Origin of the sequence: Veillonella parvula (assembly GCF_032550495.1) — a bacterium.
GTDB classification, from domain to species: domain Bacteria; phylum Bacillota; class Negativicutes; order Veillonellales; family Veillonellaceae; genus Veillonella; species Veillonella parvula_G.
Window position 1 is genome coordinate 230,686 of the sequence record NZ_JAWFZJ010000003.1, and the last position, 57,671, is coordinate 288,356.

Annotated in this window: 45 protein-coding genes, 1 tRNA gene and 1 other annotated feature (1 of these 47 running past the window's edge); of the genes, 35 read left to right on the forward strand and 11 right to left on the reverse strand. The window is 38.7% G+C overall.

Features of this window, described 5'->3' with window-relative positions:
* The 8 genes from E6X37_RS07445 to E6X37_RS07480 all read left to right on the forward strand — a co-directional run.
* Positions 1-53 carry the 3' portion of a hypothetical protein gene (locus E6X37_RS07445; protein WP_287550548.1) on the forward strand. It extends 367 nt beyond the left edge of the window, so only the last 53 of its 420 coding nucleotides appear in the window; its start codon lies beyond the left edge, outside the window; the stop codon is at positions 51-53.
* A 224-nt stretch (positions 54-277) separates the two neighbouring features.
* Positions 278-1,561 (forward strand): Y-family DNA polymerase, encoded by a 1,284-nt coding sequence (locus tag E6X37_RS07450; RefSeq protein ID WP_004694705.1) that lies wholly within the window; start codon positions 278-280, stop codon positions 1,559-1,561.
* A 56-nt stretch (positions 1,562-1,617) separates the two neighbouring features.
* The gene (locus E6X37_RS07455) at positions 1,618-1,944 is read left to right on the forward strand and encodes a YolD-like family protein (RefSeq protein WP_004694706.1); all 327 of its coding nucleotides are present in this window, start codon (positions 1,618-1,620) and stop codon (positions 1,942-1,944) included.
* Between the two features lie 173 nt (positions 1,945-2,117).
* Positions 2,118-3,650, forward strand: coding sequence for an ABC transporter permease/substrate-binding protein (locus E6X37_RS07460; RefSeq protein WP_316689714.1), 1,533 nt, complete (start codon positions 2,118-2,120; stop codon positions 3,648-3,650).
* Positions 3,651-3,905: 255 nt separating this feature from the next.
* Positions 3,906-6,035 (forward strand): heavy metal translocating P-type ATPase, encoded by a 2,130-nt coding sequence (locus tag E6X37_RS07465; protein ID WP_287550550.1) that lies wholly within the window; start codon positions 3,906-3,908, stop codon positions 6,033-6,035.
* Between the two features lie 445 nt (positions 6,036-6,480).
* Positions 6,481-7,434 (forward strand): magnesium transporter CorA family protein, encoded by a 954-nt coding sequence (locus E6X37_RS07470; RefSeq protein WP_004694714.1) that lies wholly within the window; start codon positions 6,481-6,483, stop codon positions 7,432-7,434.
* A 168-nt stretch (positions 7,435-7,602) separates the two neighbouring features.
* Positions 7,603-7,691, forward strand: a tRNA-Ser gene (locus E6X37_RS07475).
* Between the two features lie 408 nt (positions 7,692-8,099).
* Positions 8,100-8,747: a DUF6338 family protein gene (locus E6X37_RS07480; protein WP_287550551.1), complete on the forward strand. Its 648-nt coding sequence runs from the start codon at positions 8,100-8,102 to the stop codon at positions 8,745-8,747.
* Here the strand turns inward: E6X37_RS07480 and E6X37_RS07485 are convergent, their stop codons facing one another.
* Positions 8,748-8,912, reverse strand: a complete 165-nt coding sequence (locus tag E6X37_RS07485) for a hypothetical protein (protein WP_287550552.1) — start codon at positions 8,910-8,912, stop codon at positions 8,748-8,750.
* Between the two features lie 142 nt (positions 8,913-9,054).
* Between E6X37_RS07485 and E6X37_RS07490 the strand changes: the two genes are divergently transcribed.
* The 6 genes from E6X37_RS07490 (at position 9,055) to E6X37_RS07515 (ending at position 15,244) form a co-directional block, all read left to right on the forward strand.
* Positions 9,055-10,281: an MFS transporter gene (locus E6X37_RS07490; protein ID WP_287550553.1), complete on the forward strand. Its 1,227-nt coding sequence runs from the start codon at positions 9,055-9,057 to the stop codon at positions 10,279-10,281.
* A 148-nt stretch (positions 10,282-10,429) separates the two neighbouring features.
* Positions 10,430-10,981, forward strand: coding sequence for an SGNH/GDSL hydrolase family protein (locus E6X37_RS07495; RefSeq protein WP_287550554.1), 552 nt, complete (start codon positions 10,430-10,432; stop codon positions 10,979-10,981).
* 314 nt (positions 10,982-11,295) lie between these two features.
* Positions 11,296-11,543, forward strand: a binding site (T-box leader).
* A gap of 74 nt (positions 11,544-11,617) precedes the next feature.
* Positions 11,618-13,087, forward strand: coding sequence for an anthranilate synthase component I family protein (locus tag E6X37_RS07500; RefSeq protein ID WP_316101772.1), 1,470 nt, complete (start codon positions 11,618-11,620; stop codon positions 13,085-13,087).
* A 14-nt stretch (positions 13,088-13,101) separates the two neighbouring features.
* The gene (locus tag E6X37_RS07505) at positions 13,102-13,680 is read left to right on the forward strand and encodes an anthranilate synthase component II (RefSeq protein ID WP_287550315.1); all 579 of its coding nucleotides are present in this window, start codon (positions 13,102-13,104) and stop codon (positions 13,678-13,680) included.
* On the forward strand, positions 13,677-14,558 hold the full coding sequence (locus E6X37_RS07510; RefSeq protein ID WP_287550317.1) for a DMT family transporter: 882 nt from the start codon (positions 13,677-13,679) through the stop codon (positions 14,556-14,558). Before E6X37_RS07505 ends, E6X37_RS07510 begins: the two co-directional genes overlap by 4 nt.
* 11 nt (positions 14,559-14,569) lie before the next feature.
* On the forward strand, positions 14,570-15,244 hold the full coding sequence (locus E6X37_RS07515; protein WP_287550319.1) for a flavodoxin family protein: 675 nt from the start codon (positions 14,570-14,572) through the stop codon (positions 15,242-15,244).
* Between the two features lie 87 nt (positions 15,245-15,331).
* On the opposite strand, the gene E6X37_RS07520 is transcribed toward E6X37_RS07515, so the two are convergent.
* Entirely contained in the window at positions 15,332-16,324 is a 993-nt protein-coding gene (locus E6X37_RS07520; protein ID WP_287550321.1) for a hypothetical protein, read from the reverse strand.
* A 351-nt stretch (positions 16,325-16,675) separates the two neighbouring features.
* Here E6X37_RS07520 and E6X37_RS07525 point away from each other — a divergent pair, with 351 nt between their 5' ends.
* Both E6X37_RS07525 and addA read left to right on the forward strand, forming a co-directional pair.
* On the forward strand, positions 16,676-20,233 hold the full coding sequence (locus tag E6X37_RS07525; protein WP_316689716.1) for a PD-(D/E)XK nuclease family protein: 3,558 nt from the start codon (positions 16,676-16,678) through the stop codon (positions 20,231-20,233).
* Complete coding sequence (addA, locus tag E6X37_RS07530) at positions 20,223-23,978, forward strand: helicase-exonuclease AddAB subunit AddA (protein WP_316689717.1); 3,756 nt, start codon at positions 20,223-20,225, stop codon at positions 23,976-23,978. The genes E6X37_RS07525 and addA overlap by 11 nt, the downstream gene beginning before the upstream one ends.
* 80 nt (positions 23,979-24,058) lie before the next feature.
* On the opposite strand, the gene E6X37_RS07535 is transcribed toward addA, so the two are convergent.
* The gene (locus E6X37_RS07535; protein ID WP_287510918.1) at positions 24,059-25,000 is read right to left on the reverse strand and encodes a diacylglycerol/lipid kinase family protein; all 942 of its coding nucleotides are present in this window, start codon (positions 24,998-25,000) and stop codon (positions 24,059-24,061) included.
* A gap of 208 nt (positions 25,001-25,208) precedes the next feature.
* Here E6X37_RS07535 and E6X37_RS07540 point away from each other — a divergent pair, with 208 nt between their 5' ends.
* Positions 25,209-25,916, forward strand: coding sequence for a GntR family transcriptional regulator (locus tag E6X37_RS07540; protein WP_004694848.1), 708 nt, complete (start codon positions 25,209-25,211; stop codon positions 25,914-25,916).
* 210 nt (positions 25,917-26,126) lie between these two features.
* Here E6X37_RS07540 and E6X37_RS07545 read toward each other — a convergent pair whose 3' ends face one another.
* The gene (locus E6X37_RS07545) at positions 26,127-26,510 is read right to left on the reverse strand and encodes a helix-turn-helix domain-containing protein (protein WP_316689718.1); all 384 of its coding nucleotides are present in this window, start codon (positions 26,508-26,510) and stop codon (positions 26,127-26,129) included.
* Between the two features lie 189 nt (positions 26,511-26,699).
* Between E6X37_RS07545 and crcB the strand changes: the two genes are divergently transcribed.
* The 3 genes from crcB (at position 26,700) to E6X37_RS07560 (ending at position 31,064) form a co-directional block, all read left to right on the forward strand.
* On the forward strand, positions 26,700-27,080 hold the full coding sequence (crcB, locus tag E6X37_RS07550; protein ID WP_316603809.1) for a fluoride efflux transporter CrcB: 381 nt from the start codon (positions 26,700-26,702) through the stop codon (positions 27,078-27,080).
* 84 nt (positions 27,081-27,164) lie between these two features.
* A complete protein-coding gene (locus E6X37_RS07555; RefSeq protein ID WP_316060976.1) occupies positions 27,165-28,145 on the forward strand; it encodes a molybdopterin-binding protein in 981 nt (326 codons plus the stop codon).
* Positions 28,146-28,565: 420 nt separating this feature from the next.
* Positions 28,566-31,064 (forward strand): S-layer homology domain-containing protein, encoded by a 2,499-nt coding sequence (locus E6X37_RS07560; RefSeq protein WP_316603810.1) that lies wholly within the window; start codon positions 28,566-28,568, stop codon positions 31,062-31,064.
* A gap of 243 nt (positions 31,065-31,307) precedes the next feature.
* On the opposite strand, the gene E6X37_RS07565 is transcribed toward E6X37_RS07560, so the two are convergent.
* From E6X37_RS07565 to E6X37_RS07575, 3 genes are all read right to left on the reverse strand, one after another.
* The gene (locus tag E6X37_RS07565; protein ID WP_004698256.1) at positions 31,308-31,538 is read right to left on the reverse strand and encodes a hypothetical protein; all 231 of its coding nucleotides are present in this window, start codon (positions 31,536-31,538) and stop codon (positions 31,308-31,310) included.
* A gap of 9 nt (positions 31,539-31,547) precedes the next feature.
* Entirely contained in the window at positions 31,548-32,381 is an 834-nt protein-coding gene (locus E6X37_RS07570; protein ID WP_316097876.1) for a metallophosphoesterase, read from the reverse strand.
* Positions 32,382-32,456: 75 nt separating this feature from the next.
* The gene (locus E6X37_RS07575; protein WP_004698244.1) at positions 32,457-33,230 is read right to left on the reverse strand and encodes a DUF4931 domain-containing protein; all 774 of its coding nucleotides are present in this window, start codon (positions 33,228-33,230) and stop codon (positions 32,457-32,459) included.
* 117 nt (positions 33,231-33,347) lie between these two features.
* Between E6X37_RS07575 and E6X37_RS07580 the strand changes: the two genes are divergently transcribed.
* The 7 genes from E6X37_RS07580 to E6X37_RS07610 all read left to right on the forward strand — a co-directional run bounded on the left by E6X37_RS07580 (position 33,348) and on the right by E6X37_RS07610 (position 39,696).
* Complete coding sequence (locus E6X37_RS07580) at positions 33,348-33,869, forward strand: 8-oxo-dGTP diphosphatase (protein WP_227037291.1); 522 nt, start codon at positions 33,348-33,350, stop codon at positions 33,867-33,869.
* A 203-nt stretch (positions 33,870-34,072) separates the two neighbouring features.
* The gene (mutY, locus tag E6X37_RS07585) at positions 34,073-35,170 is read left to right on the forward strand and encodes an A/G-specific adenine glycosylase (RefSeq protein WP_316097878.1); all 1,098 of its coding nucleotides are present in this window, start codon (positions 34,073-34,075) and stop codon (positions 35,168-35,170) included.
* A gap of 16 nt (positions 35,171-35,186) precedes the next feature.
* Positions 35,187-36,368, forward strand: coding sequence for a metallophosphoesterase (locus E6X37_RS07590; protein ID WP_316689719.1), 1,182 nt, complete (start codon positions 35,187-35,189; stop codon positions 36,366-36,368).
* 819 nt (positions 36,369-37,187) lie between these two features.
* The gene (locus E6X37_RS07595; protein ID WP_316689720.1) at positions 37,188-38,186 is read left to right on the forward strand and encodes a DUF805 domain-containing protein; all 999 of its coding nucleotides are present in this window, start codon (positions 37,188-37,190) and stop codon (positions 38,184-38,186) included.
* Positions 38,187-38,407: 221 nt separating this feature from the next.
* Positions 38,408-38,653, forward strand: a complete 246-nt coding sequence (locus E6X37_RS07600; protein ID WP_232054987.1) for a hypothetical protein — start codon at positions 38,408-38,410, stop codon at positions 38,651-38,653.
* Positions 38,654-38,829: 176 nt separating this feature from the next.
* Positions 38,830-39,081 carry a hypothetical protein gene (locus E6X37_RS07605; RefSeq protein WP_105087186.1) on the forward strand — a complete coding sequence of 84 codons (252 nt, stop codon included), beginning with the start codon at positions 38,830-38,832 and terminating at the stop codon, positions 39,079-39,081.
* 288 nt (positions 39,082-39,369) lie between these two features.
* Positions 39,370-39,696 (forward strand): hypothetical protein, encoded by a 327-nt coding sequence (locus E6X37_RS07610; protein ID WP_316055315.1) that lies wholly within the window; start codon positions 39,370-39,372, stop codon positions 39,694-39,696.
* Positions 39,697-40,021: 325 nt separating this feature from the next.
* Here the strand turns inward: E6X37_RS07610 and E6X37_RS07615 are convergent, their stop codons facing one another.
* Positions 40,022-41,377, reverse strand: coding sequence for a class II fumarate hydratase (locus E6X37_RS07615; protein ID WP_316689721.1), 1,356 nt, complete (start codon positions 41,375-41,377; stop codon positions 40,022-40,024).
* A 580-nt stretch (positions 41,378-41,957) separates the two neighbouring features.
* On the opposite strand from E6X37_RS07615, the gene E6X37_RS07620 reads away from it, so the two are divergent.
* Together E6X37_RS07620 and E6X37_RS07625 are read left to right on the forward strand one after the other, a co-directional pair.
* A complete protein-coding gene (locus E6X37_RS07620; protein ID WP_012864880.1) occupies positions 41,958-44,036 on the forward strand; it encodes an OPT family oligopeptide transporter in 2,079 nt (692 codons plus the stop codon).
* An 11-nt stretch (positions 44,037-44,047) separates the two neighbouring features.
* Entirely contained in the window at positions 44,048-44,893 is an 846-nt protein-coding gene (locus E6X37_RS07625) for a polysaccharide deacetylase family protein (protein ID WP_316689722.1), read from the forward strand.
* Positions 44,894-44,985: 92 nt separating this feature from the next.
* Here E6X37_RS07625 and E6X37_RS07630 read toward each other — a convergent pair whose 3' ends face one another.
* Positions 44,986-46,371: an S-layer homology domain-containing protein gene (locus E6X37_RS07630; protein WP_316689723.1), complete on the reverse strand. Its 1,386-nt coding sequence runs from the start codon at positions 46,369-46,371 to the stop codon at positions 44,986-44,988.
* 183 nt (positions 46,372-46,554) lie between these two features.
* Positions 46,555-48,303, reverse strand: a complete 1,749-nt coding sequence (locus E6X37_RS07635) for an S-layer homology domain-containing protein (RefSeq protein ID WP_316689724.1) — start codon at positions 48,301-48,303, stop codon at positions 46,555-46,557.
* Positions 48,304-48,826: 523 nt separating this feature from the next.
* Here E6X37_RS07635 and E6X37_RS07640 point away from each other — a divergent pair.
* The 6 genes from E6X37_RS07640 to E6X37_RS07665 all read left to right on the forward strand — a co-directional run bounded on the left by E6X37_RS07640 (position 48,827) and on the right by E6X37_RS07665 (position 56,681).
* Complete coding sequence (locus E6X37_RS07640; protein WP_004694880.1) at positions 48,827-49,564, forward strand: (Fe-S)-binding protein; 738 nt, start codon at positions 48,827-48,829, stop codon at positions 49,562-49,564.
* A 12-nt stretch (positions 49,565-49,576) separates the two neighbouring features.
* Positions 49,577-51,022, forward strand: coding sequence for a LutB/LldF family L-lactate oxidation iron-sulfur protein (locus tag E6X37_RS07645; protein ID WP_012864877.1), 1,446 nt, complete (start codon positions 49,577-49,579; stop codon positions 51,020-51,022).
* The gene (locus tag E6X37_RS07650; protein ID WP_101928533.1) at positions 51,022-51,750 is read left to right on the forward strand and encodes a LutC/YkgG family protein; all 729 of its coding nucleotides are present in this window, start codon (positions 51,022-51,024) and stop codon (positions 51,748-51,750) included. Before E6X37_RS07645 ends, E6X37_RS07650 begins: the two co-directional genes overlap by 1 nt.
* Before the next feature lie 176 nt (positions 51,751-51,926).
* Positions 51,927-53,318: a cation:dicarboxylate symporter family transporter gene (locus tag E6X37_RS07655; RefSeq protein ID WP_008602231.1), complete on the forward strand. Its 1,392-nt coding sequence runs from the start codon at positions 51,927-51,929 to the stop codon at positions 53,316-53,318.
* Positions 53,319-53,568: 250 nt separating this feature from the next.
* Positions 53,569-55,122: a nitrite/sulfite reductase gene (locus E6X37_RS07660; protein WP_302131984.1), complete on the forward strand. Its 1,554-nt coding sequence runs from the start codon at positions 53,569-53,571 to the stop codon at positions 55,120-55,122.
* Between the two features lie 743 nt (positions 55,123-55,865).
* Positions 55,866-56,681 carry a nitroreductase family protein gene (locus tag E6X37_RS07665; protein WP_004698259.1) on the forward strand — a complete coding sequence of 272 codons (816 nt, stop codon included), beginning with the start codon at positions 55,866-55,868 and terminating at the stop codon, positions 56,679-56,681.
* A 72-nt stretch (positions 56,682-56,753) separates the two neighbouring features.
* On the opposite strand, the gene E6X37_RS07670 is transcribed toward E6X37_RS07665, so the two are convergent.
* Entirely contained in the window at positions 56,754-57,572 is an 819-nt protein-coding gene (locus tag E6X37_RS07670; RefSeq protein WP_004694891.1) for a MetQ/NlpA family ABC transporter substrate-binding protein, read from the reverse strand.
* Positions 57,573-57,671: the final 99 nt, after the last annotated feature.

The following is a 57,671-nucleotide window of genomic DNA, read 5'->3' on the forward strand; positions in this document are numbered from 1 at the left end:
ATGGCGCTGTTTCAATTGTATTAGGGGGATTAGTGTTATTAAGTTTGTTTTGATAGAAATAAATTAGCTATCTTTAATAGTTTGTTAAACATATAGGCATCTAACATTAGATTATATATCTAGTGTTAGGTGCTTTTTATTTTTCTATAAAATTACCTCTATAAAAACAAACATATGTTTGAAAATACTTTGTTTTTTTGTTATACTAGTCATACAAATTCTTGTGTTCTTAATTTTTGTAAAAGCTACTTGTTTAGCGGTTTAGGGAGGTGTTTGTATGGGTTCAGCTGATACGGATCGGCTGTATATGTGTATTGATTTGAAGTGTTTTTACGCGTCTGTAGAATGCGCCGATTTAGGACTGGATCCGTTTATGACGCCTCTGGTGGTGGCCGATGGTTCTCGTGGCAAGGGGGCTATTACGTTGGCTATTTCTCCTGCCTTAAAAAAGTTAGGTGTTAAAAATCGCAGCCGATTATTTCAGATTCCACCGTATATTGAGTATTTGACGGTGAAGCCACATATGAAGCGGTATATGCAGGTGTCTGCTGAGATTTATGGAACCTTGCTCAAGTATGTGGCGCCCGAAGATGTGCATGTGTACTCTATCGACGAGTATTTCATCGATATTACGCCCTATTTACCACTATATAAAAAGACGCCTCGTCAGTTGGCGCAGATGTTGCTTGATGCGGTGCTAGTGGCAACGAAGATTTATGCCACCGTTGGAATCGGAACAAATTTGTTTCTTGCTAAGATTGCCCTTGATATTTTGGCGAAACATGCGTCTGATTTTATAGGCTATCTTGATGAAAGCCTTTTTAAAGAGACAATCTGGTATCATCAGCCTTTGACCGATATATGGCAGATTGGTAAGGGCATAGCTAATCGTTTGCATAAGTATGGTGCTTATGACTTACATGGTATTACTATGATTCCAGAGACGAAGTTGTACAAGGAGTTTGGCATTAATGCAGAGCTCATCATTGACCATGCTTGGGGCCGTGAGCCTTGTACGATTGCGGATATCCATGCGTATCGACCTATTAAGCACTCTATCTCGCACAGTCAGATTTTGTTGCGTAATTATACCTATGAAGAGGCATACGTGCCTATGCGCGAAATGGTAGAGTCCTTGGTATTAGAGCTTTTACAAATCAAAGGGGTTACGAACCATATTCACGTTCATATCGGCTATGCTGATGAAATGATGCGCTCTACAGGAGGTTCTAAAAAGCTTAAGCAGTACACTGACTCTTTGCAGGTGTTAACGGCGGCAGTTATTAAATTATACGAGCAGCATTGCCGTAAAAATGAGCTCATCCGTCGCATAGGAATCAGCTTTGAGGATTTAGTCAATCGATCCGCCATACCTCAAGAGGTGGACCTATTTAGCACTCTTACTACAAATGAAGAGGAAAAAGAGCGACAGGTACAAGAGGCTATGCTATCCATTAAGAAACAGTTTGGTAAGAATTCTATTTTGCGTGCATCGAGCTTACAAGAGGAAGGAACCATGCGCTTTAGAAATACCTTGGTAGGCGGTCATAATGGGGAATAGATATTATAATGGATACATTGGAAATACATTAGTCGCGTAAGGGGAGGTATAAATTAATGAAACATCGCATGTCTCGGTTACAGCGAGCAAAACAATTTATGCCCTTTGCGGCATTGAGGGGATTTGAAGCGTTATTAGCCGCTGTAGCAAAGCCAAAAGAAAATCGGGCAGAGTTATCAGAGGATCAAATAGACGAGTTAAATACAGTTTTACAATCTGTACGTTGTGGGGAGTGGGTACGAATCGTTTACTACAACAAACGAAAATATACGGAACTTATAGGAGCTGTTGATATGATTAGTGAGCAATTACAAATTCTATCTGTACAAGGAACTGTTATTCCTTTCAGATATATTAAAGAGCTGAACTTGTATGATATATAAATATAAATGATGGCTTTTACTGTGTATGGTAAATAGACTAGAGTTAAGAAATAATTAGGTATACAATAGTATCATGGGTAAATATAGCTTTATAAAGATTTCTTGAGTTTTGTTGACTCTAATATACCTATATAATTTTTCGTGTTTTTTGACTTAGAAAGGCGGTGTATGTAATGCATGATGTCATATCATTACTTATAAATCGCTATGATTTTTTCCTCCAGCTATTATGGGAGCATATAGAAATTTCAGTATTAGCTTCTGTTGTTGCGATCATCATCGGTGGATTATTGGGTGTGTTTATATACGAATATAAACGGCTAGCTGCGCCAGTTATGGTAGTGGTTAATTTCCTATATACAATTCCATCTATATCGATGTTAGGCCTTTTGTTGTACGTATCAGGTGTTGGTAATACGACGGCTATCATTGCATTGGTTATATATGCTTTATTACCGATAGTACGAAATACATTTACTGGTCTTAACCAGATTGATCAAGCCATGTGTGAAGCGGGGATTGCATTAGGGCTCACGCGGATTCAACGTTTGTGGAATATAGAGATTCCTTTGGCTATGCCGACGATTATGGCTGGTATACGGACTATGCTCGTTATGACCATTGCCTTGACAGGTATTGCATCCTTTATTGGTGCTGGTGGTTTAGGTGTGGCGATTTATAGGGGCATTACAACGAATCAAAGTGCTTTGACGATTGCCGGTAGTCTACTGATTGCACTATTAGCCATTACTGTTGATGCGCTCTTTTCTCTAGGTGAAAGAGTAACGCGTATTAGCCCTCATATGAAGCGTTATACGATTATATTTGTTTCGATTATGACGCTAATTGCAATGGGTATAGGTGGCTGGGCTATGTATTGCCGTCATGTGAAGACCGATGTTATTCATATTGCAACGAAACCTATGACGGAACAGCTTATTTTGGGGAATGTTTTAAAAGAATTAATCGAGAAGAAGACTGATTTAACCGTAGAGGTTACAGAAGGTGTAGGCGGTGGTACATCAAATATTCAACCAGCTATGCTTTCCGGCCAATTTGATATATATCCTGAATATACTGGTACGGCTTGGTCTGCTGTGCTGAAACGTACGGATGCGTATGATGAAAGCCTATTTAATGAGCTTTCACAGGCCTACAAAGAGGAATATAATTTTGAGTGGGTCGGCATGTATGGCTTTAATAATACCTATGGCATAGGGGTGCGTAATGAAATCGCTCAGAGTTATGGCGTAAAAACATATTCCGATCTTGCTCGTATAGCACCATCCCTAACCTTAGGAGGGGAATATGATTTCTTTGGCCGTGAGGATGGCTATGCTGGATTACAACGTGTGTATGGCATGAACTTTAAAGCTACTAAAGATATGGATATAGGGCTAAAATATACGGCTATTAGTCGTGGTGAGGTGGATGCAATGCCGATATTCACGACTGATGGTCAATTAAGTATTGCACCGATTACGGTGTTACAAGATGATAAACATTTATATCCATCCTATATGGCTGGTAATGTCGTACGTAGCGAAGTGTTGATTGCTCATCCTGAACTGCGGCCTGTATTAGAAAGTTTAAATCATACGATTACAGATCAAGAGATGGCAAAGATGAATTATGCCGTTGAAACGGAACATCAATTGCCAGCTGATGTAGCACATAAATTCCTGGTAGAACGAAATTTGATATAAGGTGAATATAGTTAGAACTAAAGTAAATAAAATTTGATATATATTGAATATGATTTTGTATTGACATTTAATCTCCTTTGATGTAATATAAACATATGCACAGATATTCATATAAATAAAAATATCTGATGAATAATGTTTAGGAACATATATAACAAGATATGAAACAAGATATGTCTAATAAGTATTAGAAAAATATTACCTATTAACTTACAATACAGGATAGAAGCGTTCACTATTATCAAAGGAGATATCATGGAAGAAACATTGTTGTTGAAGAATTTGAACTGTCCGAACTGCGCAGCAAAAATTGAAGATCGTATCTGTAAAATGGATGTGGTAGAGACTGCAAATTTCACACTTGCTACACATCAATTAAAATTAACCGGCTCTTGGGAAGACCGTGAAGCTCTTAAACGTGACATTCAAGACATTTGTGATGCCATCGAAGAGGGCGTTACAGTAGCAGATTATGAACGTAAATCTAAAGCGGCTATGGATGATCATGGTCCTGACCAGGATCGTGGTGGTGATGCTGTAACAATTGCAGTCATCGTAGCAGGCTTGTTATTCATGATTTATGATGTTTTGTCATCCTTTATCCCATCCATCAGCTTGCCAGAGAGTATTGAGACTCCAATTTACTATGTTGCGTATATTCTTCTTGCATTCCCAGTATTGCGTATCGCAGGTCGCAATATCTTAAAAGGCCAAGTGTTCGACGAGAACTTCTTGATGTCTATCGCTACATTGGGCGCTATTGCTATCGATGCATTGCCTGAAGCCGTAGGCGTTATCTTGTTCTACCGTATCGGTGAGTTCTTCGAAGAAAAAGCTACTGATCGTAGTCGTACAGAAATTATGAATGCTGTTGATATGCGTCCACAAGAGGTGCGCGTTGTAGATACAGACTGCGGTGGTGAAATCGTAGTTATGGCTCCTGAAAAGGTTGAAGTAGGCTGGACTATCGAAGTTCGTCCTGGCGATTTAATTCCTCTAGACGGCACAGTGCTTGAAGGTGAAACACGCGTTAATACAGCACCTGTAACAGGTGAGCCTGTTCCTGTTCGCGCCGTACCTGGCACTCAACTTATGTCTGGTTGTATCAACGAATCTGGTCGCATTACAATGCGTGTAGATAAGGTTCTTGAAGAATCCATGGTTACTAAAATCCTTGATGCCGTTGAAAATGCAGCATCTTCTAAACCTAAAATCGACCGCTTCATTACGCGTTTTGCTCGCGTGTACACTCCAATCGTTGTATTCCTTGCTCTTGCTGTTGCTATTATCCCATCCCTTATTACAGGTGAATGGCATAAATGGATCTACACAGCCTTAACATTCCTCGTTATTTCTTGCCCATGTGCATTGGTGCTTAGCGTGCCACTTGCATTCTTCTCCGGTATCGGCAATGCGTCTAAACACGGTATCTTATTAAAAGGTGGTCGAGTTATCGAGGCGTTGGCTAATGTGAAAGCAGTAGCTCTTGATAAAACTGGTACTATCACATCTGGTGAGTTCAAAGTTCACAGCGTAGAAACTGTAGGCTCTCATGTAAGTTCCAGTCAATTGTTATCCATGGCGGCAGCTATCGAAGCCGTTTCTACACATCCAATCGCAACAAGCATCGTGTCTGAAGCAAAAGATCAAGGCCTTACAGTGGAACCTTCTGATTTCGTTCAAGAGTTAGCTGGTGAAGGTATGGTAGGTATGGCAGATGGTCAACAAGTACTTATTGGTAACCGTCGCCTTATGGAACGCTATAATGTGCAAGGCTATCCAACAGAGGCTGCTGAATATGGCACAGAAGTTCTTGTGGCAGAAGGTAATACATACTTAGGTCGTATCATCATCGCCGATGAAGCTCGCCCAGACTCTGCTGAAGCGATTGCTAATCTTAATGGTCAAGATATTAAAACTGTTATGCTTACAGGTGATGCTGAAGCAAGTGCAAATTACATCGCTAAAGAAACTGGCGTAAGTGCTGTACGTGCTCAGTTGTTGCCTCAAGATAAATTGTCCGTAGTACAAGATATTCGCTCTGAATATGGTCCAACTATGTTCGTAGGGGACGGTATCAACGATGCTCCAGTACTTGCTGGTGCTGATGTAGGTGGTGCGATGGGTAGCGGTGCTGATGCGGCTATCGAAGCGGCAGACGTTGTGTTTATGCGTCCGTCCTTGACTGCTATTGCACATATCCTTGACTTGTCCAAAGCGACATTGCGTGTAGCATGGCAAAACGTAGTATTCGCTATTGCTGTAAAAATCCTTATCATGGCGCTTGGCCTCATGGGCTATGCATCCATGTGGTGGGCAGTATTTGGTGATACTGGCGTATCCATCCTTTGTATCTTGAACTCTGTTCGTATCTTGCGCCGTTAATTTGGTGAAAGTAATCTTATAGATTAATGCAGAAATATAACAAATGACATGATTCTGATTTGACAGAGTAGGATAAAACAAATAACCTCTATATTAGCGATAAGCTAGTATAGAGGTTATTTTTATAAGATTTAACCTAATGATATATTGCTGATTATTTGTTTGCATACTTACTCACTGTAAGTTTTAGTGGTTTAATCTTTTGGTGGATTTTTTAGTTTAGCAGCTTTATTAATCTATGTGCTCGCTAGATTTTTTGGTAGATTTGATAAAAGGATGTTTTGAGATGCTTTTAACATATACAATTGTGCATTGTTAATAGACATAAAGTGGTTTATGTATATACTACATAAACAAAACTTTCACAATTGAATTGAATAATAGCTATAAAATAGTATATAATTTATTAGATGATTACTATATGTTCGTTGGAAGGAGGGATAGCATGATCACGGTGTACAAACACATAGAAGAAGAGTTGGTTTCAGACTGCACTGTATCAGATGCCACAAAAGGTTCTTGGGTAAATTTGGTGAACCCAGACCCCGATGAGTTGTCCCTCATCAACATTTTGACGGAAATTCCAACGGACGTTTTAAAGACCGCCCTCGATATGGAAGAACGTTCTCACGTGGAGTTAGAGGACAACTATATTTTTGTGGTTATCAACATTCCTGCGATTCGTGGTAATGATATGTACGATACGGTGCCACTTGGTATCTTTTTGACGCCTGACTTTTTTATTACCGTATGTCTTGAAGAGTCCGAGGTGTTGTATCCGTTCATTTCAAACCAACTGTCTACGTTCTATACGTATAAAAAGACACGATTCTTGTTCCAAATCTTGTACCGTACAGCGACGTTGTTCTTGCGTTACTTACAACAAATTAACCGCCGTACCGACGATATTGAAGTTCAGTTGCGTCATACGACGAAGAATAAAGACTTCTTCCAACTATTGGAATTACAGAAATCCATGACATACTTTACCTCTGCGTTGCGTACGAATGGAACTGTTATGGAACGCCTATTGCGCTTGCGTGGTCACAGCACTTATAGACATTTGCTTAAAATGTATGAAGAGGATGAGGATCTTTTGGAAGACGTTATCATCGAGAATAAACAGGCCATCGAGATGGTTGAAATGTATTCTAATATCTTGATGAATATGATGAACGCCTTTACATCGATTATCTCAAATAACCTTAATATGGTGATGAAAATGTTGGCGGCCCTTACGATTACTTTGGCAGTGCCCACAATCATATTCAGTCTGTGGGGAACGAATGTGGCGTTGCCGTTCCAGGATGATCCGAATGGATTCTACGAAGTAGTAGGTATTTCCGTGGTGTGTTCTATCATTGCTATCATCGGCATGTGGAAAAAAGACCTATTCTAATATATATGACAAATAACTAATAGATTAGGGCAATACTAAATGTTAAATACAAATGAAAAAGCTGGCTGTAAGTCAGCTTTTTTGCTTGCTTATGTATTATATTATTGCTTATTTACGTATTACGTTGTTGCTTATTATTAGACCAATTTGATATAATAGTACCGTTATGGAGAGGTGTCCGAGTGGTTTAAGGAGCTGGTCTTGAAAACCAGTGACTCCGCAAGGGGCCGTGGGTTCGAATCCCACCCTCTCCGCCACCAATAAATATAACAATCACAGATTATAACAAATCGTGACGAACTATAACAAACATAGTAAGAATAAAGGTTTATAATAGTATTATAGAATTGAAATTATAACGAATTGTAACGAACTATAACACAATTTTGCCACCATTTTGCCCCCAAAAGAATAAAATAATTTGCCCCCATTGTGCATGCAGTGTGTAATGGGGGCGTTTTTTGTATGCCGAATAGGCATACAATTAAAAGGAATGAGTTCGGTAGAATACCGAACTCATTCCCAAAAAGTAGCTTAATTATATCTGTCCAAGAAAATGGGTGCAGATCAAATGTGATACAGTTTTTTATATATTACAGAATACTAAATGTTCTCTGATGCGAAATAAAGATAATCATGATATAGTGGAATAAAGAGGTGAGACTATGGAAAATCAGTTAGCTATTTTATTACTTATTGTTCCAGGTTATATTGCTAGAAAAATCTATAAACATACAAATGACGTACGTGATGATTTAAGCACGTTCGAGGAAACATTATATTGCTTGATGTTTAGTGGAATTATTTCAATTGTTGCAGCATCTATTATGCTTGTATCTATTCATGGGCTTTGTTTTAATTACTCAACTCTACAAGCTACTGATGTACAAGTATATGCAAATAATTTAGAATTTATTGCCAAGTATATTGGATTAGTTTTAATAGTAGCTACTATACTAGGTTTAATCACGTATCGCTTGAATGAGTGGTATACATATTGGATAAATAAAGCTAGAGGTTCGCAGAAAACTGCGGTCACGCTAAATCAAAGTATATTTGATACATATTTTAATGATAGGAAATATCGTCATTATATCGAACTTTATAAAGATGACAAGCTTATATGTAGAGGGCGTTTAAATAACTGTGTAGAAAAATATAAGGAATTAGGAATTGAACCCTGTGAGGATCAGTTTATTGAATTAGAAGAACGATTAGGGAAAATTCCGTATAAGCATATTTACTATGATGGAAGACTAGGTATTATGATTAAAGAATACGATGTCAGAATACCAGTAACCCAAGATGAGTAATTATTTTTTCTTTTTAGGTAATTTATTTATATAGTTAGATAGTTCATCTGCTGCACTTATTGGCGGTTTATTTATATTTTGAAGATTACCGCCTCTAGTCTCTATTAATTTATTTATATTAGTGCTTTCTTCGATGAAAATTTTTTTTGACTTATTGTTAGTCATAAATAGACCTTTCTACGCCCTCAAAAATATAATAGCATAATCAATAGTTTAGGACATCTAATAATAGATGTCCTTTTCAATATTTGTCCACTATGATATGCTATCGATATATTTATTAGGTTTTCTGTAGAAAGGAGCTCGTATGAATCGACTTAGTTTCTCGCGAACTCAGATTTTAATTCTCCTTAGTGTGTGGCTCACGTTCTTGTTGAGCTTTGTTATGCGCTTGTCCTGGGCATCTGTTATGCCTATCCTCAATGAGGCGTTGCATTTCACAGCTAAGATGGGGGCTCAACATATTTCGGCCTTTTACTTTGGTTATGCGTTAACGGTATTACCAGGCGGCATCTTAGCCGATAAAATCGGTTACAGACGCACCATCTTGTTTAGTTTGATCGGTATGGCCGCTGTAACGGCTTTGATGAGTACCATTACAGACTATACCATGGCTTGGGGTTTGCGTTTCTTATTAGGCGTTATGTCTGGTCCTGTACAAGCTTCTTGCTTGAGTGCTATCGGAGATCACTTCGGTCCGAATCAACGGGGTGCGGCCGTAGGTATCTTTATGAGCTGTACGTCCTTTGGTATTACTACGGTAAACCTTTACGCTCCATATGTAGCTACACATTACGGTTGGCAAACGGCATTCCTTGCTACAGCCATCTTGCCATTGGCAGTACTCGTGTTATGTTACTTCACAGTGCGTAAGCCAAGTGCAGAAATCCTAGCACAACGAGAAGCCGAGGCTTCTGCAGCGGCTGCTAAACTTGGCGTAGGCCAAACGTCTTTAGTAGAAAACTTGAAGCACATCATTTCCAACCGTAACATTCGTTGCTTGGCAATTGCAGGCTTCTTCGCAACAGGTACGACTTGGGGCGTAACGCAATGGGCGAACTTGTACATGGTTAAACAATTAGGCGTAACTGCTATCTATGCAGGCCAAGTCATGAGCGTGTTCGGTACGGCGGCACTAATTGCGAAACCAACAATTGGTATTTTATCTGATATTTTGCCAATTAAGAAGAACCATTTAGCGGCGCTCGTTATGTTCTTATTTGCGCCCGCTTTAATCTTGTTTGCAAGTACGGCAAATCCAAATATGCTCTTTGTAACAGGTCCAATCCTCGGTATAGGTGCCTTCATGCATAGTGCGTTGACTAATGCTCTTGTAGTTCAATCGGCAGCACCTCATTTACGCGGCACTACAGCGGGCTTTGTAAACTTGTTTAATCAAATTGGGGCTCTCTTGGCACCACTGCTCTTGGGCAATGTCCTCGTTATGACGGGCAGTTACCAAATGTCCTTGATGTCTATCGCCATTGCCCCTATTATCGGTGCATGCGCATTGTTTTTCATTCGTCTTAAATAATATAAAAGGATCCGTAAATGAACTGCCCTTCTAAAAATTGCGCCTAATTGGAGGGCAGTTCAAAACGGGTCCTTTTTGTAATTAATATGTATATTGTGTATGGTGTTCTTTTATTATATGATTGAGTCATATTACAGGAGGGATGTAAATGGAAATCATCTGTTTTGGCGATAGTATTACGCGTGGCTATGATGTACCTTATGGACAGGGTTGGGTCGAAATCTGTGATGCATCCATAGAAGGTGCTAATTTTACAAATTATGGTGAAGATGGCTGCTCCGTACAGGGTATGATTTATAATATTGAAAATTGGGCAATTACGGCTACAACTGATCCAACACGTCATATTTTCTTGATGTGTGGCACTAACGATATTTTACAAGGTCGAGATAGTACCTATGTGTACAAGACTTTGGTGAAAGCTATTGAGCTGGCTAGTACAAAAGGGATGGTAATCATCGGTTTAGAAACTCAAATTGATAGCGATATGGATGGATTAAATCTGGTTGTACGAGAGGTTAATGAACAGCTAAAAGCCTATGCAGAGGCACGTAATATTAAGGTCATAGATTTTTATACCACCTTGTTTGAAGCGGATCAAATTGGACAAATTGTCTTTGCCGGAGAGGTACACCCCAACGAGCGCGGTTATCGATTAATGTCACAAACCGCATTGAAGGTATTTTTACAAATCGGTTAGATAGAATATTTAGAATGTATACATAGGTGCTTTATGGAGTTTATCAAAATATAATGTATTTAGTTGATATAATTTTTTGTGTATATTAATGAATAAATATAATAAAAAAGGGTTGCTATATATCATTTACATATAATACTATTTAGATATACTTCTAAAAGGTTTTATTAATTAAAAAAATAAGATGGATTGAATACAGACTAAATGTACTTTTTTGAATTATGATGAGTAAAAAAACACACATTAATTATAAAAGTGAGTTGACATTATAGTTAGTTAATGTATAATGTAATTAAATCACATGTGAATAATATTTCAAATCTTTGAATGAGAAGTAGTAACTATACTAACTATTCTACAGCAAGTTGATGACCACTATGGAGATGAGATGATCAGCGATTAGCGTATAGTGAATGGGCTCATGAGAGTTCACCGAAAGTATTTCGAGTAGGCTGGAACGGTTGTCACCGTTATATGACTAGAGTATCGAAAGGTATATTGACTTTTCCGCACTTGAAAGTATACATAATGGGTGGTATAGCGAACACATTTCGTCCTGTTTAGGATGAAATGTGTTTTTTATTATTTAGATCTAAATTGGAAAGGTTAATATCTATTAATTGTTGGAGGTATTATATGAATACAGATTTAGAGTTTGGAATAGGAAGAGGCCTTATTAAGTGTACTTGTGAAGCGATTCAATGTTATATGGCTATTCAGGAACTTTATGGAGCTAATAACTGCTATATTTTTGAATCGCTAGCGGGACCGTCTCAGGATGTTAATTCTGCATATGTAGGTTTTGATAAGGTGTTGTCAATATCTATAAAGGATAGTTATTTAAATCTACAGGGTGATAGTGCTTTGATAGATTATATTAAGAGTAATTTAAAAGCTATAAATACAGTTATTATTGATGGACTTGAAATATATGTTCGAGAGGGGCATATATTTGATGTTTTGAGTTTTATTACAGGATTATTTAATAAAGAAGAATGTAATACTAAATTAAGCTTTTTATCATTTATTTCTTATGAAAGTATACGATATATAGAGGATATACCAGACTTAAACCGAGTATGTAATTATGAAATACCTGATATAGTGCTTGACTTATATCGAGGAATCATTGAGTTTAATTTAAATGATAACAGTATAACTTATGAAGAACTGAAGTTTACCGGACAACCTGTTATCGATTGGGTGAATATTGAAAGCACTTTACAAAGATACACAAAATATGATTTACCAATACCAGAAATTTATCCAGTCAATACTATAAAAGACAGTATGAGTAAATCTGAATTCTTAGAGGTTGCAAATGAGTGTTTGCAGCATATTGCTAATGGGGATATTTATCAAATTCAAATTGGTCATGAAATATCTATTAGTACTAATACAAGACCATTTGATGTATATTTGCGTTTGCGTGAAATTAATCCTTCCCCATATATGTATTTTGCACCTATAAATAGTGTTTTTTCAATTGGTGCTAGTCCAGAGCTATTTGTAAGAAAAAATGGTCGTACTATAGAAATGAGACCAATTGCAGGTACTACAAAGCGGACTCATGATGAAGAACTTGATAATATGGCTATTGAAAAACTTAAATGTGATGAGAAGGAAATCGCAGAACATTTAATGTTAATTGATTTATGTAGAAATGATTTAGCTAAAGTTTGTTCTAAAGGAACATTGGAGTTGACACGGCAATTTTTTGTAGAAACTTACTCACATGTTTTTCATTTGGTTTCTGATTTACAAATAGATTTAGAGGATGTATATGATATTTTTGATGTGATTAAAGCCACTTTCCCAGCAGGAACTATGACAGGGACACCTAAAATTGAATCTATGAAGCTTATTGAAAAATACGAGAATAATAAAAGAGGACTTTATGCTGGTGCTATAGGTCAAATTACATTAAATGGAGATGCTGTTTTAGCGCTTTGTATTAGGACGGCGTTATATTATGCAGGAAATTATCATATCCGGGCATCTGCTGGTATTGTTGCAGATTCAAAGCCTTGCAATGAATGGAATGAAACATTAAATAAATTAGCTGCAACATATCTTACTATTACTGGCAAATCACTTTTAGATTGATTTAGGGGGATAACATGAAAACATTAGTTGTAGATGCATATGATAGCTTTGTATATATATTAGTTGAATATTTAAAGCAACTAGATATGAATCCAATTGTATATAGGATTAATGAAATTAATATAGCTTTAATCGAGGAACTGAGTCCTGATATGATTTTATTAGGACCAGGTCCAGGTCATCCAAAAGATGCTGGTTATACTGAGATTATTCATAGATTCAAAGGCCAAATTCCTATATTGGGAGTTTGCTTAGGACATCAAGCGATTGGCTTAGCGTTTGACTGTAAAATCTCTAAAGCATGTAACTTACGACATGGAAAGAAAAGTTTAATAACGAATGATCAACAATGTATATTTCAACATTTTGACTCTCCTTGTTTAGTAACACGATATCATTCTCTTATTATTGATAAAGAAGGTTTTAATAATGATGAACTAATTATAACTTCGAATTCTATGGATGATCATTATATCATGGGAGTTAGGCATAAGAAGTATTCTATAGAGGGGATACAGTTTCATCCCGAAAGTATAGGTACTATCAATGGATTAGAAATGTTACAAAATTTCAAAAAGAGGTATGTAGAATGAATTTGTCAGTAAAAAATATAGGCTTATTGGCAATATTTTTAGCAACTATTTTTTTATCAACGAAATCGATTTTTGCGAAACTTCTTTATTTAAACGAAATTACTCCTATTATAATATTAATGTATAGGTCTATCATTTCATTACCCTTTTTCTTATTTCCATTACTGAATGTAGATTGGGAAAATAGGGGAATTAAAAAGGTAGTGATATATGGTGCAATCGGATCTTTCATCTATTTGTTGTCATCAATAGCAGATTTTATCGGATTGCTATTCATATCTGCATCTTTGGAACGAGCTATTCTGTTTACTTTCCCAATATATGTTTTTTTGCTATCTAAAGAAAACTCTAAAATTACGATAGTTCAAATGGGTTTAATTTTTTCGACAGTAATTGGTCTAATTTTTATGTTTAATCCAATTGTAATAGGGAATATTAAAGAGACTCTACTTGGTGGAGGATTAGTTTTGCTGTCCGCAATTTTTTGGGCTATATTCATAATTTATAGTAAGCATGCCGTTCGAATGATTGGTGCAACTGTTTTTACCAGTGCTTATATGTGTATAAGTACTATAGCTTTAGTTATTATTTTTATGATTTTTTCAAGAGATATTGCAACTAGTTTTTTGTTTGAAGATAGCGTGATGGTTTATTTAGTATTATTGGCTTTAATGTGCTCAATAATCCCTTCTTATCTTTTATCTTATGGAGTAAAAATTATTAGTGCAACACAAACTGCAATAATTAGTGCTTTAGGACCGATTTCAACATTAGTGTTAGATGTCATTGTATTGAATCATAATATTACTATAAATGAAATTATTGGCACTATAATTGTAACTTTAAGCGTTACCTATTTAACTAGATCATATAAATAATGGAGGCGCATATGAAAATAAAGTTTCTTGTTATCAATGGTTCTGAACGAACTAATGGTAATACTGAATTTGCAATAAATATTGCGAAGGAGATTTTAATAAATGTATCAAAAAAGTATAATGTGGTTTTTGACGTGATAAATTTGCGTGAGCTATCTGTAAAATCTTGTAATACTTGTGAGGATGTAGAAAATTGTAATTATCGAACGGAACCATGTAGACAGAATGATGATGTAGTAAAAGTATATGAGAAAATGAAAGAGGCAGACTGTTTGATATATGCAACTCCAGTACATGGATTTGGCATGCCCAGTTTAATGCAATCTTTTATTGATCGTTTAGGCGTGGGATATTTAAGGTTTGAGCGTCCATTAACTAATAAAATTGGAGGAATTATTGCTGTAGGACGAAGATATGCTCATTCTGCGGTTTTTACTCAGTTAATTCAAAATTTTTTACTGAATAGAATGATTGTTGTTGGTAGCGGATTTCCAGTATATTTATATGGAGGACAGAAGGGTGAGATACAAAATGATACAGAAGGCTTAGACTCTTTATATAGAATGGTTATTAGGATGCTTGAATTTGCCGTATTTATCAAATTAAAAAAAACAAATATAGGTATTGATAAAGAAATATTGCTTAATGAGAGAGATTTTATATATTCAATAAAGACTACAATATAGAAAGAAAGGCTGTACTCAAAATGTAATTAATTTTACATTTGAGTACAGCCTTTCCTTGCTACTTTTTAGCTTTAATTTTTGTACGAATTATTTTTTAGATTTAGTAGATACTTTGTTATTGGATACCTTAGCAGATTGTGCGATTGCATATGCAGTGCCTTTTACTAAATCAGAAGCTTCAGCAGTGTTGCCAGATACGGTTACAGCTGCTACAGTGTCTTCAGTTACTGCGAATAATGCAGTTGCGTAAGGGTGTTGCGCACCATTTGGTACAGTTACAGCACCGGATTTAACAACGATGTAACGACCGTTATTGTTGAAGATATCGTAATGAGCCGCTTGTTTTACACCATCATAGCTTTCATTGTAAGCGAACAATGCAGCTACTTCACCACTTGCTACTTGACCAGTTTGTTGCATGGAACGCAATTTAGCAGCTGCTACAGCTGTTGGTTGAGTCATGTTTACAGTGATGCGCAAAGAGTTGTTGTTTACAACTGCTTCAGTGATTACGTTTGTAGAGAATACATTCGCAACACCGTTGCCAGCACGGTTGTAAGAGCTAGCAGTTTTCACTTGGTAGCCGTTAGTGTATGCAGGCAAGTCATATGTGTAAGTTTTACCATTTAACAACAAGTCGAAAGCGTTTAATTGGTTAGCTTTGTAGCGAGAAACGTAGGAGCTGCCGTTGCCATTAGCTGTTACGGAGTTTACAGTTTCTTGGTATACAGGTTGGGCTTCAGTAGGGATAGGATCCATGATTTGAAGACCTACAGCTGTTGTTTGTGGTGCCACAAAGATTGGATCACCTAATTCTTTAGATACAGGCATTTGTTGAGCCATATCACCTGCTGTATAAGGCACTGCTGGCAATGGTTTGTAGCCAGGGCGTGGTGCACTTGTGGCATAACTAGTTTGGTAAGCTGGTGTAGCCGCTTGTGGTGCAGGATAAGAATATTGTTCTGCTGAAGCACGTTCGTAAGCGCGTGCATTAGCATCAATAGTTGCAGCAAAAGCAGAGAAAGACATCGTTGTCGCTGCAAACACTGCAAAAGCAGTTGCTAAATGTTTTTTGTTCATAATAATTTACTCCTAAATACATGATTTTACAAATAACACAGATACTAACTTGTATTATATAGGAATTCATGCTAATTGTAAATAAAATATAAAATATTATCTTAATTATAAATAAATATAATCAGATGAGTCAAATATTGTACAATTAGCCATAGAATGTCATATTACTATATAATAATAATCAGTATAGTAATTTATTATATCGAAAAACTTCGTTTAACGCTATATCTAATTCGTATAGTGCTACAATTAGTTTGTGTAGTGCTATATCTAATGCGTTAAATGATATGAGCAACATACATTTGTGGATTACATCAATTGAGATGGTGAAAGTTTCACTAGGGAGGTCTCATGAGTATTAGCGTCTATTATGGACGGGCTGGATCGAGTAAGACGCGTGCCGTATATGAGCACATACGTCAGGTTATGATAGACTGTCCAGGGGAACCAATAATCTTGCTTGTTCCTGAACCTGCCACCTATCGGGTGGAACGGGAGCTAGCTGAATTTATGCCTGAAAAAGGATTTACTATGGTTCGCGTCGTAGGCTTCGGTCGCTTGGGTTATCAGGTATATCAATCTATAGGCTCAAAAGGGGGCGGTCAATCAAGTTTATCAAGCTTTGGCCGGTCTATGTTGTTGCGCCTTGTAATGAAACGAAAGCAAAAGGAACTGGGGCTATTAGAACAGGCCACAAAGCGACCTGAGTTTTCCTCTGTATTGCAACAACTCTTTTCTGAGTTTCGCGCCTTCCGTGTAGGCCCTGTGGACCTAGAACGAGGGGCAGAATCTGTTAAAAATAAAGTATTACAAAAGAAATTGCGCGAGCTAGCTATTTGTATGTCTGCCTATGAAGAAGAACTCAGTCGCCATGGGGAGCGCGACATCGATCCTATCATGGAAATCGTAGAGGCTTTGCCACAATCTCCTCTCATGGAGAATAGCCACGTCTTTATCGATGGTTTCCATTGGTTTACGCCCACACACTATGAGTTGATTTATACCTTGTTTGACTTGGCGAAGGAAGCCGTTATTACTATCGATTTACCGATGGCTCCAAAGGCGTTAAATCTAGCTCGTCGAGGGGAGCATCTCTTCAGCCGCCCTTTAGAGATTTACGACACCTTAGTCGCTCGTTATGGCTCTAGTATCAACTGGGTTGGCTTTGACGGGAAACGAGGCCCTCAAATCGTTCAAGCTCTAGAGTCTAATTACTTTGCTAGTCCTAGTAAGAAAAACTCTACAGATGAAACGATTCCGCTTATTCGCGGCTATAACCGGGAACGCGAAGCCGATGCGGTGGCTCGTCGTATTTTAGCCTATATAGAATCATCTGAAGAGGCTCGTTACCGAGATGTATGTATTATGCTCCGCGAGTCTGAAACCTATGGTGATACTTTAGAAAAGGTCTTTGCTCGCTACGGTATCCCGCACTTTATTGATCGTCAGCGGCCTATGAAAAACCATCCATTAGGCGAGCTATTGACGGCACTCTTTGATATCGTGCGTCATAACTATAGTCGGGACAGCATGTTCCTCTTGCTCAAGACGGACTTGATGCCTCTTAGCCGTGAAGCTGTAGATGAGTTAGAGAATTATGTTCTCGAGTTTGGTATCGATCATTATAAATGGGAACGTGAAAGCTGGCCGTACTTACGAGGCTTTCATGAGGGGCAAGATGAAGAAAGCCACGTAGATGCACCGCGCAGAGCACGTATTAACAAAGCAAGACAAACCATTATGGATATATTATCTCCATGGTTTGACTTTGCTGCTAATGCGGATGGTCATACAGGGGCTGAGTGGGGTACACAACTTTATGGTTTATTAGAAATCTTACAAGTGCCAGAGCGCCTCTATGAATGGGCGAAGGACGCAGAAATTGTAGGTGATCAAGAATCCAAAGCTAGTCATGAACAGATGTATAATGCGGTTCTTTCCTTTATAGACGAAATTTCTATGGTCATGAAGGATGAAATATTGACTCTGGATGAGATGATGCTCCTCCTCGAAGAAGGCCTTAGCGATGTAAACTACTCTATGATTCCGCCGTCTTTAGACCATGTGGTGATTACCACTATCGAACGTGGTTACAGCCAGTGGTGGCCTAAGGTGTTCGTAATGGGCCTCAACCAAGGCGTATTTCCTCAAAGTATGGGAGATGAAGGCCTCATCAAGGATAAGGAGCGTCAAGAATTGGCCGATGCAGGCATTACCTTAGCAGAAGGGGCCTTGCCGAAGGCTTTCAACGAGAATTTCCTATTATATCTCGCCATGACACGGGCATCCGATTCGTTGACCTTGTCCTATGCGGGCTCTGGTGAGGATGGAACAGGTCTTGAGCCATCCCTCGTTGTAAAGCGATTAGAATCTCTTGGGTACGTAGATCAGGCAGTAGATATTCCTCTCTCTATTGCACCTGATACAGAGGCAGATTACATGTGGCGTCCGCTCCAAAGTCTGTCATTGCTATCTGAGCGTTGGGGGGCTCTCTTTAGTGGTTATGAGGTCAATCCTCTTTGGTGGGGACTCTATAACTGGGCTCGTGAAAGCGAAACATATCGTCCTCGTTTAGCGGAGGTGTCACGTGGTATTCGAGATAACAACGATGTGCCTGTCATAACGCAGGATTTAGTGAATGGTCTATTCTTGTCTAAAGGCTACATGTCTGGCTCTGTGACGCGCCTTGAACGATACCAACAATGTCCGTTTAAGTTCTATGCCCAATATGGTTTGAAGCTAGAACCGCGTCCAGTACGCTCCTTTGGAGCTCCTGAAATCGGTACGTTCTTACATGCTAATTTAGAGCGCTTAGGTAATTATCTGCTAGAAAATAACAAACAATGGCGTGACCTCGACGAAGAGGAACAAGAAAATCTATGCCGTACTGTGGCAGACGAAATCTTGCAAGAAAATCAGCTAGGTGAAGAAACGAGCGATGCCTACCAAAAGGCCATCGAACAGCGTGTACAGAGAACATTACATGTGACGGTAGATCGTCTCGTAGAGTGGTCTAAGCGCAGCGATTTTGATACGAAGTATTTAGAGCAAGACTTTGGTCGTCAAGGTGGCTGGGATCCTATTCGGGTCCCTCTTGGTGAAGACCGTTACTTGCGACTCATCGGTCAAATTGACCGCATCGACGAATATACACGGGATGATCAAACCTATGGCATGGTTATCGACTACAAGTCGGGTGGTGCTCATGTGACGGCCCAAGATGTGTACTATGGACTTAAACTGCAACTCATGACCTATCTGTTGGCTTTGGAGTCCGCTTATGGTAAAACACATGGCGGATCTATGTCCCCTGCGGCGGTGGTTTACTCTTACGTGAAGAACCCTAAAATCCCTGCTGATGCGCCTATATCTTATGAAGATGCGGTTTCGTTGGCTAATGAAAGCGATGCTTGGCAAAACAGTGGGTACTTCTCCGATGATATAGAGTTGTTGACGCATATTGACAATAAGTTCTTGTCCTATGGATCTAAGCGTGGGCCTTATGTGCCGATTGCTACGAAAAAAGATCAAACCATTTCTAGCAGAGATTTGCGAAAAGTTAAGTCTACAGGTGAATTTGACGTAATGTGCTGCTATACAAATCACGTGATGGCTGAGACGGGTCGTCACATTGGGGAAGGGCAGTTCCCGATTAAGCCATATCAATTGAATGGCCTTAGACCTTGCACATTCTGCGATTACAGAACGGTATGTCGCTTTGACTCTAGCCGTAATCGATATAATTATTTGTCTAGATTGTCTGAAGATGATGCATTAGAACGGATGAAAGAGGTCTTAAGCGACGGAAACAACGGAAACAACAGTAACGACAGAAATAACAGCAACGAAAAAAATAATAATAATGACGGAAATAATAGTAGCGAAGGAGGTGAAAACCATGGGTGTTAAATGGACGCCAGAGCAGGAGTCTGCCATCATAGCACCTAAGGACTCCTCCTTAGATAATCAGACCTTACTTGTTGCGGCTGCTGCCGGTTCAGGTAAGACAGCGGTCCTCGTAGAGCGCATTATTACGCGCCTTAAGGATATGGATAATCCCTTATCCGTTCAAGAACTCATGGTTGTAACTTTCACAAAGGCTGCAGCCCAAGAGATGAGCGCTCGTATTGGCCTTGCCTTGGCTAAAGCCATGGAATCTACAGATGATGCTGCACTACAAGCGCGCCTTGAACGACAGCTCAATCTATTGCCGTCTGCTCATATTTCTACCTTGCACTCCTTTTGCCAATGGGTAATCCGGTCCTATTTCTACAAGCTCGATATTAATCCAACGGCTCGTATCGGCAATGAAGCAGAAATGGCGTTGTTACAACAAGAGGTATTAGCCGATTTATTAACTAAGTCCTATGAAGAGGGCCTTTATAATATCTATGAGCTAGCGGATTTCTTCAGCGATGATAAATCCGATGCAGGCTTAACGGCGAAGATTATGTCCCTGTATAACTACGCCATGTCCCTCGCCAATCCAGATGGATGGCTACGAAAAGCCTTAGAGCCTTATAAAGAGGCGATGACCATAAACCCTAGCGATACGTTGTGGGGTGAATATATGTGGTCGAATCACATGGCTGTCATCGATCGCATTAGAGAGCGCTTAGAGCGGATGGAACAAATCTTGCTCGATCCGACAGGGCCTCATAAATGGCAAAATATATACGATAATCAACTGGCTGCATTAGGTATGCTTTCAGCGGCTCAAACTTGGGACGACATGGGCGAAGCTTGTAAACATGTAGATACCTTTATTAAGGACCAGTTCCGGATGGGCTCAAAAGAGGCGCAAGCCTATGACCCTATATTGGTATCAGAGTTTAAATCTTTGGGTGGTCAAAATAAAGATGACCTCAAAGCTATGCAAACCGCTATATTCACCGTTCCGGAAGCTACCTTGCAAGAGCAGTTTAAGGCTCAATATCCAATCATAGAAGGTCTTGTAGAGCTGACGATTGCTTTTCATAAAGCCTATAGAGACATGAAGCAAGAGCAAGGCATCATGGATTTTAGCGACCTTGAGCATTTATGCTTGGCCCTTCTTGTTGAACCTGGTACAGAGGATGACCCTCAGCCGTCCGATGTGGCGAAGGAGCTCCAAGATACGTTCAAAGAAATCATGGTCGATGAATACCAAGATACGAACGGCGTGCAAGAGACGATTATCAACTTGATTTCTCGTGTCGATAATAGGTTCTACGTGGGGGACGTGAAGCAGGCTATTTATAGTTTCCGTATGGCCGATAGTTCTCTGTTCATGGAGAAATATAATACGTACGGCGGCAATGATGCGGTAGAACGTCGTATCGACCTAGCGAAGAATTTCCGATCTCACGAAAATATCTTGGCTGCAACGAATTTTTTGTTTTATCAAATCATGACGGAAGACGCGGCAGAGCTCAATTACACAGAGGCTGAATCGCTCATTCCTGGCCGTATCGTAGAGGATGCGCCAGAGGATTGGGTCGGTGGTGACGTGGAATTACAGCTCTTAGATGTGAGTAAGGATACCCTTGGTGCTAGTGAAAGTGACGAAGATGAAGGGGATGATCCTGAAAACAACGAGCGTGAGCTAGATTTTATCATTCAAAAAATCAAAGAAATCCATGCTACTAAGAAGCAGGTGCAAAATCCAGATGGTACATTCCGTCAAATCGAGTGGCGAGACTTTGCTATCTTGCGCAGATCCTTGGCGGGCTGGGGCACGCGTGCCGTAGAAGCCATGCGTCAAGCGGGGATTCCTGCGGTGGTAAATGAGCGAGACGGTTACTTTGAAGCCCAAGAGATTCAACTCTTATTGGCGTTGTTATCCATCATAGATAATCCTGAACAAGATTTGCCGATGGCTGCCGTGTTGCACTCTGGCCTGGTAGGCCTTGATGCCAACGAACTAGGTGCATTGCGCCTGTCTGGTGAGGGATCCTTATGGTCTCTTATGCCAGCCTATGCACAAGAGGCTCAAGATGAGCGTTTATTGGCCTTTATTGGGCATATGGAAAGGTGGCGCACCTTATCGCGTCGTCACGGCGTGACCGATTTGCTGTGGGATATTTACGAATCTCAAGACTATGTAAACTATGTGGGAGCTATGCCGAATGGCCTCGTTCGTCGTGCCAATGTGCTCGCATTATACGATAGAGCCAAGGGCTATGAAGCCTCTGGCTTCCGTGGGCTCTTTAGGTTCTTGCGCTTTGTGGAAAGCTTGCGCGACAGCAACCAAGATATGCCTCTTGCCAATGTGGTGAGCGAGGCGGATAATGTGGTGCGCCTCATGACCATCCATAAGAGTAAGGGCCTTGAATTCCCTGTAGTATTCCTATCTGGTGTTCAAAAGCGATTCAACATGATGGACTTGCGTTCAGAACTTCTTATAGATAAAAATGCAGGTCTTGGTTTGAAAGGGTATTTCCCGGATATTCGAGTATCCTTTCCGACCATGCCTTGGTTCTATGTGAAAGACGTAAAAGAAGCGGCCCTCAAGGCGGAGGAGCAGCGCATTCTCTATGTTGCTTTGACACGGGCACGAGATAAGCTGTTCATGACAGGCTTTATTAAAGGCTTTAAAAATTCTAAAGGTGTGTTAAGCACCATAGGTGAGCTCATTAAAAATGCGGCTTCCGTAGAAACTCAACAGTTACCGACAGATATTATTACACAAGCTAATACCTATCTAGACTGGATGATTATGGGCTTTGCTCGTCATTTAGCTGGTGGCAATCCATTGCGCGTAGCCATCGAGCATGAAGGGCCAACTTATTTTGATTTACCGGATAAACAGTGTCGTTTAAAGGTTGAAATCCATGATGGCTCTCTTTATGGTGATCTCGATTACAAAGCGGATATCGACGAGACTACGATTAATAAGGTACGAGAGTTACAAGCTGTTAATTCCGTAGAATTACCGCAGGAAATCGTGGACCGATTCAACTATAGCTATCCGTACAATGATGCTACTCGCCGAACCGCAAAAATCTCCGTTAGTGAATTGAAACGAAGATTCCAAGAGCGAGAACTTGAAGCAGGAACTATTGATACTTTGAATGAACCAATTGCAACGGTAGAAGTTTCAGCAGATGACTTAGCAAACTCCGTATTCGGTCGAAAGCCACAAGCATTACAGTCTGAAGAGGATGTATTGACCGGTGCTCAATGGGGTACCTTGATGCATGAAGCTATGCAATGGTTACCTCTTGTTGAGTATACGCAAGCTTCTTTGACGAAAGAGCTTGATGCATTGGTGGGAAAAGGGACTTTCACAGAGGAAGAACGAAATTTATTAAGCGATACAAGTTTGTATAAATTTTTCAGCTCTGATCTTGGTAAGCGCCTTATCAATGCAAAACGTATCGAGCGAGAATTGCCATTTAGCATGCTCTTTGAAGGAAAACGCGTATATGACACCTTAGAGGACGGGGAAAATCTGTTCCTTCAAGGTATTATTGATACGGCCTTTGAAGAGGAAGGAGAATGGGTTCTCGTAGATTATAAAACGGATCGTGTTACATCCGGAGAAGACCTTATCAAGCGCTATAAAATCCAAATGGATCTCTATAAAGAGGCCTTGCAGCGATTGACGGGGATGCCCGTGAAAGCTTGCTATATTTATAGCTTCCGCTTGCACGATGCAATCATCGTGGACTAAAGTGTATAGATTCTTATAAATTAATAAACACAAAAGCTCTCTATTCGTTGATAGAGAGCTTTTGTGTTACCAATTACTTGTTATATATGTGGTAGTTTAGGCAGATTTAAGGCTTTTTTCTTTTTATGCTTTGCAGGTGCAAATACTTTGAGTACGCGCGGCAATACTTCAATGTCTACTGGCATAGCAGGACCTGCATCACCATCCATATTGGTCGATAAATCATCGACGTCAGATAGAAGTTCGATATGAGCTTTTTTCACAGTTAATGTCGTTGTATAACGAGAGTTATAGATGGCACCACTGATAATGAGTGGTAATACGCTGAGAATATCGAGGATAAAATATTCTTTGAAGATGATGATACGCATATAACCATCATCTACAGAGGCTTCTGGCATAAAACGCTCAAAGCTAGATACTACATTGGTAAGTAGGGCTAAAACGAGAGGAGATTTGCAAATGAAATCATCGTCCTCTGTTTTAATGCGGTACGTGTAGTCCTTTGTAGTGAACAACGCTTGGCCTGCTCTCAAGAAATACGCGAGAGGGCCGAGTATGCTCTTTTCCTTTGGTGTAACTTCATCTACAACCTTAGGAATAACGCCAGCTGCAATATTATTGCAGAAATACCGATCATTACAACGGCCGATATCAATGGTTCGAGTTTCATTGATATCGATACGTCTGATAGCTTGCGTTGGATTTTGGTGAATGCCGAGCGCACGAGACATATCATTTACTGTACCAACGGGAATAAACCCAAAGGTACAGGAGAATCCACCTTGGGCAATACCATTAACGGTTTCGTTAACAGTGCCGTCACCACCCATGCAGAATACGGCATCAAACCCGCGTTCACAAGCGTTCTTAGCAAAACGTGTAGCATCGCCTTCGCCTCTGGTGAATTTGACCTCAATCGTTTCGAACAAGGTACTCAATTTCCATTGTAAATCGAGGGCATAACGGCGCGCTGCACCTCCTCCTGAGACAGGGTTGATGATAATCAAACAACGGCTCATAGTATACTTCCTTACTTTCAAAAATGAGATATAGCTATTATCTATAGTTAAATTGACAGTCTTAATGATGAGTTCTATAATTGTAATGTATATACTTAATTTCGCACAACATACTTTCTAAGATATGTTGTATACTATATTATACTCATTTTAACCGTTCTTTGAAAGTCTGAAAGCACGAATGGTTAGTAAGGTTTAGGGGCTAGTAATGGGAAGACAAAGTTCAAAAGATAAATACAAATTGTCCGCAGTGGATTCTATCGAAAGATTACCTCTCAGTGAACAAGTATATTTAACATTAAAAACAGCTATCTTAACAGGCGAATTGATGCCTCAAGAGAAGCTTAACGAAGTAAAGATTGCAGAACAATTACAAGTGAGTGCTACACCTGTACGTGAAGCATTCCGTAAATTAGCTAAAGATAATCTCGTAGTTATCGTTCCTTGGAAAGGCGTTACTGTAAAAGCTGACACTCCAGAAGAAATTGTAGCACTTTACCAAGTTCGCGAAGTAATGGAAGGACTTGGTGCTAGATTATGTGCTCGTCATGCTACACCTGAGCAAGTACAAGAGCTAAGAACCCTTTGTAAAGAGATGCATGAAATTGAAGATGCCACAGAACGTGTTGATGTGAATAGCCGATTCCATACAATGATTGCTCATTACTCTGGCAATGAACGTATTGTAGATTATCTAGCAGGTTTCCGTGAACGCGTTAATCGTGACATGTACATCAGTTCTTTCAATGCTGTACGTACACATGACTGTGATGATGAACATGACCAAATCGTAGACGCTATTGAACGCCACGACGAAGTAGCAGCAGAAACGGCTATGCGTCAGCATATCAACAATGCATTTATCTTCAAAAAAGCAAATGCGGAAGTACAGCATAAAAAACTTAATGAAGTATAATGCCTGCTGATGCTGATGCTGATGCTGATGCTGATGCTGATGCTGATGTAATAGGCATAATGACATATGAAAAGCTCCGCCATTGACGGAGCTTTTTTGATTGTTATTTTGAATAGTAAATTCAATTTTCATTTAGAGTATTTAGAGCATCTTGATATAAATTAGTTATTATTTGTTGTATTTAATTAACTGTTCTTTTAGTCTATCGGATTAGTTTGTTCTTATTTTGTTTCGAGACGTTCTTTTGGTGTGGTTCAGAAGCTCTAGTCGTTTATAGTGTGATGTTAGGTGCGCATTACAGTTTTTATAATCTACAACACGCAGTCTTACGAGTTGACCTACGTTGATTTGAAAGGCTTGGGCGATTTTAAAAAGAATTTCCAAAGACATGCCGGAGATGCCTGTACCACATTCTAATTTACTTAAATAACTACGACTGATACCAATGTGACGAGCTAACTCTTGTTGAGACATATTTAGGGATACGCGAATAATGGCAATTTTATGACCTAAACAAACATATTGATGTTGTAAAAACGGGTCTTCGTATGTGTTGATCCGCAGTTCGGTGAGCGGTGTAGACGAGGGGTTCATAGGGACTCCTTCCTTTTCCCTACTCTCTAAATATAGTATACTGAGATTATTAGCATCTGACTAATATAGAAAACTAGATAATTATCGGCTATTACAGATAATTACACGAATTGTGAAAGTAGTATTACATGTATGCTATAGTAATGTGATCATACCATCTAGTATGTTATCGTGAGTAAAGGAGGCAATATGGAAAAATACATAGCCGTTGCCCTCGGTGGCGCTACTGGGGCCTTATGCCGTATGGCTCTCGGTGAATGGGTTATGACAAAGGTCAGCTCTTTTCCGTATGGTACGGTAGTAGTAAACCTCGTTGGTTGCCTCATTATCGGTTTAGTCTTAGGCCTTTATATGCAAAAGCCAGATCTACCTCAGTGGGCGAGATTCTTCCTCGTTGTAGGTGGGCTCGGCGCATTTACCACCTTTTCAACCTTTGCCTTTGAAATGCTACAGCTTATGATGGCTGAATCCTATGTACAAGCATTATGGTACGGTGTGGTACAAGTAGTGGGTGGTTTAACCCTCTGTTGGATTGGTATGCTAGTAGTGCGTCTACTCTGTACTATTTAAACATATTAGCATTGAATAATAGTATTAAATACATTTTGATGTTATACAATAGCGTATTTTGTTATTAATGACTTGGGAGATATTATGAAATCCATTAGAACACAAGATGCCGTAGGGCAAATATTATTACACGATCTCGTAAGAATCGTCATCGGTGAGGTGAAAGACACGCCCTTCCGCCGTGGACATGTAATTACAGAAGAGGACATTCCTAAACTCTTGGATCTTGGCAAGGAACATGTATTTGTAATGGAGCCAGAAGATGAGGGGTTCTTGCACGAAGAGGATGTAGCTCGTGCTTTGTACCATATGGCAGGCGGCGAAAATATGCACGATGGCCCTATGGCACAAGGTAAAATTGAAGCCATTGCAGATGTAGATGGTCTTTTCAAGGTCGATGTGGAACGCTTACATGCTATCAATAGCATTGGTGAGCTGACTATTGTAACGAGATTTAATAATACACCTGTGAAAGCTGGTGATAAATTAGCAGGTATGCGTTGTATTCCATTATTGTTAGAAGAACAACAAGTAGAAGATGCAAAGAAAATTGCTGATGGTAAGCCTTTGTTACATGTAAAGCCGTTCGTGCGCAAAACAATGGGGATTGTTACGACTGGTTCTGAAGTATTTGAAGGTCGTATTAAAGATGCTTTCACACCAATCATTGAAGAACGTTGTGCTGAATTTGGTGTTACAAAGGTAGCTCACGAAATTGTAACGGATAATACAGACGATATCGTGGCGGCTATCGATGAGGTGAAAGCCGCAGGCGCGGATATAATTTTCTGTACCGGCGGTATGAGCGTTGACCCAGATGATCTCACCCCAGGAGCCATTAAACGCTATGCAGATCGCGTAGTTACCTATGGATTACCAGTGTTACCAGGGTCCATGGTTTGCATTGCTTACTGTGCAGATGGCACACCAATCCTTGGTGTACCAGGGGGCGTATTATTCAGTAAACCGACTGCCTTTGATGAAATTGTGCCACGTCTTGTTGCAGATGATGAAATCACCAAAGAAGATTGTATAGCTATGGGCCATGGAGGATTCTTGGGCTAATAGGCTAGTATAACAAGATTAGCTAAAATAACCAATATAGCTATTTTAAGTAATATAGCTAAAGCAAACAATATAACTAGAATAATTAGTATAGCTAATATAATGAATATAGTTAATATAGCCAATATAAGGAGATAAGATAAATCTTATCTCCTTATATTGTTATTATGCTATTAATTTATAGTATGATGAATTTGGTAGAATTTTTATTTATCGATAAAATTGATATTTTTATCGATTTTATTAAAAATTTCGTTTACTTCATTTAATATTTAAAGTACAATAATAGTTAAGGATAATGATAATACATTATTTAATAACGGACGTATTTTATGCTGAGTTTTGTTGAATATATATTATAAATGATAATATATTATCCGTTGTATTTATAATTTTAGATGTAGGGAGGAATAGTAAACGATGAAAAGCAAACAAGTTGCATTATCATTGGCAATACTACTTGCGTTAGGCACGGGAACTGTATTACATGTAGAAGCACAAGGAAATCCGACAGAGTATTCACGTCACTTTGGTGATGAAAACACGGTTACCAGTGACCATAGTTTGGCAGTAGGCTTCAGAAATACGGTATCCGGTTCGTATTCAACTGCTGTAGGTCAGTCATCTACCGCATCTGGTGGAACCTCACTGGCTATCGGACGAAGTGCGCAGGCAACCGCTAATAATAGTAATGCTATCGGTCGGAGTGCACGGGCGGAAGGCGAGAATGCCACTGCAATAGGCCATGGATCTGTTTCTTCTGGACGTAATTCAAATGCCTTTGGTTCATCCGCGAAAGCATCTGCTGAAGGTTCTACTGCAGTTGGTAATAGTACAAAGGCTAATGGTATTTCAAGTACCTCTACTGGCTTTAATGCTGAGGCATCTGGTAATTTCTCTTCAGCATATGGTAATGATGCTAGAGCAAAGGGAAATCGTTCAGTAGCTGTTGGATATAATGCAAAAGCTGAAGAGAGTGCAACTGCTGTAGGTAATAATGCTAATGCTGGTGCTGCAAATGCTGTTGCACTAGGTTCAGGTAATACGATTACTGCACGTGGTGGAGTTGGAATTGGTAGCAGTAATTCTGTCTCTGGCATTGATTCTGGCGCTTTTGGGGTTAGAAATAACGTAGCGCAAGCAAATACATATGTACTGGGCAGTAATGTGACGTCAACACAAGGAAATAGTGTTCTCTTAGGCAATGCATCTACCGATAGAGCTACCACAACAGAAACACAAGCTAATATAAATGGTATTAACTATTCCGGCTTTGCTGGGGTAGGGTCAGCTCGTAACGGCGTTACGAGTGTTGGTGCATCTGGTAAAGAACGTCAGGTGATTAATGTAGCATCTGGGAAAGTATCTTCTGATAGCACGGATGCTATAAATGGTAGTCAATTATATGCAGTAGCAAATACAGTGGGCGGAATTCTTAATAATCACAATACATTAATTCAAAATAATATTAATGAAATCGATAAAAATAAAGAAAAAATTGCCGACAATGAACGAAAATTAAAAGATCATACAGATGTCTTACAAAAACATGAAGATATTTTAAATGGACATAGTCAAGAATTAGAAAAACATAATAAATTAATTGTAAATCATGATAATCAAATTACTCGTTTAACTAAAGAAAATCTTCGTCAAGATGCTGATTTACTTCGTCATGAAGATCAAATTCAAAATCATGACATTCAATTAAAAAATCAAACTGAACGTATGAATAATCAAGAAAAACGTATTGACAATCAAGATAAGCGTTTAGATTATTTAGATAATCGTGTTGATAATCATGATGCTCGAATTGAAAATCATAGTGAGCGTATCGAAAGTCATGAACGTCGTATTGAATATAATAAGACTTTAGCCACAGAAGCATTAAAAGAAGCTAAAAAACATACTAGCATTTCTGCAGGTAATAATGTAACTGTAACTACAAGCACAAATGCTGCTGGTGGTACTGATTACAAAGTATCTGTAGATAAAGTTAAATTTGGTAATGTTTCTTTGGACAATAAAGGTCTAAATAATGGTGGCAATAAAATCACTAATGTAGCCGATGGTGAAGTATCCGCTACATCTAAAGATGCCGTTAACGGTAGCCAATTGTATCAAGCTACTAGCGGTATTAGTAATGGTGTGAACCTATTAAATAGCAAAATAGGAAAAGTTGGTGCTGGTGCGGCTGCATTAGCGGCTATTCATCCATTGGATTTTGATCCTGATGATAAATGGAATTTTGCGGCTGGTTACGGTAACTATGCCGGTGAAAATGCGATGGCATTAGGTGCTTTCTACAGACCAAATGAAGACACTATGTTCAGCGTAGCTGGATCCATGGGTAACGGTGAAAACATGGTCAATGCCGGCGTTTCATTGAAATTAGGTCAAAAAAATGGTGTATCTACTTCTAGAGTAGCTTTGGCTAAAGAGGTTCAAGACTTAAAGGCCATTGTAAAAGCCCAAAATGTAGAGATTCAACAAATGAAGGTATCCATGGGAATGGCACCTCAGTATGACAAGAAAGATGTGAACTTCCCTGATATACCAGCTAATCATTGGGCTTATGAATATGTAAAAGACTTGGCTGATAAAGGTCTTGTTGAAGGCTATCCTGATGGCGAATTTAAAGGCAATCGTGCGATGACTCGTTATGAGTATGCTGCGATCATTTACCGTGCTTTACAATTGGGTGCCCCAATTGATGGCAAAATGGGGCGTGCGATTAACGAATTTAATCCTGAATTGGCTCGTCTTCGTGACTTGGATCGTACTCGTGTGGATCGAATCTCTGGTAAAGACAATGATCGTCATAAGGTAGAACGACTTCGTGTAAACAATAAAGACAATAAGCAAACTAATGATTACAGAGATGTTTACGGTAGTCATATCGAGCGTAATGCGAAGTAATTACTTGTCTTGAAATAACCTTTTAAACTAAAAGGAAGACAACAAAATAGTTCTTTTATAAACTAAAGAAAAAACAAAAGAGGCCGTGATAAACAGCCTCTTTTCATCTAGCGGATAGTTGAGTTAATAACAATCTGCACTTTCAGAAATCAGAAATTATGATCCTTTTCTGGAGTGCAGATTATAGTCAACTATCCGCTATTTTATTATTTTGTTCAATTAATTACATTATTGATGGCGTTATTAAAATGATTTTTTACCTAGTGTAGGGTGGCTACAACGTTTTAGTGTTAGGGTATCAATCATATGGACTGCTTCGTCCAATGTAATATCTTCGCGCTTCGTTGGTGTTTCTAGGACTGCTAACGGATGCTCCGTGCCTACCTCACCAGAAGGCAAGTAAATATATTCTTGGTTAACATTGTCACCAAAGATATAGCCAGCTTGTAAATGTTCTTTATGAATACGACTCATGGTCTCTCCTTAGATAATTTGCTTTAGCTTAAAATCTAGATAGTCTGCAGATACCAACTCTAGTTTTGTCGTACCAAATTCCTTTGGAATCCGGTTAAAAGAAATTTGATCGTGTAAGTGGCCAAAAATGCAGATATCTACGTTATATTGCTCCATGAGATCCGTAAAGCCCGAAGGTGCGTTGGACTCGTTAAATGGAGGGTAATGTAGCAACAATAACTTTGTTACAGGAATATTCTCTATATCTCTAATTGAATCAGGTGTTGGTGAATAGGACTTTTTAGAACCGGATGATTCTGTTATACAGACCTTTGTTTCCGTCCTGAGTTCCTCAAGTACTTTATGTATTGCCTTATCCATTTCCTGTAGTGCTGCTTCGGTACGCATCAGTTCTCTATCGTAAATGGATTGGTCCGTTTCTGGGGAGAAGTGGGAGTCTCCAGGACAGAGGTAGGCGCGCGTTCCACCGAATGCAATAAGGCGCGGCCCTTCTTCGGTTTGGATAACTTCTGCGGTGCCGTGACCTTGTATAAAGGTAATAGCGTCACCCATGAGATTATGCATCTTGTTTGCTGATGCCCACCAATAATCATGGTTGCCACGAATCATATATTTTTTACCAGGTAAAGATGCAATTTCTTGTAAATCGCAGGCAGCTTCATTGAGACGGAGCGCCCAGCTCATGTCACCTACGAGAAAGACGATGTCTTCATCGCTTACATTGGCATTCCAATGCTCTTTGATGCGGGACCAGTGATCATTCCAGTGAGGACCAAAAATATCCATCGGCTTCGTCGGAGGATGGCCAGATAGATGGAGGTCGCCGATGGCAAATACTTTCATAAAAATCCTTTCAATTATGTATGGTTAAAACCATATAAAATAATATATCAAATTATATACGGTATATGGTTAGAGCTATTTAGTAGCTTGAAAATAAGGCGTAATATCGTGCTTGATTTTAGCAGCTCGTCCCTCATCACAAGTTTGAGGAATTTTGTAGCCTACATAGAGGGGCGTCGTTACATAACGCGCCACTACCTTGATGTAATCATAGCCGTCCTCAAGATTATATACGAAGTAATTATAGGACTGGCTAAAGTTTGCTACACTATGCAATACATAGCGCAAAATTTGCTGTAGTCGAAGGGCTACAGTACGAACCGGTGCATCTGGTTTGAAGCGAATGTTGTACTCAAAGAACCCGATAATCGGATGGGTAGACAAGGTGATGCGTACATCTTGATCCTCGTGCAAGAGCCAACCCTCCATATTTTGGGCCGTAATATCTTTATGGTAATCGTAATTCTCAAGCCCTATGATTTGGCTGTGAGGATGGCGAATAGAGCCACCGGACATATAGCCATAATTTTTGAAGAAGAGTACGGATTTAAACTCTTTACGTTGACGAGTTTCGCGCCATTTATCGAGACCAAATTGGAGAATGTGGGCGGCTTCGTCTGTAGGTAAGGTAGAAAATTCGCCTTCGTCAGTTTCCGTTTCGATAATGACGGTAGGCCAAGTTTTTTCTAATACAGGATACTTGTTCATGAGCCATATAATATGACCTGATGTATCGAGAATATCCGTTAATTTGGAACGATCACAGAAGGGACAACGCACTTGTTCATTGCGAATATTGACGGGCTTTGTTCGTCCTAATTCGATATTAAATCTAAGTGGTTTGTTCATCATGTGCCTCCTTCCTTGTAAGAAATTCTATACTCTTAATCATACCACAACTAGCACATTCGTACATGAAATAATGGTATAATAATAGTGTGTTATTTTTGTGACTAAGGAGGCCCTATGAAACCAACGACGCTCGTATTTCCCATTGATGAACAAAATCGTATATTGTTAGGGCGTAAGAAGCGTGGTTTTGGGGCTAATAAATATAATGGTTTCGGTGGTAAACTTGATGATGGTGAAAGCTTCCGAGAGTGTGCCATTCGTGAACTCTATGAGGAATCTGGCCTTCAAGGACGTGTCGAAGACTTAGAATGTGTAGCGGCTTTTGATTTTCAATTTCCTTTTGATGAGAGCTTAACGCACGTAAGCTATGTGTATTTCTTGCGTACTTTCACAGGTACTGTAGAGGAAACAGACGAAATGGAGCCTCATTGGCTAGAACCGAATCAAATTCCTTATGAACATATGTGGGATGGTGACCGCAGATGGTTGCCGATGTTGTTAGAAGGTAAGAAATTAAAAGGACCTATTGTGTTTGGACGAGATAATAATATGGTGGATAAGATGGATTTGACCACTGTTGATACCGTTCTTGAAAGCGAACACTTGGCGCGCATTGATTTGTATATTAATGGCTGATACGTATAGATTATTTGCGTTATATTGTCGAATATAGGTATTCTTTATACTATGCCGACGAATTTTAGTGTATACCTATTTAATTATTAACATAAATTTACTAACATCAAGATGATGGTTTGGTGGATTTTAAAATGTAAAAAGGGGCTATATGACCATGAGAGTGGTAATATGCTCCATAATTTATACTATTTTGAGGTAATATGACTGATAAAAAGAACCCAAAGTGGGTACCACAGCTATTGGCGTGGTATGATGTGCATAAACGGGAGTTGCCGTGGCGCGATTGTGGGGACCCTTATAAGATTTGGGTTTCCGAGGTGATGAGCCAGCAGACGCGCATTGAGGCGATGAAGCCTTATTACGACAACTGGATGCGTCTATTCCCAACTTTGGAAGACTTGGCAAAGGCTTCCGAAGATGAGGTGGTTCATGCTTGGCAAGGGCTTGGTTATTATAGCCGTGCTCGTAACTTGCGCCTCGGTGTAAAGGACGTAGTTGAAAATTACGGCGGTATCGTGCCTCACGATCGTAAAACCATGGAGTCCCTAAAGGGCGTAGGTTCTTATACGGCTGGGGCTGTACTATCTATGGCGTACAACGAACCAGAAGCGGCTGTAGATGGCAATGTATTGCGCATCTATGCTCGTCTATATCGCATCTTTGACGATATTTTAAGCACTAAGGGTAAAAAGACTATTACAGCCATCGTGGAGGAGACTTTGCCTCACGATCGACCTGGTGATTTTAACCAAGCCTTGATGGACTTTGGCTCTGCTGTGTGCATTCCAAAAACGCCGCGTTGTGGGGAATGTCCTATTGTAAATATGTGCGCTGCCTATCAACATGAAGATACAGATAAACTGCCTGTGCGCATCAAGAAAACAAAGGTAGTAGAGGTGCCTTTATTCGTGGGCATCTTGAATTATAAAGGCTATTATTTGTTGCATAAACGGCCGAATCGTGGACTTTTACGGTCCATGTGGGAATTTCCATCTGTGGAAATGGTATCTGCCTTTGAGGACGGAGAACGAGGCCTTGAGGAATTAGTTCAGCCCCTTGGCTTTGAGTTATCTTTGCAACCAGTACTTGTGAAAGAAATAACACATATTTTCTCTCACCGAAAATGGTTTATGAAAGCATTCCGCGGTGATTTAACGTACACAGGGAATGCGAATAATATATCGATTGCAGATATCCAACAGCAATTGCCAAAGGACTGGATGCTCATCAAGCGTGATGAGTTCTCCGACTATGCTTGGGCGGGTCCTCATGGTAAATTGACGGAAATCGCAAAATAATTTGTAGGAGTAATGAATGAGAATTCTATTTAATATTACTTTTTCTGCCATCCTCCTAATAGGGTTGGTAGGATTTTGGGCTCTATTCCTCAACTTGTGGAAGCCCAAAAAGAAATGGCCTGCCTGGGTGGGCTATATAATCATTATCGGTGCGTGGTTTGCTGCTATCCGATACTATATACTCAATCAAGTGGATTTATATGGTACGATGTACTATCCTTTGATGAATATGTTCCGTACCGAAAGCTACGGATTCCTTTTTGGCGTATTTCTAGCGATTCCTGTATTTATCATACTTAGTCTATTATATTGGACAATCAATAAGATTTGGAGCAAAACACCAGAGGAAAATAGAACAGGCCGTCGCGCCTTCTTTAGAACTGCTGCAACTATAGTGCCGTTGGCTACTATTGGTGGCTCTAGCTATGCTGCCTTTGCGGGTCAACAAGAGGTAGTGGTAACTCATGAAAGCTTTGGCTACACGAACCTACCACCTGGTTTGAAAAACTATAAAATTGTTCAACTTAGTGATATTCATATAGGACCGAGTATCGATTTAGATGACTTTGATGAAATCCTGAAACTAGCGCTTTTACAAAAACCTAATCGCGTTGTTATCACTGGCGACCTCATTGATAAGCTTGCATGGTTACCGCAAGTCTGTGAAAGACTGACAACCTTTGCAAAACAAATCCCAGATGGGGTTGACTTTATTTTGGGAAATCACGAGTATCATCACGATGTAAATAAGGTACTTGACGCACTTAAACGAAATACACCTATGAATATTCTCGTGAATAGTAATATTCAAATCATGGGCGGCAAACAACCTGTATATATTGCGGGCGTTGCGTACGATAACGATCGTAAAAAGGACAACCGGGAAGCCATGATTAACAAAGCTTTATCTGGAATTCCAGACTATGCCTTTGTTATTCTATTGGCTCATCACCCTGAATTCTTCGAAGAATCTATTGAACGAAAGATTCCGTTGACTCTATCTGGACATACCCATGGAGGTCAAATCGTATTCATGGGTATGCCGTTAGTACCAACGGGCACACCATATACAAAAGGTCGCTATGTAGAAGAACAAAGCGTGTGCTACGTTAATAATGGTACAGGACACTGGTTTCCAATCCGTATCAACTGTCCACGAGAAATTACGGTTATTACATTCTTTGATGGAGTAGCTTAGTTTGAAAGACAAACTCACTATAGGTATACATTAATGTATAGTAAATCCTTTATTTATAAAATCCTTATATGTATTATTGTGCTTATGCTATTTGATATCTCTCTAATCTACGATATGACAGCGGATATATATAAGAGATATCTCAAAATAGCAATACTAGTGGCAATTGGATGCCATTTAGACTTATATTTGGAACTCAGTAAACAAGAAATACTGCTAATACAGGCGTTTAAGGATGATACATTTAACGAGACCTATGAACTGTTAAATACAAAACAGGCTATTTTCATTATATTCTTGGTTGTGTTAATGACTATAAATATTATGAAATATTAGAAGACCATAGGGGATAAACTAGAAGAGGTACTGTATTTTAGATACAATACCTCTTTTTATTATATGAATTTATATAATAATTGTGATATATTAGAGTTAAAATTTTTAGTTGTGTTGTGAAAATATAGTTTTTATGTTGGGAGTAATTATATATTTCTAAAAATATATAATTATTTTGTGCGAGGCTTAGTACTTTTTTTACTTATATGTATTCCATATAGTCTTGTCACAAATCCAGAGTTGATTGAAGATGAATTAGACTTTTATTTCTTTGTTATTGCATATGTCATAACACTTTTGTTTTATGTGGTATGGAACTATATTTATAACTATTTAAGACGTAAAAGAGGGTAGCATTTGTGCACATTCATTTACCATTAGTTCTGAAATCTATCTTTTTTCGGTGATTGTTTTATATTGGCTTATATAAAATACTGTTAAAAAACTTTCACCATTATTGGTATCTATATGATAATTAAAAGTATGAAACAGTTTTTAGTTGATGAATTTTGTAAGTTTAAGATTGAAGTAATAGCGTTAATTCAATATGTAAGGAAGCTTAAAACACTTACGATGAATGTACAAACTTATCTTTCAATAAATATTTTAGTTTTCTTGGGCATAGAAGCAAATATTTTCATGCTTTCTCTTCCTTTTGATAGAATATATAATCAAGAATACTATAATATGTTATTTTATGTAGGGCATACTCTTTATATTCTTTTTGTTTTTATTACAAATTACATGCGGTTGAATTATTATAAAAAGGCTTCTTTTAATTGGCTTAATGTCATTATAATGATTTCTTTAGTAATGGTTTTACTTTTGGGTAAAAGTATTACTATTTCTAGTTCTAATTTTAGCTTTAGAGGCACTACTGATTATATATTGGGGAATGAGGTACTATGGAGCGTAGATACACCTGAGATGTTCTTTCCTTTTCTGATGGGGTTGATACTATTTTGGGCATTTGGAATCGATAAATTATGGTCTGCTCATAATACTATTGAAACTAATGGGATTATTTTTGATAATAAAGTTATTGATGTGTGGTGGGGCAATAGAAATGATTTAACCGATGGGCAAATTAAGACCTTAAAGTTATATTATAGTCGACAGGAGTCCTACCCTTTTTGGATTGATATCTATAAAAGTATTTTAATAGATAGTTTATGGTTTTATGGACGCAGTACTGTTCGTCAGTGGCATATGTTTAATGTGTTTTTAGCTTTTATTATGTATAATTTTGTTGTAACTTATACTATTGAGCCATCCATTCTAAGATATACTTTATACATTTATCTTACATATACTGTAATTACTATGATATGTAGACGCTTGATGGATACCAATAGTAGTATTTTTTGGCTTATTTGCTTATTTGTACCTTTAGTTAATATATATGTGCTGTATTTACTATATAATAAAACATCTGCATTATATGATCAGGAAAGTAACTCTATTTTTTATTATCCTTTATAACTAATTAACCTCTGCTATGATAGTATCCTAGCAGGGGTTATTGTATTTATTTATAAAATCCAGAGTTTAAATTAGAAATATCATTATTTCTAATGTTAAAATAAAAATGAAATATATGTTGCTCTTATCTTTGAGAAGAGTAAAGTACATTGTTTATTAAAGTATGATTATTATTGTATGTGCTGTAGATTTTTAGTAAAAATCAAAATTAGTGGGAGAAAATGAATAAACTAGAAGAGATAAGAGGTTATCTAGACATGAATGAAGAGATTGAATTTAGGTATAACGGTTTAGAGTGCTTTGTGACTCCAAATAATGTTGTTTGGGAATTTTGGATTAATGATGAATGTGTTATTAAAGAGCCAGATTTAGACACTTTTTTAATGATACCTTGCTTAGAAGGTCACACAATTAGCGATATTTTTGCCAATGAGTTATATGATGAGAAATCTCTGTACATTTTTTAAACCTTTAGAGAAAGTATTATATGTGTAATTGGTTTATATTCGATTAAGCAAATGACTTGAAAATGCCAAGCGTACTAATTAGTCTGTTGCGTTTAATATCAGTATTTATAAGGTGATCGGTAGATCCTTAAGGATAAGTATGTTTGACTAGAAAAATTAGGAAGGAGTAAACATCAATGAGTGGTTCAGATGTTTCTTTATATGACGAAGTTATTGAAGGCTTGAGATGTAACAGGGAGTTAGAACTATATTATAATGATTCTACATATGGGATTGTTACTTATGGTGCATTATGGCAACTATGGAAAAATAAGGATCTTTTAGATGAATGTAATGATTTTTTACCGTTATTAGAAAATCCAATAATAAATGGTAGGAGTTTAAAAGATATTATAAAGACGAAAGATTGTGGACTACTTTTAATGTAAAAATGATTGAATTATAATCTAATAAAACTATAGAAGGAATATAGATGATAGACTTAGAACCTATTAAACAGATAAAAAGTCCAAGTTTAGAAAATGTTATAATTTTTGCTTTGCGATGTGTAAATTATATGATTATAAATGATAAACTTAATGGTTTCATTGTTATGGACCTGGCGTGGAAAGAAGTTAATACCTATTCTTAATAATATTAAGGAATTCTATTTTTATCAATTATACGAATTTAGTGATGACATAATTTTAATGTGTACCAATAAAGGGATAGTATCTTTGTCATTGATTGATTATTCTGTTCGTATTATAGATGAAATAGCCAAATATGATAAAAAATTTGCATACTTTGTTTATGAAAGTGAAATAAAAGAATCCTTTCCTCGTAATGAAAAATTAGTTTGTTTGGATACAAATAATATTACGATATTAGATGATCTTAAAAAGATTCAGATTCAAAACCCTATTTCTGTTCCGTATTTTGACGTATCTATGACCGAAAGATATGGTTTAGCTGTTGCAGAGAATCAATTGCAGATTTTTAATCTCAATGGAGATACAAAAAGCAAGATATTATCCTATAAAAGACCATGGTATGGTGAATGAGCTGATCTATTTAAAAAAGATGATGGACTTCATCTATATGTTATAAGTCGTAATGATTTGGACGAATTAACAAGTCTTTCAGAATATGTAATTCCATTTGACAAGACGCCTAGTTATGTAATTTTATTATAAGCTTTATACGACTTATTAAAGGTGAGATTTGATTTAGATATTTTGTAACTCTACGTTTAGAATAATTGCCTAACTAAAAGAAGGACTGTAAACGAATGCTTTAAAGTAGTATTTCGTTTACAGTCCCTTTTATATTTCGTTCATTTGAGGTATGAGAGGATGTTACAGATATGTCATAGATATGAGAGAGATTTTATTTCATGCGAACTGCTTCGGCAAATTCGTCTTCGGTCATGAGTTTTTCTTCCAAGATGATTTCTTTAATAGAGCAACCGCGTTTGTACGCTTCTTTTACCACCTTGGCGCTCTTGTCGTAGCCAATATATGGTGTTAAGGATGTAGCAATCATGAGAGATTGTTCTACGAAGAAGTTGAGCTTTTCAGGTACAAATTCTACGCCGTCGATGCAGTGTGTTGTGAAAGAGTTCATAGCGTCTGCGAGGAGGCGACAGCTTTCAACAAAGTCATAGATCATGATAGGCATGTATACGTTCAATTGGAACGCACCGCTACCTGCACAGAGCGTCATAGTTGTATTGTGGCCGAATACTTGGGCGCATACCATGGTCAAAGCTTCACATTGAGTAGGATTTACCTTGCCTGGCATGATGGAGGAGCCCGGTTCGTTTTCAGGAAGATGCCATTCGCCGTAGCCACAGCGAGGGCCAGAGCCTAAGAAGCGCACATCGTTAGCGATTTTGAATAGGGTAGTCGCTAATGTGTTAAGTGCACCGTGAGCCATCATAAATGCATCTTTGAGAGCAAGTCCTTGGAATTTGTTATTCTTAACACGGAATGGAGCACCTGTTACCTCTGGCAATACAGTTTCCATAACGTCTAGATAGCCCTTAGGTGTGTTCACACCTGTACCGACCGCAGTACCACCGAGTGCTACGTCGAGGAGGTGGTCAGCATTTTGAAGGAGCATAGTTTTGGCAGTTTTTAGGCCGTCCACAAAGGCGCTAATTTCTTGGTCTACCATGATAAAAGTAGCATCTTGTAGGTGGGTACGACCAACTTTTTGCAATCCTTTTCCTTTTTTTTGCAATTTTTCAAAGGATCCGATAAGGCCGTCCAATGCAGGAATTACGCGTTTTGTAATTTCAAAGTATGCACAGATATGCATTGCCGTAGGGAATGTATCGTTTGTACTTTGACCGCGGTTTACATCGTCGTTAGGATGAAGCGGATTGGATTCATCTAACTGTTTAGCTCGGTGAGCGATTACCTCGTTCACATTCATGTTAGTTTGTGTGCCGGAACCTGTTTGGAATACGGTTAACGGAAATTCATCATCCCATTTTCCGTCCACGATCTCATCTACTACTTGAGCGATGAGTTTCGCTTTTTCCTCAGTTACTGCGCCACACTTTGCATTGGTTAAAGCACATGCTTTTTTTACAAGCGCAAGCGCCTTGATTTGTTCAATAGGGATGCGGTGGTCACCGATTTTAAAATTATTGAACGAGCGTTGCGTTTGAGGTCCGTAAATTCGTCTAGTGTCGACTTCGACTGGTCCCATTGAATCATATTCAATTCTTGTTTCCATAATGTTTACAACCTCCTTAAAAGACATGCCGACCCTACTGTCGGTACTTTAATTATATAAAATCCTGTATATTTGTACAGAATAAAAGAGAATGATTTCTATTTTCATATAATTGATAGGTGTATATGCATAATGCGCATATAAGAAAGGGGACGCATATTGCGCACTCCTTTTCCCCATACCTTTATGATTTCAATCTATATGTAAGATTGATAATGTGTTATATGTAGAAAGATTATAAGTTAAATATTTTATTTGGTGAATAATGAAAGGTCTATTCTTATAGTAAGACGATTAGGTATATATTAGCGTGGTGGTCCTACAAAAACGACTTAGCGGCCCCACAGAGCGGGGTAGGTGGCTTTGGAGACTTTTGGTGGGCTACCACGCCTAACAAAGTGTTTAGGGTACAGAATAGACCTTTTAAGATATCTGTTGGAGGAAGCTAAATTTATAATCTTTTATATGTATACATTATAAATATCGCATATATATTGAAATCATCGCTTTAACACGATAAAATGGAAGTAGCTTAGTATATTGTTTTAAGTTTATGATTTCACAGAGGAGGTAAGTACTTATGAAACATGACTTTACGAGCCATGACCTTCATCTGCCGGAACTGACGTTACGTGGGATGCTACTTGGTGCATTGATTACTGTTATTTTTACAGCATCTAACGTATATCTCGGTTTGAAGGTAGGTTTGACGTTCTCGTCATCCATTCCGGCTGCTATTATTTCAATGGCAATTTTACGGTTCTTCAAGGATTCTAATGTTCTTGAAAATAACATGGTACAAACGCAGGCTTCTGCCGCTGGTACATTGTCCGCTATTATCTTTATCTTGCCAGGTTTACTCATGCTTGGGTATTGGAATGGTTTTCCATTCTGGCAAACGTTTTTGCTCTGCGCATGTGGTGGTTCTCTAGGTGTGTTATTCACTATTCCATTGCGTCGTGCCATGGTAGTGAATAGTGATCTACCATATCCTGAAGGCCGTGCAGCAGCAGAAATTTTAAAGGTTGGCTCTCACAATGGTGAACAAGGCCCTCAATCTAGCTCCGGTATGACAGACATTGTGTCCGGTGGCTTTGTAGCTGGCCTTATTAGCCTTTGTGCAAATGGTTTCAAAGTGCTTGGCGATAGCATGAGCTTCTGGATTCCTGTAGGTAGCAAAGGGATTACTCAAATTCCTTTGGGCTTCTCTACAGCGTTGTTAGGTGCTGGTTATCTTATTGGTATCGCTTCTGGTATCGCTATCCTCGTTGGTGTACTCATCGCGTGGGCTGGCTTCGTACCTTACTTCACTAATATGTTTGCTCCAGATGGCGGTGCTACTGCCAAGTTTGCAATGGCTGTTTGGAAATCTAAAGTTCGTTTTATCGGTGCTGGTGCTATCGGTATTGCTGCGATTTGGACTTTGATTACCTTAATCAAACCTATCATCGAAGGTATGAAAATTTCTGTTAAATCCATGAATAGCAGCTCCGCAGAACGTGAATTGCATCGCATGGATACAGATATGAGTACAAAATCCGTTTTAGGTGTATTCATACTTATTCTTATTGGCTTAGTATTTACATTCTGGGATTTCGTATCTGTCGTACCTATTAGTGCAGGTTTAATGTGGACACTCGTTGTAGTAGGTATCGTAGTAGCTTTATTGATTGGCTTCTTCGTAGCTGCAGCATGTGGCTATATGGCAGGCCTTATCGGTACATCTGCTTCTCCAATTTCTGGTATCGGTATTTTAGCGACTATTATTTCTTCCTTAGTTGTATACTTTATCGCAGCGGAAAATAATTTATTTGCTACACAAGAAGGTGTTCAGTTCGCTACTGCTATGGCTATCTTTATGACATCCGTAGTTATTGCGATTGCATCTATTTCTAATGATAATTTACAAGATTTGAAAACTGGCCAACTCGTTGGTGCTACACCTTGGCGTCAACAAATTGCCTTGTTACTTGGTTCTGTAGCCGGTGCCATTGCAATTGCTCCAGTTCTTAACTTGCTTTATCAAGCATACGGTTTCACAGGTGCGTTACCACGTGCTGAAATGGATCCAAACGCTGCATTATCGGCTCCTCAAGCGACTTTGATGACTACCATTGCGCAAGGTATCTTCAACTCTAGCATGGATTGGGATTATATCTTAATCGGCGTTGGCGTTGGTGTTGTGGCAATTATCGTCAACTTGATTCTCAAGAGCACAACTGCTACCTTAACATTGCCTCCATTGGCTGTTGGTATGGGTATTTATTTACCACCTACTTTAGAAGTACCACTTATTATTGGTTCTTTCATCAGCTACTTCGTAGGTCGTTATCTTGTAGCTCGTGCTAAAATGCGTGCCGGTGAGCTTGCTGACTACGATGTAGAGCAATCCAATCGCCGCGGTGTTCTCTTTGCTTCTGGTCTGATCGTTGGTGAAAGCTTGATTGGTGTAATCATAGCTGTTATTATTGTATTGTCTGTTACAACTGGTGGTGGGGAAGCTCCACTTGAATTAGTAGGTCCTGAATTTGAAAGCACAGCACAATGGTTAGGATTGCTTGCATTCATATTCGCTGGTCTCTATCTTGTTCGCCGTGTTGTTACACACAAGTTCAATAAAGAAGAAGCTCTTGCTATGAAAGCTGAGCAAGAACAATAAGAGGTTAAACAATGAAATTAAAACAGTCTGTACTCATCATTATGGCTGCTGCATTGCCAGTAGTCTCCTTCGCAGCAAGCGAAGTAATACCTGTAACACAAGATACTGTAAATGTACAAGCAAATCAAACAAATGCGAAACGTGTAAATCGTAATGATTTAACATATCGTATTTCTAGTACTGCTACACCTGAGCAGAATCGTGCGTTGCGCTCTAAAGCGTCTAAAGTAGATCGTAATGCAGTTGAAGTGGTAGCTCCAAATGCGGACCGTTATATGGATCGTAAAGAGGTTGCTGTATCACCTGTGGAATCTACTACAGATCATTTGGATTTAGTATTCCCAGAGGTTAAATCTGTTAGCCCTGCGGTAGAAAAAGCAATCAATACGACCATCAAAAAGTATGTTTCTAAAATACAAAATGATGTAGAAAAGTTAAATGCTAAAGAATCTGATAAAACAAATGTAGTTATGTACTATGATGTTAAAACAGATAAAAACGGTATTTTCAGCGTATTGATTCATACATATACAATGCGTGATCATGATGCCAATGGTGTAAACTATGTAAAAGGCTTCACATTTAACACCACAACAGGTCGACAATTGTCCTTGTACGATCTTGGTGGTCTTAATAAAAAAGAATTGGTGAATGCGATTAATAATAATCAAGATGTGAAAGATAAATTAGGTGGCGATGTAAGTATCGATAAAATGCCTACTGAATTCTACACAACAGATGATTATTCCGTTGTAATGATCTTGCAACAAGACGTAGATTCAATCCATAGCGCAGGTACGGTATATGTACCAGTTGGTATCTTGCGTGACCGCGAAAATGATGTAACAAAAAAATAATCGAACTGTGTAAATTCGATTATGTGTGTATAGTAACAGCTGTTTAATTGTGAAAAGAACCGCTCCTAAGGGTGCGGTTCTTTTTTTCTATGTTATTGTTTGTCGTTATAATAGTTTACGCGCGGTGGTAATGGGAATTGAATATTTCCGTCTGACTTTGTAAGCGGTTCTGGTGGTAATTGTAAGAATACATTATCATGGAATTTCTTTTTAAATGCTTTCAACGTCGATTTTTGAATAGAATCAACGGTAATGAGAAGGGCACTCGTATCAGTATTTGGGGAGATGGAAAGAATCTTTCCTTGAGGTTCTTTTTGTTGGTAAAGGGCAATGGCATCGGATTGATACTCTTCTAGTTGAGCCTGATTTAATTTACCTTTTGATACGACTACAGTTCTATCTAGCTGTGGATCATGTGCCTCTGTAATTGCGTTGGAGACGAGGTCAGTTTTCTTTTGATCTGTTAAAGATGCATGTAATTGGCCTGCCTCCCAGAAGAGGGCCCCGTCTTGACGGAATTTGGTGAAATCATTGCCATAGCCTAATGCTTTGTCGATGATATTAGCTGTTTTGTTTTCTACTTGTTGCTTGAACAATGTATTGTGGAAGGCAAGTGCTTGTTCTGTTTGTGTCATGCGGTACGCAATTTCCGCTGCTTCTGCACGAGTTACATATTTTTCAGGGTTAAACAATGTACCTGGAGCGTAGTTTGTGAACCCAAGATAGGCAAGCTCGCGAACGGCATCTTGTGCCCAAGGAGCCACAAATTTTTGGTCTCCATAGGCTATATTATCAAGAACTGTTGGGTCTTCAGTGGTATATCCTAAGTAATGGATATAGTTATCTGCTACTACCGCAAACTCTTGGCGGGACATATATTTTTCTGGTTTATATGTGTCATCGCCATATCCGCTGATGATATTCTTGCGCGCTACAGATTCAATAGCAAGAGCAGACCAACGGTCAGATGTAATATCTTTAAATTTACTTGATAAAAAGGCGGCCGTACCATCATCCGTGATATTGTTGAAGAGAGCTGCTACTTCTTCACGTGTCATAGGTTGGTTAGGTCGGAATGTACCATCGGAATACCCCTTCATTAGGTTTGCTTTTGTTACAGTGCTAATCGAGTTAGCCGCCCAAAAATCACTAGGCACATCTGTAAAGATGTGGGCGCGGATTTTTTGAATATCTTGAGGTGTACCAATAGAGGTGTTTACAATTGCAGGTGATGCAGTATTAGTAGATTTAATTTTAGCTGTTTCGATTTTGGTTGTTTCCGTTTTAGTAACATCCATTTTAGCTACTTCTGTTTTAGCTACATCTGCTCTAGTAGTTTCCATTTTAGTGGCTTCAACAGTAGTTGCAGGAGCATGAGTTGTAGTGGTTGTGTTTGCAGAAGCAAAACCAAGGCCTGTTGTAGTCAATAATGTGCCGAGTACGAGGGCACGTAATGCGTGAGGGGTATTCTTGTACATAAAAATCCTTCCTAATCATGGTAAAGGCTAGCGCTTGATAGCCGTAGAATATAAACTTTCACCAGCATAAAAAGCTATATCCGTCGCATCAAAGTCAATTAGTTGGCATGCATAGTGATATACAACAAAGCAGCGTAGTACTGTCGAGTATACGCTGCCTTGGCTGGTTAAGTGTAACGCCGATTAGCGTTTTACTGTCATTTTTACTTTGGAACCGAATAATTTAGAGATTCCTTGTTGTGTTTCTTTAGATGCTGTAGATACAACTGCGTAAAGTTGGTTATTTTCTACATCAGGGAATGTAGCTAGAATTGTACCTGCTTTTTCATTTTTGTTGTAGTAGTTGCGGAAGTTTGTATCGATTGCATCGTATTCAGCTTGGCTGTATTGGGAGGATTCAACTACAACATAGTTATTTACAGTAGAATCACCACGGTTTGCAAGGTTGGCTTTTACTGTGGAAATATCGCTGTCTGTTTTCAAAGCTACGTGTAATTGATTGTCACGCCAGTACATTACGCCATAATTTTGGAATGCATCTTCTGTTTTATAAGTTTTATTTAATTCAGAAAATACTTTGTCTTCTAATGCAGCTTGTTGTTTTTGATCAAGTGCTTTTAGTGTGCTACGACGAACAGGGCGAACTGTGTGAGTAGGTTCAGCTTTTTCAGCTACTGCAGCATCTTTATTGCCTTTTACGTCTTTTTCAACTTTTTTTGCATCAGCTTTGGCTACTTTATCTGCCTTTTCTGCCTCTTTTTTCATGTCTTTATCAGTTTTGGACATATCTTTTTTTGCATCTTTATTTACTTTGGAGGCCTCTTTTTCGATTGCTGTATCAGCTTTCTTTATATCTTCTTTTACAGTTGTTTCAGCTTTAGCTTCAGTTGTACTGTGTTTCGGTGTTGCAAGGCCAGCACCATTAAGCATGCGGTTCAAGATTGTTGCCGCTTGTGCTCTTGTTACAGGTTGTTTAGGGTTAAAGTTTTCTGTTGCCCCAGATGCTACGATGCCACGTTGAGCCATGTATTGGATATCTGCCAAGTAAGCAGAGGAGATGCTAGCTTCGTCTTTAAATGTTACTTTTTCTGCTTTTACAGGTGTAGAAAGATTTAATTTTTTAGCTAGGCTAGCGGCGGATGCAACGAATTGTTCGCGGTCCATAGTTTTGCTAGGTGTGAAAGCTGTTTTAGATGTGCCTTCCATTACGCCTGCAGCACTAACTAATTTGATAGCAGAGCTAGACCAACGATCTGCTTCCACGTCAGAGTAGGAGGTAGAGGATTCTTTTGTTGCAATCTCCGCTAATTCTTGTTCGTTTAAGTTGTGTTGTAGCACTTTGCCATAAATAGCAGCTGCTTGCTCACGAGTAATTTGTGCACTAGGTTTGAATGTATTATCAGCATAACCAGAAAGGTAACCGGCTTGTGTCATTGCTTGGATAGCATCGCGAGCCCAGTTATCTTTTGTGTCGGGGTATATACCAGCAGGTAAGTTTTCTTTAGCTTTTACAGCTTTTTTACCTTCTACCTTTACAGCATCTTCTTTTACATCATTTTTTACAGAAGTATCAATGCGTTTAACGTCATTTTTTACAGAAGTGTTAACGCGTTTAGCATCGTTTTTTACGGATGTATCAGTGCGTTTAGCAGCGTTTTTAGCAGATGCATCAGCATGTTTTGCATCACGTTTTACAACTGTGCTACCATGTTTAGCATCATTTTTTACGGATGTATCAATACGTTTAGTATCGTTTTTAACAGATGTATCAACACGGTGTTCATCCGCTTTAGCAGAAACTTCAGCTCTAGTAGCCACATTAGATACTTCGGATTTTATATGAGTCGCAGTTGTTTCAGCGTGAGCCATGCTGAATGTAGAGCCAAGGGCCAATGTAATTGCTAAAGACAAAGATAATTTATTTAGTTTCATGAAAAGGGCTCCTTTCAAACTATACTTATATAAAATAAATTATAACACTTTTTAAATTTATACACTACTATAAGAAAATGTAATATATAAGGATAAAACTTACATGAATTTGAAAAATTAAGTTTGATTATATAAATATAGAATGAAATATAGATAAAAGTTGATTTTCTAGTAGTTAAAAATGCAAAATGATAAACATTCGCAAAATCTAGATTTCATGGGGCTTTTACAAGAAAAAATGATAAATGAAATAATAGATGTGATAAAATTCAATGTTTACTATTACAAAAAGTCATAACGATATAAGAAATAAAAGGGTACATACGAATATAGCAATTCTTTGGACAATATCTACATGATTAATTTATAATTATAGCGATGAGCTTTTGAATATTTATTTGAAAGCATAAGTAATGTTCAGGGCAGAAATTTAGTCGAAAAATTCACTACTAAAAATTGCCATAACACATACATATCAAAATTTTTTATTAGGTTAAGTACTAGAAAAGACGAGGAAGATAATATGAAAATTCATCTTTTCCAACAGTGTTTGATTGACATGTTCTACCCTCATGTAGGTATGGCTGGTGTAGAAGTACTTGAAAGATTAGGTTGTGAGCTTGTAGTACCTAAGAAACAAGTATGCTGTGGACAAATGTTTACTAACTCCGGTTACAATGACGCAGCTATGGATGCAATTAAGAATACAATCGAATGCTTTGAGAACGCTGAATATGTAGTCAGCATGTCCGGTTCTTGCGCTTTTGCAATCCGCGATGAATATCATCATTTCTTAAAAGATCAACCAGAGTGGTTGGCGCGCGCAGAAAAATTGAGTGGTAAAATTTACGAATTCACTCAATTTATTACTGACGTATTAGGTGTTGAAGATGTAGGGGCTCGTTTCAACGAATCCGTAACATACCATACATCTTGCCACGTAACTCGTTTGATGGGCATTAAAGAGCCTCCTTTCAAACTCCTTAAAAACGTTAAAGATATCAACTTGATTGAATTACCACGTGCAGATCGTTGCTGTGGTTTCGGCGGTACTTTCTCAGTTAAAAACCCTGAAATCAGTGAAGTTATGACACGCGAAAAAGCATTGGAAATTGCTGGCACAGGTGCCAACGTTATCTCCGGTTCTGACCAAGCGTGCTTGATGAACATCGCTGGTATGCTTGATCGTCTTCATAAAGAAGGCGAAATTGATCGCCGTATCAAAGTTATGCATATTGCTGAAATCTTAAACTGCCGTTAAGGAGGAGACGACATGGCACTTATATATGACAATCGCCCCTATAAAACACGTATAAAAGAATGTTTGGCTGACGATTTCAAAGTTGCAGCTATTAAAAAAGCACAAGACGTGTTTTATGATAAACGTAATACAGTAGTTGCGGATGTTCCTGAATGGTTAGATTTCCGCGCTGAAGCGGCTAAAATTCGCGATCACGTACTTAACAACTTGGATTACTATGTAAGTCAATTTGCTGACAACGCTGAAAAAGCTGGTTCTAAAGTTCACTTTGCGTTCGATGACAAAGAAGCAACTCAAATTGCATTAGATATCCTTCGCCAACGCGAAGCAAAAATGATCGTTAAATCCAAAACTATCTTAACTGAAGAAATTGGTTTGAACGAAGTGTTAGAAGAAGCTGGTATTGAAGTTAACGAAACTGACTTGGCTGAATTTATTTTGCAAACTGCAGTAAGTCCTCCATCTCACATCGTAGTACCAGGTCTTCACTTTGAACGTAACAAAATTCGCGAAATTTTCGCTGAAAAATTAGGTTATACAGGAACTGAAAACCCTACGGAAATGACTCACTTTGTACGCGGTTATGTACGTGAGCGCTTCTTAAAAGCTGATGTAGGTGTTAACGGCTGTAACTTTGCAGTTGCTGAATCTGGTACATGTACAATCGTTTCCAACGAAGGTAACGGTCGTATGGCTAGCTCTATTCCTAAGACTCAATTGATCTTCTTAGGTACAGAACGTATTGTTCCTGATTTTAAAGCTCTTGATGTTATGATGGAAATGTTGAACCGTTCTGCAGTAGGTTCTAAAATTTCTAACTACTTCTCCATGATGACTGGCCCTGCGCGTTCTGGTGAAGCTGATGGTCCCGAAGAAACTCATATCATTATTATCGATAACGGACGCTCTGGCATCTTGGGTGGGACATTCCAAGAAATGCTACGTTGTATCCGTTGTGGCGCATGCATGAATATTTGTCCTGTATACCGTCACGTTTCTGGTCATGGATATGGTTCTGTATATCCAGGTCCAATGGGTGCTGTATTGACTCCATTATTCAAAGGTTACGATGTAGCCGGCGATCTTCCATATGCTTCTACATTATGCGGTGCATGTACAGAGAACTGTCCAGTAGCTATTCCATTGCATGAATTGTTGATGGAGCACCGTCATATCATGGCTGATATTGAAAAGACTCGTCCAAAAGCAGAAGAAGCTATCTTCACAGCAGCTGCTAAGATGTTCGGTAATGCAACATTATTTGATCTTGGCACAAAAGCTGGTGCTATCGGTATGAACTTAATTAGTAATAAAGAGGGTAACATGCCTGAATGGACTCAAGCTATTCCAGTTATGAATGGCTGGACTAAATCTAAAGAATTGGGTTCCTTGAAATTCAAGAAATTCCGTGATTTGTATGCTGAACATGAAAAGAACAAGAAGAAGGAGAAAAAATAATGGATGTAGCTAAACGTAATCAATTTATTGCACGTTTATCTCGTGCATTAGGCCGTGATCAAGAAATGTGCCCTGCTTTTGTAGAAGGCTTTGATTATAGCCATGGTCCTCAAGAAACTATGTTCCAAGATTTGAATCGCGATCAAATTTTGACAATGTTTAAGGAACAATGTCAACGTGTTGGTACAAAATTCATTGAAACTACACCTGACAAACTAGGTGAAACAATTTTGGCAGCTATCGAAGACTGGGGAAACGGTAAAATTGTATTCCCAAGCTCTCCTGAAGTAGAAGAATATAAATTAAAAGAATTGTTCGAACAAGATGCAGCTAATAATGGCGGCACTCGTACATACTTCCAATGGGATCCAGCTAAAGGTCGTGAAGAATGTGTTTCTAATACTGCTAATGCTGATATTGGTATTACATTCCCATACTGCGGTATTGCGGAAACTGCTACTGTAGTACAAGCTTCTGGTGAGGATTCTGGCCGTGCGATTAGTTTGTTGCCTACAACACATATTGCTGTGTTATATACTGACACAATTAATCCTCGCATGACACAAACAATGGAACATTTGGCTGAACGGTATCATAACGATCCAGCTAAGTTCCCTACAAATATCTGCTTGATTTCTGGTCCGTCCCGTACGGCGGATATCGAATTGGTAACTGTAGATGGTGCTCATGGTCCTATCCAAGTAACCTATATCTTAGTTAATAGATAATATAATAGCTAGATTTACTAAAGGCGATTTTCTTTTAGAAAATCGCCTTTTTGGTGCATATATTACAGAATACATTAAATGTTATCAAAAATTAAATATTGTACTTGTATTTTTTTCGATATATGCTATACTAAGTTCATAACCTATTATTGTGATATGAATTAAAGAGGTGTATTATGAATATTCCATTCTTTACAGATTACCTCATGTTAAGCAATCCACTAAGTATTGGTATTATCGCGGTGTTCGTGCTCGTGTTAATAGGTATTTATGTATTGCAACGCAAGGGCACATCCTTCGGTAATCTTGTTATTATTGGTACTATTGCTGGTGCCGTACTTGGTATAGCGGTCCAAATTATTGCAGGTTTCCCTGATGATCCATCCAAAGTGGTTTACATCAAGGAAAGTACAAAGTGGTTCTCTCTCGTAGGGGGAGGTTTCATCGACTTAATCCGCATGCTTGTTATTCCTATCGTTTTTATCTCTATTGTTCACGTTATTTTGCACATGGAGGCAGGTGCTAACCTCAAAAAGTTAGTAGTTGCTATGATTTCTACGAATCTCGGCATGGTAGCCGTTGCTGCTATAGTCGGTCTAATTTTGGGGAATGCCTTCGGTTTAGGTCAAGGTTTTGATATTGTTGAATCTGGTAAGAAGATTCGTGAAATCAAACCTATGGTTGATACATTCCGAGCACTAATCCCAAGCAATCCAATTCAAGCGGCTGCTGAAACAAATGTTATCGGCATTGTTGTATTTGCAATTATCTTGGGTAGCGTAGCTCGTCTATTAAAACAAACAGGGACAAACTCTATGGAGGTGTTCACAAAACTATTTGATGAACTTCACCAATTGATTTCCTGGGTAGCTGATTTCATAATTGGTCTTATGCCATATGGTGTAGTTGCTTTGTTAGCTTCTACATTGGCAACACGCGGTGTACAAGCTATTCTTGATATGGGCTTGTTCGTAGTATTGCTTTACGTTGGTCTTTTGATTATGTTTGTTGTACAAGCAATCTTGATTACTAGCTTTGGCTACAATCCGATTACATACTTCAAGAAAGCGAAAGCACCGCTCTTATTGGCCTTCACTTCTCGTTCTTCGATGGGGGTATTGCCATTAACTGTAGAGACCTTGACAAAACGTCTTGGTGTAAATGCTACAACTGCTAATACAGTAGCTTCCTTCGGTACTACTGCGGGCATGCAAGGTTGTGCGGGCGTGTTCCCAGCACTTGTTGTGGTGTACATCTCTAATGTAGCCAATATTCCATTCGATATGACTATGTACATCATGAGTGTTATCGTTATTGCTATTGGTTCTGTTGGTATCGCAGGCGTGCCAGGTACGGCTACAATGGCGGCATCTGTATCCCTTAGTGGGACAGGCCTTGGTGCATACTTCACCTCCATTAGTCCAATCTTAGCTATCGATCCATTGATCGACATGGGCCGTACATGCTTGAACGTATCTGGTTCCTTAACAAATGCTCTCGTAGTAGATAAAATCATGGGAACTATCGATAAAGACGCATACAATAATCCTAACGAAGGTCGCGTATAAAAACTAGCAACACTTAATCATATAATTATTATAAAAAGGGGCTGTAGCTGAATGTGGTAAAACCACATTTGGTTACAGCCTCTTTTGCCTTTTTTAAAAGTGATAATTATTACAGATTGTAAACTATATTATTAAGAATCGATATTGAAATTGTGAGCTTAGCTACTAACATACTTATGCATATATGGTATACTAAGCGTTATAAAGTTACGAATTATGCTTAATAAATATAAGCCAAGAGGGTAATAGTATGATTACACAAGAATTGAAAGATCGATTAATTGCAGATTATCCAAAGTTTGAGGATATGACACATAAGTTCTATAAGAAAGAACTATCTATTGCAGATTATAAAGGGCAGTCCGGTGCCTATGGTAGTTACGCTGAGCGCGGTGCAAATACTGGTATGAGCCGTTGGCGTTTCAATGGTGGCCGCATGACGCGCGAGCACATGCAGTTTTTAGCGGACTCCATTCGTAAATATAACCTACAACACGTACATTTCACTACTGGCCAATGCTTACAAATGCACGGCCTCGATGGTGATACAATATTAAAGCTCTATAAGGAATGTTATGATCACGGTATTTACAACCGTGGTGCTGGTGGTGATAATCCCAATGTGGTAGCTAGTATTTTACGCGGCATTGATCCTCGTGAAACTCTAGATATTACGCCATATGCAACGGCTATTAGTGAATTTCTTATGGAGCAAATGTTCTATATCAAGATTCCTCGCAAATTTAAAATGGGCATAGATAATGGTTTTGATAGTACCCCACATTCTACGTTCAAGGACCTAGGTTTTAACTTAACAAAACACAATACCTTTGATGTGTATGCTTGTGGCGGTATTGGTCCTAATCCTCGCATTGGTATTCCGGTGGCACATGATGTAGCGCCTGAGGATGTTTTGTACCATGTGAAAGCTATGCTTATGGTCTTTTCTAACCATGGTAACTTCAAAAACCGCGGTAAGGCTCGTACTCGTTACATGCCTGCTGAAATGGGTGGGGCGGAAGCTTTCATCAAAATCTATGAAGAAACCCTAGCTATGGTAAAAGAAGTAGAACACCTAAGTATTAATCCGGCTGATTACGCTTATGAAATTACAAAAACTGGTAAGCGTGATGCTTCTGTGGAAAACTATCGTATTCACCGTCAAAAACAAGACGGGTTATACTATGTAGAATACCATCCGGCAGGTGGCGATGCGAACGTTGAACACTTGCTGGCGGCCCTTGACTATGCGGTGACACTTGATCAAGTTGAAGCACGTATTGCGCCAGACCAAGCATTGTTCTTCATCAATCTCACAGCTGATGAAGCACGCAAAATTGCGGAATTAACTGATGACAGCGCTAAAAATGATTTCCGCCGTTCCGTATCTTGCGTTGGTTCTACTATATGTCAGATTGGTATGCAAGACTCTAACGGTCTTTTGAAAGATATCTTCGCACACCTTGAAGAAAAGGGCATAGATACAAGAAAACTACCTCGTTTACATATATCTGGTTGCCCACACTCCTGTGGTACACACCAAATTGGCGAAATTGGTTTCCATGGTGCTGTAAAATTAGTAGATAAGAAACCTATGGTAGCATTTATCCTTGTAGACGGTGGCTCAGAACACATGGGCTCTGAAAACTTCGGTAAAATGGCCGGCAATATTGTAGCTACAAAAATTCCAGAATTTTTGGAATCTTTGGCAAATATTCTAAACCAATCCGCAGAACCAGACTTTGGGACCTGGAGAATGACACATAAAGCGCAATACATGGAGCTTATAAAAGCATTTGAGTAAATGTGGTTTTCGCTTGTGATGGGGCCCTAGCATATAAGTAGTTTCTACGTCGATTGCTATGGGGCCCCGTTTCATTGCGACAACTTAATTAAAAATAAAACTGGGTACCTCTTTGCTCCGTCCTTCGTAAAGTCGCTGCAGAGGTACCCAGTTTCATTTTTATAATACCTGATGTAAATTAGTCCCATAGCAAAGCGACTTACCCTACTAATATACAGAGCGGCCCCATGACAAGCTACATTCGATATTTACTCAATATGCTTTTATAATTAGAGGAGCGGAGAGGCGAGAGCGGCTAAGTAGTTTTGACTGAATTTGCATTAAGACTAGCCAGTAGATTAGCCTCTGGCTAGTCCTTCCCATACGGTGGGCATGGCGCCACTACTATAAAGTTTATTATAATGTGTAAAATGATAGTGTTTTCTATGATTTATTTCAAGGTGTAACTGTAATGACTCTATATAAGTATTAGCTAGATTATTTACGCTTTTGGATGGGACATCTTTATAAATACAGTGATAAAAAAGTAAGAATACGCTTGTGCAGCGACTTTGAGAAGAACGGAGCAAGCGTATTCTTACTTTTTTTACCAAGTTGTACTAATGAGACGGGGCCCCATCCTAAAAGCGAATGAACAAATGTTAGTTGAGTCCCAATACAATTAGAATAATTGTTTAAAACTAGATATGACTTGATTTTGTATGTTATAATAGGCTTTATAGTAGTATTTGGAGGATATTCAGATGTTATTTACCGTCAATACAGAAGTCTGTACACGATGCGGCCTTTGCGTTGCTGACTGTCCGACCGGATTGCTGGTGATGTCCGATGCTGGACCTGTAACTGGCAGGGGAGGTTGTATCTCCTGTGGGCATTGTATTTCCGTATGCCCAACGCTTGCTCTTGATAGCGATATGACACCGCGTAAGGAGCAAATCGATATTACAAAGGAACCTAAGTTAACGCCTGAGCAAGCTGAACTATTTATGCGTAGTCGCCGCTCTATTCGTAATTATCAAAATAAACCAGTCCCTGTAGAGCTCATTCGCAAAGTGCTAAACGTTGCAAGAATGGCGCCAACAGCGACTAACACACAAGGTATTTCGTATATAGTAATCCGAGATAAACAAACGTTGCGCCGTATTGCTGATCTTGTTCTAGAGTGGATGCATCTGGCTGCAAAAACAGTACCGATTATGCGTCTCTATGCTCGTGCTGCTCAAGCAGAGGTAGATAAAGGCAAGGAGTATATCTTGCGCGATGCGCCGGCTCTCGTAGTGGCAATTGGCTCTAAAAAAGATATTCATCGTACCCATGATAGTGGTCACTCTTGCTTGTCTTATGCTGAGCTATATGCGCCGACTTTAGGCCTTGGTACTTGTTGGGCTGGTTTCTTTGAACATGCTGGAGAAGCTGAATACCAACCATTATTAGATGAATTAGGTGTACCTGATGATAAAATTGTAGCTGGTGGCATTCTTATGGGATATCCTAAAGTACGATATCGCAATATTGTAGAGCGTCAACCATTAGATGTTACATTTGATACAGAAGAGTAAAAAAGAGATGCCCCAATGATTGTAATCATTGGGGCATCTCTTTTTAGTTATATAGTGACGATATAAACTTTATTAGTTGGCAGTTGTAATAGTGCCTTTGAATGTTTCGTCGATGTATTGTTTAATAGCATCAGATTTGTAAATATCTGCAATTTTTTTGTATGTTTCGTTGTCTTTGTCTTCACTACGAACTGCAAGTACGATAACTGTTAGTGGTTCATCTTTAGATTCGAAGAAGAAACCTTGTTTTTCTACACTAAGACCAGCACTTTGCACATAGTTCATTGGAATAACTGCAATTGTTACATCATCTAGACTACGAGGTAATTGAGCTGCTTCTAGTTCTTGAATCTTTATATTCTTCGGGTTAGATGTGATATCTGCAACTGTTGCTTTGAAGCCGACACCATCTTTTAACGTAATTAATCCAGCTTTAGCTAATAATGCTAATGCACGACCACCATTAGTAGGGTCATTTGGGATAGAAACAGTAGCGCCTTCAGGTACATCTTGTACGCTGTGTACGCTATTACTATATAAGCCCATACGCACCAAAATTGTTTTACCGATTGCTACTAAGTTGGAACCATTTTGTTTGTTAAAGTTTTCCATAAATGGTACATGTTGATAAGCATTCAGTTGAATATCGCCATCTGCAAGGGCTTTATCAGGTGTTACATAGTCTGAGAATTCAACTACTTTAAGATCGATTCCTTGTTTTTTAGCTTCTTTTGCTACAGCTTCAGCTACTTGTGCATGAGGACCAGATGTAGCACCTATTTTGATTTCTTTTTGTGTTTGTGTTGATTGATTTGATGTACTACCACAACCAGCGATAGCAAATGCAAGAGCACCGATAAGTAATGGTGCTAACAATGTTTTTAATTTCATATAATCATCCCTTTCAAGTCTTATAATGGTTATATCCTATCATGGATGAAGGGGATTTGTATATGATAAAAGCATATCAGTTAGCTATAGATTAAAACT

Bases quoted from the DNA above. Each gene is read 5' to 3' on its own strand.
- E6X37_RS07630 (WP_316689723.1), bottom strand. From the start codon at position 46,371: ATGTACAAGAATACCCCTCACGCATTACGTGCCCTCGTACTCGGCACA.
- E6X37_RS07545 (WP_316689718.1), bottom strand. From the start codon at position 26,510: ATGAACCCCTCGTCTACACCGCTCACCGAACTGCGGATCAACACATAC.
- E6X37_RS07465 (WP_287550550.1), top strand. From the start codon at position 3,906: ATGGAAGAAACATTGTTGTTGAAGAATTTGAACTGTCCGAACTGCGCA.
- mutY (WP_316097878.1), top strand. From the start codon at position 34,073: ATGACTGATAAAAAGAACCCAAAGTGGGTACCACAGCTATTGGCGTGG.
- E6X37_RS07505 (WP_287550315.1), top strand. From the start codon at position 13,102: ATGAAAACATTAGTTGTAGATGCATATGATAGCTTTGTATATATATTA.
- E6X37_RS07605 (WP_105087186.1), top strand. From the start codon at position 38,830: ATGAGTGGTTCAGATGTTTCTTTATATGACGAAGTTATTGAAGGCTTG.
- E6X37_RS07510 (WP_287550317.1), top strand. From the start codon at position 13,677: ATGAATTTGTCAGTAAAAAATATAGGCTTATTGGCAATATTTTTAGCA.
- E6X37_RS07625 (WP_316689722.1), top strand. From the start codon at position 44,048: ATGAAATTAAAACAGTCTGTACTCATCATTATGGCTGCTGCATTGCCA.
- addA (WP_316689717.1), top strand. From the start codon at position 20,223: ATGGGTGTTAAATGGACGCCAGAGCAGGAGTCTGCCATCATAGCACCT.
- E6X37_RS07490 (WP_287550553.1), top strand. From the start codon at position 9,055: ATGAATCGACTTAGTTTCTCGCGAACTCAGATTTTAATTCTCCTTAGT.
- E6X37_RS07655 (WP_008602231.1), top strand. From the start codon at position 51,927: ATGAATATTCCATTCTTTACAGATTACCTCATGTTAAGCAATCCACTA.
- E6X37_RS07495 (WP_287550554.1), top strand. From the start codon at position 10,430: ATGGAAATCATCTGTTTTGGCGATAGTATTACGCGTGGCTATGATGTA.
- E6X37_RS07580 (WP_227037291.1), top strand. From the start codon at position 33,348: ATGAAACCAACGACGCTCGTATTTCCCATTGATGAACAAAATCGTATA.
- E6X37_RS07540 (WP_004694848.1), top strand. From the start codon at position 25,209: ATGGGAAGACAAAGTTCAAAAGATAAATACAAATTGTCCGCAGTGGAT.
- E6X37_RS07575 (WP_004698244.1), bottom strand. From the start codon at position 33,230: ATGAACAAACCACTTAGATTTAATATCGAATTAGGACGAACAAAGCCC.
- E6X37_RS07645 (WP_012864877.1), top strand. From the start codon at position 49,577: ATGGCACTTATATATGACAATCGCCCCTATAAAACACGTATAAAAGAA.
- E6X37_RS07590 (WP_316689719.1), top strand. From the start codon at position 35,187: ATGAGAATTCTATTTAATATTACTTTTTCTGCCATCCTCCTAATAGGG.
- E6X37_RS07520 (WP_287550321.1), bottom strand. From the start codon at position 16,324: ATGAACAAAAAACATTTAGCAACTGCTTTTGCAGTGTTTGCAGCGACA.
- E6X37_RS07660 (WP_302131984.1), top strand. From the start codon at position 53,569: ATGATTACACAAGAATTGAAAGATCGATTAATTGCAGATTATCCAAAG.
- E6X37_RS07570 (WP_316097876.1), bottom strand. From the start codon at position 32,381: ATGAAAGTATTTGCCATCGGCGACCTCCATCTATCTGGCCATCCTCCG.
- E6X37_RS07555 (WP_316060976.1), top strand. From the start codon at position 27,165: ATGAAATCCATTAGAACACAAGATGCCGTAGGGCAAATATTATTACAC.
- E6X37_RS07670 (WP_004694891.1), bottom strand. From the start codon at position 57,572: ATGAAATTAAAAACATTGTTAGCACCATTACTTATCGGTGCTCTTGCA.
- E6X37_RS07665 (WP_004698259.1), top strand. From the start codon at position 55,866: ATGTTATTTACCGTCAATACAGAAGTCTGTACACGATGCGGCCTTTGC.
- E6X37_RS07455 (WP_004694706.1), top strand. From the start codon at position 1,618: ATGAAACATCGCATGTCTCGGTTACAGCGAGCAAAACAATTTATGCCC.
- E6X37_RS07620 (WP_012864880.1), top strand. From the start codon at position 41,958: ATGAAACATGACTTTACGAGCCATGACCTTCATCTGCCGGAACTGACG.
- E6X37_RS07615 (WP_316689721.1), bottom strand. From the start codon at position 41,377: ATGGAAACAAGAATTGAATATGATTCAATGGGACCAGTCGAAGTCGAC.
- E6X37_RS07560 (WP_316603810.1), top strand. From the start codon at position 28,566: ATGAAAAGCAAACAAGTTGCATTATCATTGGCAATACTACTTGCGTTA.
- E6X37_RS07595 (WP_316689720.1), top strand. From the start codon at position 37,188: ATGAAACAGTTTTTAGTTGATGAATTTTGTAAGTTTAAGATTGAAGTA.
- E6X37_RS07500 (WP_316101772.1), top strand. From the start codon at position 11,618: ATGAATACAGATTTAGAGTTTGGAATAGGAAGAGGCCTTATTAAGTGT.
- E6X37_RS07565 (WP_004698256.1), bottom strand. From the start codon at position 31,538: ATGAGTCGTATTCATAAAGAACATTTACAAGCTGGCTATATCTTTGGT.
- E6X37_RS07450 (WP_004694705.1), top strand. From the start codon at position 278: ATGGGTTCAGCTGATACGGATCGGCTGTATATGTGTATTGATTTGAAG.
- E6X37_RS07460 (WP_316689714.1), top strand. From the start codon at position 2,118: ATGCATGATGTCATATCATTACTTATAAATCGCTATGATTTTTTCCTC.
- E6X37_RS07470 (WP_004694714.1), top strand. From the start codon at position 6,481: ATGATCACGGTGTACAAACACATAGAAGAAGAGTTGGTTTCAGACTGC.
- E6X37_RS07535 (WP_287510918.1), bottom strand. From the start codon at position 25,000: ATGAGCCGTTGTTTGATTATCATCAACCCTGTCTCAGGAGGAGGTGCA.
- E6X37_RS07515 (WP_287550319.1), top strand. From the start codon at position 14,570: ATGAAAATAAAGTTTCTTGTTATCAATGGTTCTGAACGAACTAATGGT.
- E6X37_RS07480 (WP_287550551.1), top strand. From the start codon at position 8,100: ATGGAAAATCAGTTAGCTATTTTATTACTTATTGTTCCAGGTTATATT.
- E6X37_RS07640 (WP_004694880.1), top strand. From the start codon at position 48,827: ATGAAAATTCATCTTTTCCAACAGTGTTTGATTGACATGTTCTACCCT.
- E6X37_RS07525 (WP_316689716.1), top strand. From the start codon at position 16,676: ATGAGTATTAGCGTCTATTATGGACGGGCTGGATCGAGTAAGACGCGT.
- E6X37_RS07635 (WP_316689724.1), bottom strand. From the start codon at position 48,303: ATGAAACTAAATAAATTATCTTTGTCTTTAGCAATTACATTGGCCCTT.
- E6X37_RS07485 (WP_287550552.1), bottom strand. From the start codon at position 8,912: ATGACTAACAATAAGTCAAAAAAAATTTTCATCGAAGAAAGCACTAAT.
- E6X37_RS07650 (WP_101928533.1), top strand. From the start codon at position 51,022: ATGGATGTAGCTAAACGTAATCAATTTATTGCACGTTTATCTCGTGCA.
- E6X37_RS07600 (WP_232054987.1), top strand. From the start codon at position 38,408: ATGAATAAACTAGAAGAGATAAGAGGTTATCTAGACATGAATGAAGAG.
- crcB (WP_316603809.1), top strand. From the start codon at position 26,700: ATGGAAAAATACATAGCCGTTGCCCTCGGTGGCGCTACTGGGGCCTTA.